Below are 52,551 nucleotides of genomic sequence, written 5' to 3' on the forward strand. Positions count from 1 at the left end.
GCAAAAATCTTAGTTTTTAGGATTCTCCCGGCACCAGCCATCCGCCTGCGCTTCGCTCCGGCGGAGCAAAGGTGGCTTCGCCCCTTTTTGCTCGTTCTCTGATCTATCGGGGAATAAAGACTTTTTTAGATGCGTCTGCCCTGGGAGGAGGGGCAGGATGGGCAAAATCTGCCGCCAGGAGGTGCGGCCGTGTTTCTTCCGTCTTCGGCGGGTTCGTCCCGCAGCCGCTCCCGTAATAAGCGCGGACACAGGACGCGGCGTGTTACGAGCGCTTCAGTTCCATGGCCTTCTGAAGCATCTGGTCCGCCGTGGTCACCACCTTGCTGTTGGACTGGAAGCCACGCTGGGTGATGATCATGTTGACCATTTCCGTAGCCATGTCCACATTGGAATTTTCGACGTTATAGGCGTTCACGGTGCCGTAGTTTTCCGTCCCGGCCACGCCCATTTCCATCTGCCCGGCTTCCTCCGTGGCCGAGAAAAGATTGCTGCCTTCGCGGCGCAGGCCGTCCTCGCTGGTGAAGCGGCAGACCGGGATCTGCCAGAGGTTCTGGCCCTGGCCGTTGGAATAGCGGCCCACCACAGTGCCGTCGGGATTGACGCCGATGGTGCTCAGCGTGCCCTCGGCATAACCGTCCTGCTTGTAGCCGCCCGTGGGCGAGGAGCTGTTGTAGGCAGTGGTGGCGCCTTCGGCGCGCACGGCGTCCGCGCCCATGGAGGGCAACTTGCTCTGGTCCGTGCCGACCTCCGCCGCCGAGGCCGGAGCGTTCTGCCAGCCCCCGGCGGCGCTGATGCCGAAATTCACGGTCATGGCCGCGCCGTCCAGATTGAGCTGGGGCAGGCCGCCTTCCAACTGGGCGGGCTGCCAGTCCGCAAGATTCTTGCTGCCCGCCGCCGAGGGCGTGAAGGCGGACATGCCGGTCAGGCGCCCCGAGGCGTCGAACTGCAGAACGCCGCTCATCAGCAGGCCGTCGCCCTCCGAAGGCTGAATGGGGTTGCCGTCCGCATCGGTCTTGCCCGCGGCCGCTCCGGCGGCAATGACGAATTCAATCATGGAGCCCGCCGTGCTGTCGGGCGTGCCGTCGAAATAGGCCGTGACCGTGCGCGCGTTGCCGTCGGCGTCGTAGAGCGTCATGGCCTGGGAATAGGCGTACGAGTCGGAGGAAAGGGGGGGCTTGGCCGTGGCATTGTAGAGCCCCAGCAGTCCGAAATAGGGATTGCCGGCATCCTCGGTCTTATTCTGGTTCGAATTCAGATTAAGGGTCAGATCTACCCGGGCCGTGCTCTTGGCGGGCATGGTGCCGAACCTGTCGACCTTGACTTCCTGCAGGCCGCCCAGGCTGCCGTCCGGGTTATATTTGTAGCCGTTGAGGGCCAGGCCCGTAGGGGTGCGCCACACGCCCTCGTTGTCCGGGCGGAAGTCGCCCGCGCGGGTGTAGTAGAGATTCGCGCCGTCGCTGACCTGGAAGAAGCCCTTGCCGTTGATGGCCATGTCCGTGACTGTATTGGTGGCCTCCAGAGCGCCCTGCTGAAAAATGGTGCGCACCGCGTCCACCTGCACGCCCTTGCCGGTCTGCCCCAGGGCCACGCGCGAATTCTCCTGGGCGTTCCACCATTCGCCCGTACCGCCCTGGCTCGTGGAGAGCATGTCGGAAAAGAGGGTATTCTGCTGCTTGTAGCCGATGGTGCTGACATTGGCCAGATTGTTGGTGGTCACCTGCATGCCCTGGCTCAAGCCCTTCATGCCGGTGGCCCCGATGTACAGTGCCGAGTTCACGTGCTGCCTCCTGGAGCAGATGACCTTTAGAAAGTTATCTTGCTCTAAAAAAAGCGGGCGAAGAGGAAAAATCTTCCTCTCCGCCCCCAAGAGAAGCAGTATTCATGCCAACGGCAAATCAGGCTCAGCCCTCATTAAAACGCCGTCCGCGAAAAGCTGCTGCTTATTTTTCCAGGGGCAGCCCGGCCTTCTCCCAGGCCTCAATGCCCTGGTTCATATGCAGGATGTTCTTGACTCCCGCCTGTTCCAGCGCCTCCAGGGCTCCGGCGGAACGCTGGCCCGTGCGGCAGTAAAGCAGCACGGGCCTGTCCTTGGGCAGGGCCGTCACGTCCAGATCGAAGCGGCCGCCGAAGAAGTCCAGGTTGCGCGCGCCGGGCAGATGGCCCTGCCGGAATTCGCCGGGCGTGCGCACGTCAAGAATCAGCAGGCCGTCGGGCGGGGACTTGAGCAGAGCCGCCGCTTCCTGCGCGCTGACGTCCTTGGCTTGGGCGGCGACGGGCGCGGCCCAGAGCAGAGCGCAGAACAGGATGCAGGCCAGCGCGCCAAGAGCCGCCGGAATGCGGTTCCCGGTAAGATCGGCGACGGCGGGGAATGAAGACGGATGCCGGGTCATACTGCCGAATCTCCTTTACTGAATGGCCGCGCGGGCTTTGGCAAAACCGTCGGCGGCCTTGCGGATCACGCCTTCGTCCACGCAGAACGCCAGGCGGAAGTGGCCGGGGCAGCCGAAGCCCGAGCCGGGCACGGCCAGCACGCGCTCTTCCAGCAGCCTGTTCACAAAGGCCACGTCGTCGCCGCCCGGCGCTTTGGGGAAGAAATAGAACGCGCCGGCGGGCATCTGGAATTCATAGCCCGCGTCGCGCAGTACTTCGGCCATGGCTTTGCGCCGGGCCGCGTAGACGGAAAGATCCACCTGGCTGCCCAAGGCCTTGGCCATGATGTGCTGGCCGATGACCGGCGGATTGACAAAGCCCAGAATGCGGTTGGTCAGGGTCAGACCGGCCATGAGCTCGGCCTTTTCCCGCAGCCGGGGCGAAAGGGCCACATAGCCCACGCGTTCGCCGGGCAGGGAGAGGTTTTTGGAAAAAGAGCTGATGCACACGGCATAGGGATAAAGGGGCAGCACCGAAGGCACTTCCGCGCCGTCGTAGGCCAGGAAGCGGTAGGGCTCGTCAGCCACCAGCCAGATGGGCCGTCCGTATTCCTGGCTTTTGTTTTCCAGCAGGCTTGCCAGGGCGGTGAGATCCTTGCGGCTGTAGATCACGCCCGTGGGATTGTGCGGGGAATTGATCAGCACCACCCGCGTCTTTTCGCTGATGGCCGCTTCCAGGGCCTTGAGGTCCGGGGCGAAGGTGTCCTTCCGGCTCATGACGGCCTTGAACGTGCCGCCGTGGTTGGCGACGTAGAAGCCGTATTCCACAAAGTAGGGGGCGAAGCTGATCATTTCCTCGCCGGGATTGATCACGGCGCGCAAAAAGGCGTTCAGCCCGCCCGCCGCGCCGCAGCTCAGCAACACGTCGTCGGCTGTGAGCTTGACGCCCTGCTCGGCGCTGAGGTGAGCGGCCAGCTTTTCGCGCAGCCAGGGAAAGCCGCCGTTGGGCATATAGCCGAAAGCAAAGGGCTCGCCCGCGTGCTCGGCGAAGTCGCGCAACCCTTCAGCCACGGCGGAAGGAGCGGGCAGGTCGGGATTGCCCAGGCTGAAATCATAGACGTTTTCCGCGCCGAAGCGCGCCTTGAGCTGGCCGCCGGCTTCGAACATGCGGCGGATCCATGAAGCGTTGCCCAGGTATCCGGTCACGCTGTCGGCAAGAACTGACATAAACGACTCCTGATGGTTGTTGTCTTCGCCATGACTATTGGTTATAGCTTTGCTGAGCTAGAGAAAGCAATCTCCATTGGAGGCTCTGAATGCGTCTGACTGTGTTTGCCAAAACGGCGCGGCTCATTGTGCCCGCGCTTTTCGCCGCCCTGTTTCTGCCCGCCTGCGCCGCCAAGGATGCGGAGGACGAACAGGCCGGCATGACCATTACCGTCACTCTGCGCGACCTGCACCGCTGCTCGCGCATCTCCCCGGAAATTCTCGTCGCCAACGCGCCGGACGGCACGCGGACTTTTGACGTGCGTCTGGTGGAGTATGGCGATGAAGAACGTTTCTTCGGCGGCGGCTCCTGGGATAACGACGGCTCGGGCGTCATCCCCGAGGGCGGCCTGACCCGCCATTATCGCGGCCCCTGCCCTCCGGCGGGCCAGAGCAGGGACTACGCCTTTGTGGTCTCGGCCATGGGCAAGGACAACCTTCAGCCCCTGGCCGTGCGGCTTTACCGTTTTACTCAGGAATAAACGCCGCGTCCATGCCTTTATGCACAGAGCCCCGCCTGCACAAGCAGGCGGGGCTCTGTGTTTGGAGCAATTCACTCAGTGGAGCCCACGTGCATGGAAGCGACCGGAGGCGGCGCGGCCGCCGGAACAAAGCGACGTCGTCCTATTCTTCGGGCAGCTCCGGCGGCACGGCCACGGCTGAAGTGATGATCCGCCGCCGTGCGGGAGCCGTCGGCGCTTCACCGCTGACAGGCCGTTTGGCCGCCGGTTCGGGCAGGGCGTTGTACAGAGCCCAGAAGGCCGGATACAGGCCGGTCATGACGCCGGGATTGCCCAGGCGGAAGCCCTGGCCGCGCGCATCGCGCGCGCAGGCGGTCAGGGCCAGGGCCAGGGCCCAGACCGGCGAGGGGGCGTTCCAGGCTGAGGCGGCGTTCAGTTGGGAGGTTGTTTGTTCTGTTTTGCACAAGCGGCCTTCGGCATTCCGCTCCAGGCCCACCGCATGAAGGAAACTGGTTACTTCGCTCATGTCCGCGCCGGGCAGTTCGGGCAGGTTCGCCTCGCCGCCGCGCAGGGCCGCGCAGGCGGCCAGGGCCACGGGCAGGGGCGCCCAGTCCGGCGGCAGCTCGGCCAGAAGTTCGGCGGGCAGGTCCGCGAGACAGGCGCGTTTCAGCGTTGCGTCGGCTTTGGCGCGCACCACGCCGCCCGGCCTGTCCCCGCCGGGCTGAGCGGGGTGCGGATCAGGGCGTGAATCAAGGCGCAGATCCAGGCCCAGCGCCCGGAGGAGCTCCCAGGCCGCCCGCGCGCCCGGCCATTGCGGCCAGTCGCCGTCCAGGCGGGTTTCGCCGGAAAGCACCAGGGGCAGGGCCAGCAGAAATACGGCCAGTTCCGGCTCCAGGGGCAATTGGGGCCGCGCGGGCAGGCGCAGCGGGCCGGGCGCCACGCGCACGCGGCTTTCCGTCAGGCTGAAATCCGCTCCGGAGGCGCGCATAATGGGCAGCACGCGGGCCAGAATCAGCTTTTGCTGGGGATGGGCGGCCAGGTCCAGGGTCAGGGCGCGTTCATAAAAGGGCGCGGCCAGCAGGATGCCCTCGGCCAGCTCCGCCGGAACGTCGGCGGGCAGGGTCACGGCATCCGGCAGAATGCCCGAGCACTCCAGACGCGCGGGCAGACCGTCGCTCTTGGGCACCACATGCACGAGACGCGCGCCCATCTGCGGCAGAAAATGCCGCACGGCGGAAAAGTCCGCCAGTTTGAGGCTCGTTTCGCCGGTGAACTTGGCCCGCGAGGGGCGGCCCAGATAATGGCCCAGCAGCAGGAAAAAATTCCAGGCGCTGTCGCCCACGTGCAGCACCTTGTCCGGCGCGCCCAGGGGCGCGGCCTCGCGGGCGGTCACGCCGTCCTCCTCGCGGGTCAGGGCGGCGCCGAGCTGATTGAGCGCCTTCACGCAGTCCACGATGGGGTCGTTCATCAGGCCGGGCTCAATGCGCAGGGGGCGGCCCGAAGCCGCGGCCAGCATGAGCCAGGCGCGCGTGGCCCGGCAGGCCAGGGGCGCGGGCATGCTCAGGCGCACGGGCCTGAGGGGCGGGGCCAGATTGAAGGCCGGGCGGCGTTCCGCCCCGGCGTCCTGGCCGGCTTCGCCCGCCTCACGGTCCTGGCTGATGTTGGGCCGGGGCAGAAATTCCACTTCCTGCATCAATGAAAAGAAACGGCCGGAAAGGCGGGCGTCGCGGCTCACTCGGGAGACGGCGGCCTCCCAGGATTCGCGCAGGGCTTTTTCCTCGGCTGGGTCCAGAAAACCCTTGCTGTTGTGCATGCGCGCCAGCAGGTTGTGGCGGCGCAGCAGCAGGCGCAGGATGTCGCGGTCAATGTCGCCGACCACCTCGCGCAACGGGCGGCGGGGGCGGGTGTCGTGGGCTTGCTCGGTCATGCTCGGTCCTCTGCGGGAAATGCGTGCGGCGGGGATTGATTTTTGTCTGCGCAAGCCTGTTAGCCCGAAACGCGTCCGCTGGCAAGGGCGCACAGCGGCCGCCGGGGGCGTTTTCGGGCCCGCCTTCGACGCCTGGCCGGGAAAAAACGGCAAGGGGGCTTTACGCGGCCTCTTTTTCCGAATATGCTCCAGGCATTGGCTTTCCTGGCTTTACGGGAGAAGGCAGTGTGAAGAACCCGCGAAATTTTGCAAAAGGGGCTTGACGCGAACAGCACTCGCTTGTTACTAAATGCGCAAGCCATGCGCCCCCATAATTTTCGAGGCGCGCGACTGACCTGGCGTGCCGGCAAGGGATCGCGCACGCCTCGCCGAGGGCTTGGCGGGATGTTTTGTAACACTTTTAAGAGTTGGAGGATACGTATGCCGACGTTTGTCGATCCGTCCAAATGCGACGGCTGCAAGGGTGGCGAAAAGACGGCCTGCATGTACATTTGCCCCAACGACCTGATGATCCTCGATCCCGAGGAAATGAAGGCCTACAACCAGGAACCCGACGCTTGCTGGGAATGCTATTCCTGCGTGAAAATCTGCCCCCAGGGCGCCATCACGGCCCGTCCTTACGCGGACTTCGCGCCCATGGGCGGCACCTGTATCCCCATGCGTTCGGCCGACTCCATCATGTGGACGGTCAAGTTCCGCAACGGCAGCGTGAAACGCTTCAAGTTCCCCATTCGCACCACGCCTGAAGGCTCCATCAAGCCCTTTGAAGGCCGTCCCGAAGGCGCCAGCCTGGAAGATGAACTGCTGTTCACCGAACAGACTCTGGCCGCTCCGAAGGAAGCCCTGGGCAAGAAGTTCGACGTGTCCGACGCCGACAAGGTCTTCACCTGCATGGAACACGGTCGTTAAGCCGTTTCAACCGCTAGTGCGATAAGGAGAAACAATTATGCCGATGATTCCCGTTAAGGAAGCGACCAAGGGCGTAGCCATCAGCGAACCCGAAGTGAAAGAACATGCGGTTGACCTGCTCATCGTGGGCGGCGGCATGGGCGCTTGCGGCGTCGCCTACGAAGCTGTGCGCTGGGGTGACAAACACGGCCTGAAAATCATGCTCTGCGACAAAGCCGCGCTGGAACGCTCCGGCGCCGTGGCGCAGGGTCTTTCCGCCATCAACACCTACCTGGGCGAAAACAGCGCCGACGACTACGTGCGCATGGTCCGCACCGACCTTATGGGCCTGGTCCGCGAAGACCTGATCTTCGACGTGGGCCGGCATGTGGACGACTCCGTGCATCTGTTCGAAGACTGGGGTCTTCCCTGCTGGATCAAAGGCGACGACGGCCACAACCTGAACGGCGCCGCCGCCAAGGCCGCCGGCAAGTCCCTGCGCAAGGGCGACAAGCCCGTGCGTTCCGGCCGCTGGCAGATCATGATCAACGGTGAGTCCTACAAGTGCATCGTGGCCGAAGCGGCCAAGAACGCCCTGGGCGAAGACCGGATCATGGAACGCATCTTCATCGTGAAGCTGCTGCTCGACAAAAACACCCCCAACCGCATCGCGGGTGCCGTGGGCTTCAACCTGCGCGCCAACGAGGTGCACATCTTCAAAGCCAACACCATCATGGTGGCCGCCGGCGGCGCGGTGAACGTGTACCGCCCCCGCTCCACCGGTGAAGGCATGGGCCGCGCCTGGTATCCCGTGTGGAACGCCGGTTCCACCTACACCATGTGCGCTCAGGTCGGCGCTGAGATGACCATGATGGAAAACCGCTTCGTGCCCGCCCGTTTCAAGGACGGTTACGGCCCGGTGGGCGCATGGTTCCTGCTGTTCAAGGCCAAGGCCACCAACTCCAAGGGCGAAGACTACTGCGCGACCAACAAGGCCATGCTGAAGCCCTACGAGGACCGCGGCTACGCCAAGGGCAACGTCATCCCCACCTGCCTGCGCAACCATATGATGCTGCGTGAAATGCGCGAAGGCCGCGGTCCCATCTACATGGACACCAAGACCGCCCTGCTGAACACCTTCGCCAGCCTGAACGAAGAAGAGCAGAAGGACCTTGAGTCCGAAGCTTGGGAAGACTTCCTCGACATGTGCGTGGGCCAGGCCAACCTGTGGGCCTGCACCAACACCGCCCCTGAGGAACGCGGCTCCGAAATCATGCCCACCGAGCCCTATCTGCTCGGTTCGCACTCCGGCTGCTGCGGTATCTGGGTGTCCGGTCCGGACGAAGCCTGGGTGCCCGACGATTACAAGGTCAAAGCCTCCAACGGCAAGGTCTACAACCGCATGACCACCGTGGAAGGCCTGTTCACCTGCGCCGACGGCGTGGGCGCTTCCGGCCACAAGTTCTCCTCCGGCTCGCACGCCGAAGGCCGTATCGCCGGCAAGCAGATGGTCCGCTGGTGCCTGGACCACAAGGACTTCAATCCTGAAATCAAGGAATCGGCCGACGAACTGCGCAAGCTGATCTATCGTCCGTACTACAACTACGTGGAAGGCAAGGCCATTTCCACGGATCCCGTGGTGAACCCGAACTACATCACGCCCAAGAACTTCATGATGCGCCTCATCAAGTGCACCGATGAATACGGCGGCGGCGTGGCCACCTACTACACCACCTCCCAGGCGCTGCTCGACACGGGCTTCAACCTGCTGGCCATGATGGAAGAAGACTCCCAGAAGCTGGCCGCCCGCGACCTGCACGAACTGCTGCGCTGCTGGGAAAACTACCATCGCCTCTGGACCGTGCGCCTGCACATGCAGCACATCGCCTTCCGTGAGGAATCCCGTTATCCCGGCTTCTACTATCGTGCCGACTTCATGGGTCTGGACGACAGCAAGTGGAAGTGCTTCGTGAACTCCAAGTACGATCCCGCCACCGGCGAGACCAAGATCTTCAAGAAGCCCTACTACCAGATCATCCCCGACTAGTCGGCGGCATTGACCATCAGGGGGCGGCCCTCGGGCCGCCCCCGTTGCCGGCGGCGCCGGCGATCCGGCGCGTGGGGCCGTCAAGAAACGGTACGCCGTTTCCGGCGGTCGCGCGGGCTCCTGAGAACGGTACAGGCTTGAGATGTCTGCCGGGCGGAGGGCAACCTTCGGCAACCATCTCGCGGCAAGAATGCGCGAGCAGTTCTTGCGGGCCGCTCCGTTCAGGCGGAGCCGGCCATCTGTCAGGGTTGGCCCTTTGTGGTCCGCCCTCTTTTTTCCCGCGGCGGGAGGCCGGTCTTCCTTCTTCAGCCGCTATGCAACAACGCAGGAGGATATCCAGGATGTCCAATGCCATTCTCGTCGTGGGCGGCGGCTTTTCAGGCCTCACAGCCGCCATTGAAGCGGCGGAACTGGGCCACGACGTCTATATCGTCGAAAAGTCGCCCTGGCTCGGCGGCCGCGTGGCTCAGCTCAACAAATATTTCCCCAAACTCTGTCCCCCCTCCTGCGGCTTGGAAATCCAGTTCCAGCGCATCAGGAAAAACCCGCGCATCAAATGCCTGACCATGGCCGAAGTCACGGGGCTCACGGGACGCAAGGGCGACTACAGCGTGCGGGTCCGCCTGAGCCCGCGCCGCACCGCGCCCCACAACGTGGACTTCAGCCTGCTGGCCTCCAGCCTGGAAGGCGAAACCCCCAGCGAGTTCGACCTGGGCCTTTCCAGGCGCAAGGGCTTGTATAAAGCCATGCCCTTCGCCTTCCCCGGCCGCTATGTGCTGGACCCGTCCACCCTGTCCAAGTCCGACGCGGCGCGGGTGGCGGGCAATAAATTTCTTAATCTTACGGAAAAAGAGCACGAGATCGAGCTGAACGTGGGCGCCATCGTGGTGGCCACGGGCTGGAAGCCCTATGACGTGACCCGCCTGACCAATCTGGGCGCGGGTTCGGTGAAGAACTGCATTTCCAACATGCAGATGGAGCGTCTGGCTTCGGCTTTCGGCCCCACGGGCGGCCGCATCGTCCGTCCTTCGGACGGACGGGCCCCCCACACCGTGGCCTTTGTGCAGTGCGCGGGCTCGCGTGATCAGAACCATCTGAATTACTGTTCCTATATCTGCTGTATGGCTTCGCTCAAGCAATGCCTGTACATCGCCGAACAGAATCCGGATACCCTGATCACCGTCTATTACATTGATTTGCGCGCGCCCGGCCGCTACGTCAACGTTCTGGAAAAGGTCAAGGCCCTGCCCAACGTGCGTTTCGTCAAGGGCAAGGTGGCCGACGCGGTCCAGGCTGACGGCGACAAGGTGCGCGTCACGGTGGAAGACGCCGTGCGCGGCGAAAAACTCACCCTGGACTATGACCTCGTGGTGCTGGCCACAGGCATGCAGCCCTCGCTGGCCGGCGAAAATCCGCCGCTGCCGCTGCCCCTGGATGAAGACGGCTTCATCGCGGGCGGCGAGGAGGCCGGTATTTTCGCGGCCGGTTGCGCGCGCATGCCCCTGGATGTGACGCGCTCGGCGCAGTCCGGCACAGCCGCCGCCCTGAAGGCGGTGCAAACGGTGAAAGGGAGGTAGGCGGCATGGCCGGTAAAATTGGCGTCTATTTTGACCTGCAGAACATCGGCGGAGGCCTTGACGTGGAGGCCCTGGCCGCCCAAACGCGCGACAAGTGGGGCGACCTGACCCCCGTGGTCAAGGTCGTTCCCCTGCTGGCCGAGGCGGTGGACGAAGTCAAGGCCGATATCGAGGCCCAGGGCCTGGACGGCGTGCTGCTCTGCGGCGCTTCGCCGCGCGTGGACGGAGACCTTTACCGTTTCCCCGTGCAGGTGGAACATGTGAACCTGCGCGAGCAGTGCGTGCTGGCTTATAAGAATCCGGACAACAGCCCGGTGGACAGCGCCGAAGGCGCGCCGGAACTGCTGACCCTCATGGCCCGCGACTATGTGAACATGGGCGTGGTCAAACTGCAGAAGAGCGAAGTGCCGGACTCCGCGGCCATTCCGGGCGTGGCCCGCATCCTGGTCATCGGCGGCGGCTGGACCGGCCTCACGGCGGCGGCCGAGGCGGCGGCCACCGGCTATGAAGTGGTGCTGGTGGAAAAGGCCGAAAAGCTGGGCGGCGCGGTCAACAACATTCCCACCGCCTCGCCCCTGGGACCGCTGTGGACCGACAAGCAGCCCACCAATCTGGCGGCCAAGATCGAAAAGGTCACGGCTGACGACAAGATCACGGTGCATCTCAATGCCCGTATGGAAAAGCTGGAAGGTCAGCCCGGCGAATTCACGGCCGTCATCGCCACGGCCGGGGGCCCGGTGAGCGTGGAAGTGGGCGCTGTGGTCCTGGCCAGCGGCTGGGTGCCCCTGGATGAAAAATACCTGGCCCCCATGGGCCTGGGCGTGAGCCCCAAGGTGGTGCACGCGGCCCAGTTCGGCAAAATGCTGGTGGCCGGCGAAGTGACGGCCCGGCGCATCGCCTTTGTGCTGGACACCACCCTGGCCGAAGAGGCCGTGCGCAAGGCCGCCGGGGAAGCCCCCGAGGCTCCGGCCGAAGCGGAAGCCGCCAAGCCCGCTCCCGCAGGGGAAGAGGGCGAGGAAAAACCCTTTGTCAAGGAAGATCTGGAGAGCGTCAAACACCTGCAGTACTCCAACGCGGTGAACAGCGTGGGCATGCTGCGGCTGGCCAACACCATCTGCGAAAAGACCGACGACGCCACTCAGGCCTTTATTCTCTATAAAGACATGACCGTGCCCGGCATTCTGGAGCGCTTCTACAAGAAGATGCAGGACCGCTTGGGCGTGATGATGACCAAGGCCGACGTGACCGAAATCCGTGATCACGGCGACCGCATGGTGGTGGCCTGCAAAAATACCCTGCTGGGCATGGATTTCGACCTGGACGTGGATCTGGTGGTCCTGCCCACGGGCCTGGTGCCCACCACGGCCAAGGACGTGACCGTGCAGTTCGCCTACCGCCAGGGCCCGGATTTCCCGGACCTGGAGCTCTTTGACGGTTTCGCGGACTCCAACTACATCTGCTTCCCCTACGAGACCCGGCGTACCGGCGTCTACGCGGCGGGCTGCGTGCGTCAGCCCCTGACCATGGACGCCTGCGAGGAAGACGCCAGGGGCGCCGTGCTCAAGGCCATACAGTGCATTGAAGCGGCAGAGCACGGCGTGTCCGTGCATCCGCGTTCCGGCGACCGCTCCTACCCGGTGTTCAACTTCGTGCGCTGCACCCAGTGCAAGCGCTGCACAGAGGAATGCCCCTTCGGCGCCCTGGACGACGACGAAAAAGGCACGCCCAAGCCCAATCCGGCCCGTTGCCGCCGCTGCGGCACCTGCTTCGGCGCCTGCCCCGAGCGCGTGATCTCCTTTGCCAACTACAATATCGACCAGATCGGCTCCATGATCCGCGAGGTTCAGGTGCCCAAGGACTTCAAGAAAGAAGGTCCCCGCATCCTGATCCTGGCCTGTGAGAACGACGCCTATCCGGCCCTGGACATGGCCGGCATGCGCCGCAAGAGCTGGAGCCCCTACTGCCGCATCATTCCGGTGCGCTGTCTGGGTTCGGTCAACGCCATCTGGGTGTCCGACGCCATGAGCAAGGGCTTTGACGGCGTGATGCTGCTGGGCTGCAAATACGGCGACGATTACCAGTGCCACTTTGTGAAAGGCTCCGAAATCTGCAACCGCCGCAAGGAAAACATCGCCGAGACGCTCAACCGTCTGGGCGTGCAGCCCGAGCGCGTGGATCAGCTGGAAGTGGCCATTGACGAATATGACAAGGTGCCCGATCTGATCGACGGCTTCGTGGCCCGCATTTCGGCTATGGGCCCCAACCCGTTCAAGGGCATGTAGGAGGATGGCAGCAATGGCACAATGTACGCTTAAACCGGATCTTGAGTTTACCCGGGAGCTCACGGAAGCGGGGGGCGAATCCCTCAAAAAATGCTTCCAGTGCGCCACCTGTTCCGTGGCCTGCCCGCTCGCTCCGGCCAATGCGCCCTATCCGCGCAAGGAAATGGTCTGGGCTTCCTGGGGCCTCAAGGACAAGCTGCGCGCCGACGTGGACCTCTGGCTCTGCCACAACTGCGGCAATTGCTCGGATCTCTGCCCGCGCGGGGCCAAGCCCGCGGACATGATGGCCGCGGCCCGCAACGTGATCTATAAGGATCTTACCGCGCCCTCCATCGTGGGCAAGTGGATGAGCAAGGCCTCGGGCCTGCCCATTCTCTTCGCCATTCCGGCGGCGCTCTGGCTCATCGTCTGGTGGATTCGCGCCGGGTACAACAACGGCGAGTGGTTTCCGCGCGCCGCTGACGGCCGCATCGTCTTCGGCCAGATCTTCTACGGCGACTATACCATCGACCCCATCTTCATGATCACCTTCTTCGGGGCCTGCTTCATCCTGCTGCGCGGGGTGATGAAACTCTGGGCCATGTTCAAGCCCGAGGGCCGCATGACGGTCATCGGCAAAACCAAGTGCTGGGTCTGGCACCTCTGGGACGTGCTCTGGGATGAGGTCATTACCCACCGCAAGTTCAACGACTGCGAGGACGGCCCGGCCACCGGCGTGGACACGCCCAACCGCAAGTACGGCCACGCCGTCCTGGTCTGGAGCTTTGTCATCCTGGCTTGCGTCACCGCCATCGTGGCCGTGGGCCACTGGGGCGGCAAGATCATTCCCATGATCAAGATCGAGACGCCCATGCCCCTGACCTTCCCGGTCAAGATTCTGGCCAACATCGGCGCGCTCATGCTGCTCGCGGGCCTGGCCATCCTCACGGTGCGCCGTCTGCGCCTGAACCCCGAATACCAGGGTTCCAGCTTCTATGACTGGTACCTGCTGGGGATCATCTGGCTGGTGGCCGTGACCGGCGTGCTTTCCCAGTGCTTCCGCCTGGCGGACGCCATCAGGCCGGCCTTTGTGGTCTATTATCTGCATCTGGTCTTTGTCTGGATGCTCTTCGCCTATCTGCCCTGGTCCAAGCTGGGGCATTTCGTGTACCGCACGGCGGCCCTTGTCTATGTTCGCATGTACGGGCGAAGCAACTAGCGGCTGAGCCTTTTTGCCGCTGGCGGCGTTACACGGCGTTTTTTGCTCCGGTTACGGGCCGAAGAGCCCGCGCCCTCCGCAAAAAATTTGTGTGCCTTGCCAGCGAACAAAAAATCTCACCCGCCGGTGAGAGTGGGTAAGGCGGAAGGAAAGAGCAACGCATCAAAGTAAAAAATAACGATCTCCGAGGAGGAGGCCGCCATGTCTGATAGTGATCGCAAAGTATTTCCCGTGGAATCCGTGCTGGCCCTGGTGGTGGGCAAAGAGGGCGTGGACATCAAGGATATCGCCGGTTATGTGGTGGGGCGCTCCATCGCCTGCGACTGCTGCGCCAAGGCCGTGGGGCCGTTCGCGGCGGCCTGGCTGGCCCGCTGGTACCCCAAATTCATGGACCTGACCTGGAGCGAGGACCAGTCCTGGGAAGGCTTCGTCACCCGTGGGCGCGGCATGCTGGGCGACAATGTCTCCCTGACCCCCATGGACGGCCGTACCAAGGCCCTGGCCGGCCAGACCCTGGATTATCTGGCGGATACTTTCGCCAGTCTGTCCGCGCAGACCGCCGCCGTGGTCAAGCTGGAAGAGCGCGTGCGTGAACTGGAACCCGCCGAGGCCCGCGCCGAGGCGCTCCAGAAAAAATGCGACGAGCTGGAAGCCAAGATCAAGACCATGAATTCCGACATGGGCGGCCTGCGCAAGCAGGTGGCCGAATTCCAGGGCAAGGTGGCCGTGAGCCATGACGACCTGATGCAGACCATCAAGGACGCCATCAAGGACGGCCTCAAGGGCATGGTGGTGGGCGGTGTGGCCGCCGGTGCCGCCGTAGCCGGGGCTGACGCCGCAGAGGCCGCGCCCGCTGAGGAAAATGCGGTGCCGGATGATTTCGGTTTCGGTTCCTCCGGTTCCAATTCGGACGGTTTCGGTTTCTAGCCGCCGGTTCGGATCAGTGAATGCACGACGACCCTTCCGCCTTGGCGGAAGGGTCGTTTTTTGCGGAAAGGAAACGCGGACGCGTTGCGGCCGGTTCAGAGCGCGGCGGCGTAAATGCGCGAGCTTTCTCCCCAAGGGTGCCAGCCTTGCCCCAGATAGGCAAAGCCGTAGCGTTCGTAATAGCCGACGTGTTTCGTGCTGAGATAGATTTTGCGGAAACCGAGCCGTCGGGCGTCAGCCTTGGCGTAATCCAGCAGTCGGCGGCCGTATTCATGGCCCCGGTGTTCCCGCGCCACATACAGCGCGCAGATCCAGGGCCAGAGGTCCATACGGCTGATGAAGTCATTGGGGATCAATCCGGCGCAGCCCGTAAGCGCCTCCCCGTCCCGCAGCAGATACCACTGGGGCAGGGGGCTGGGGCTGTCCAGGCAGTGCCGGACGCAGTCCTCATACATGATCTCGTTGCTGCCGCCGCCCCAGGCCTGTTGCAGAAAGGCGATGGCCGCATCCGCACAGCCCGGCTGCGCGCGGACGGAAATGATTTCCATCCCACCTCCAAAGAATCTTTAACCCTTGAAGTGCGTCAGTAGCGTTCCGGCATGAAATGCGGCGGCAGCGTGTTTTCCGGCTGCTCGGCCAGCTTTTCGCGCAAAAGGCGGATCACGGCCAGCGCGTCGGCCAGATCCCGCTCCACCTTGTCCAGCTGGGTCTGCTGGGCCGTGAGCGCGGCGTTAAGTTGCCTGAGCTGTTCTTCCTGAAAGAAGCTCAGCTCCTCCAGGCGGGTCAGACGTTGTTCCAGATCGGGCATGGTTTTCTCCCTGGTTCCCTGTTTACGCCGCACTGGCGCGTCCGGGCTTTTTCAGGCACACTGGCCCGGACGCTCCCGGCGTTTTGTCCGGGGCGGACGATAGTTGTAAGGGGGCGACATGGCTGCGCATGGTCCACAGGCGCCGGACAATCTCCGCAACAAGCTCAAAGGGCGTTCCGGTCTGCGGCGACTCTGGAATGCCTGCCGCTATTCCCGCGACGGCTTTACGGCGGCCTGGCGGGACGAGCAGGCTTTCCGCCAGATAGTCTGGGGCTGCCTCGCGGGCCTGCCGCTGGCCTGCTGGCTGGGCCAGACCTGGGGCGACCGCGTACTGCTGGCCCTGGTGCTGGTAGTGGCACTGCTGGTGGAGTTGCTGAACAGCGCCATTGAAAACGTGGTGGACCGCATTTCGCCCGAGCTGCATCCCCTGTCCAAAAAAGCCAAGGACATGGGCAGCGCCGCGCAATTCACCGCCCAGATCTGTATCCTCGTGGTCTGGGGCACGTATCTGATCGGTCGCTTTTTTTAAGGAAGCGCTGATTCATACTCTTTTTGCCCTCTGCCTGCGCCAAGCCCACTCCCTCCGCCCGGTGTTCGCCTTGCTTTAGCCGTAGGCTCAAGCAAGCCGCCGACGCGGCAACGGCTTGCGTCCTTGGCAGAAAACAAAAATCCTCATTAATCTAGCGCTTCCCGCGTCCTTCCCGGTTTTCAGGCCCGCGCGCGCCCTGCGGCTTGCGACGTCCCTCCGCCGTTTCCGCCACCGGCATGAGAATGCGATGCTGACGCAGCCGGGCGGCGTCGCTGCGGGCCACTTCAATGTCTTCACCGGCTTCGTTTTTGCCGCAATAATACATGGCCGTGGCAATGGTGCCCGGCGTGGGGATGAAGCACTGGGTCTGGCGCGGATTCCAGTGGCGTCGGCGCAGCCAGTGGGCCAGGGTTGTACCACATACTGCTCGCGCCCGGCGGCCCGGCTCTAGCAGACGAAACTCTTCAGAAAGGCCTCGAAAACCGTCAGCGGCGGCTTGCGCATCAGGGCCAGCACCGAGGGCGCGCAGTGTTCCGGGGCCACTTTGAGCTGCCCGCCCGTGAACTCGCCGGTATAGGCGGCCAGCGCCTCGGCATCGCGCAGGGCCAGATCCGCGCGTACGCCGCTGGCCACACGCACCTGTTTGACTTCGGGCAGAGCCGCCACCGCGCGCAGCAGTTCCACATGTTTGCGCTGCGGGGCCACAAAGGCCTTGCAGACCGTGGGAAAACAACAACTGGAACGGCGGCAGCGGCTTTTGCGCATGCCGGTCGGGCTGTCGCCCTCTTCTTTGGTCCCCGCGTCTTCCAGAGCGCAGTGGGCCTGCCACATATTGGCAGTGGGGCCGCCCACGTCGGAAATGGCCACGCCAGCCTTGCTCCGTCTGCCGGAGGCCGCGTCACGGCCCAGAGCGCGCGCCTCGGCCAGAATGGAGTCCGCCGAGCGCGAGCTGATGTGCCGCCCCTGATGCAGGGCCAGGGAACAGAACGAACAGCCTCCGCCGCAGCCACGGTGGCTGGTGATGCTGGTGCGCAGCATTTCCGCCGCCGGAATAGGCTGCGTATAAATGGGATGGGCCTCCCGGCAAAAGGGCAGGCTGTAGAGTTCGTCCATTTCCGCCGTAGTCAGGGGCGCGGGAGGCGGGGCCAGAACCAGGGCGCGGCCGTCCACGGGCTCAAAGGCCCAGGCGTCGCCCCGGTGCACCTGCTGTTCCAGCATCTGAGTCAGTCTGAGCAATTGTTCCGGTTCGTCCAGCAGCTGCTGATGGCTTGGCAGGGTCATCAGCGGCGCGTCCGCCAGCGTGGCGGGCGGCTTGGCGGGTCGGCCCTCGGCGTTCAGTTTGTCAAGCCAGGCCGTGCCGGGAATTCCGGCCAGCACGTTCGCGCCCGGGCTCTGGTCCCGGCTCTGATTCCGGTCTTGATCCAGGCGGCGGGCACATTCCAGAATAGCGCGCTCGCCCATGCCCCAGACCAGCAAGTCAGCCTTGGCGTCCATAAGAATGGGGCGGCGCAGGGCGTCGGTCCAGAAATCGTAATGACTGACCCGCCGCAGGGAGGCTTCAATGCCGCCCAGCACCAGGGGCAGGCCGGGAAAGGCCCGGCGCGCCAGGTTGGCGTATACCAGGCAGGCCCGGTTGGGCCGCGCGCCCGCCTTGCCGCCGGGGGTGTAGGCATCGTCATGGCGTTTTTTGCGAAAGGCCGTGTAATGGGCCAGCAGGGAGTCCAGGGCTCCGGCGCTGACGCCCGCGAACAGGCGGGGCCGCCCCATGGCCAGCAGGTCGTCGGGGCTGTCCCAGCGGGGCTGGGCCACCAGGCCGGTGCGGAAGCCGTGATGGATCAGCCAGCGCGCCAGCAGCACGCAGCCGAAGGAAGGATGGTCCACATAGGCGTCGCCGTTGATCAGCAGCACGTCCAGTTCGTCCCAGCCCAGGGCGAGCATTTCTTCGCGGGACATGGGCAGAAAGCGGGGCTGGGCCAGGGCTGCCGGAGCTCCCGAACCTCTTGGATGGCGCAATCGTGTCGAATGGTCGGGCCGGGCCGGGGCATCTGCCGTATCCGCCATTTCCGCGAGAGCGCCGGGCCGCCACTTTTCATCCGGGCCGCACGGCACGGTCCGGGAACGCGGGCCGGGGGCGGCTTGTCCGTGTGCGTCTGCATCCGGCGGCGCTGAAAAGTCGGGGAATTGGGGGCAATGCGGCCGCCTTTGGGCATCCGTATTCCGGGGGACGCTCTGCCGATGCGGACGTGGCCGCATGCCGCGCGCGGGGCGTTCCCGGCGGGCCGGAGAAAGAGGCGCGCCGGACGTTTCCGCCCGGCGCGGGGAAGCTGCGCCCGCCTCTTCCGCGTCAGGAGCCGTTGCCGGACGCCAGGGCACGGGAAAAGGCGGGGCCTTGTGTTTATCAGAGGCCATTGGGCGGCGTAACCAGGGGCATGTCCGCGCTGTCCGGCGACGGAATCATGGGATCGCCGGGCATATTGTTCATGGGTGCGCCCATCCGGGGCGGCATGCCGCCCATGCCGGGCTTCATGCCCGCCGCGTGGCCCTTGAGAAATTCATCCCACTCCACGCGGTCAATGGCGCCGTCGCCGTTTTTGTCAATGACGACAAAGGCGCTTTCCTTCATATTGGGGAAAGCGGCCTGGAATTCTTCCAGAATCACTTTGCCGTCCTTGTTTTTATCCATTTCCTCGAATTTGTCCTTTGAGGCCGCCTTGGCCGGATCGTCCGCCGCCCGAGCCTGAAGGGCGGGCAGAGCCAGCAGGCCCGCCAGGGCCAGCAGGGCGAACATCCGCAACAAAACCGGCAGGGCCGGAAAACGCAGTACACGCGTCATAACTTGCTCCTTATGCGTGGATTTTGTCTTGCCCGCGCGTGCGGCGCAAAACAATTCTTTCGGAGGCCGGAGGGCCGCCGATTTTTTAAGTATCGGCCAATCCGTCGTCCCTGTCCAGTCTCTTCGGCGGACAGGGCAGGGCAGACGCACGTAGCATCTAACTATTTGAAATTATTTGCTACGAACAACAAATATAGTTTATTATATATTAATAATTTCAAATAGTTACCGAATTAGATGCGTCTGCCCTGGCGGACAGGGCCACGGCGGGCTATGAAAAGTTTTCGCCTTCGCGCTCCATGCGGTCGATGCAGACCGTCAGATCGTCGGGCTCGCCCTGCTTGTGATCTTCGGGATAGAGCAGGGCGGACATGTAAAAGACCGAATTGAGGCCCAGCGCATTGCGGGCGCTGCCCGAAAAACGTTCCAGCGCCAGAGCCAGGTTGAAGCGCAGTTCGCCGGGCAGCCCGGCCAGCAGGGGTTTGGCGTCCTCGCCCAGGGCGGCGAGCAATTCGGCTTTTTCGCGCATTTTGGCGTTGTGGCCGGGGGTGTCCCCGGCTTCCAGCAGGCGCAGGGCTTCGGCCTCCACGGCCATGATCCGGTCATGGCGCTCTCTGAGCCATTGGATGAGCCCGGCCAGGGCTTCAGCGGCATTCTGATCGGACATGGGTCCTCCTTTTGAAGAATAGACAAAAGCCCGGCCAAGAGGCCGGGCTTTTACACTATCGGTTAATCCCAGTGGCGCTTGTCCTCGATGGGCCGGATCTGCGGCGGCAGACTGCCCGGAGCCAGAACGCGCAGTTCGGGACGCAGTTTGATCTTTTCGCGGAACTGGTGCAGCAGCTCCTCTTCGCGCTTGAAGCCGCTGGTTTCGATGAAGAGCGTCATTTCGTCGATGCCGCCGGGGTTGGTGACCTCGATCTGCCAACGCTTGATCTCCTCGAAACGGCTCATGACCTGCTCCACCTGATGGGGGTAGACGAACATGCCCATGATGCGGGCGGTGGTGTCCACGCGGCCCACAATGCTGCCCAGGCGCGGGCTGGTGCGGCCGCAGGCGCAGGGGCTGCGGTCGATGTAGGAAAGGTCGCCCGTGGCCAGGCGGATCAGCGGATACGTCTTGTTGAAGGCCGTGACCACGATTTCGCCCACTTCGCCGTCCTTGAGCGGAATGCCGGTGTCCGGATGGCAGATTTCCACATAGCAGCGGTTGGCGATGTGCAGGCCCGTCTTGTGAAAGCATTCATAGCCGATGCAGCCCACGTCCGCCGTGCCATAACCCTGGCGCATGATCAGGTCGTATTTCTTTTCCATCTGGGAGCGCATTTTTTCCGAGAGGCGCTCGCCGGTGACGAAAGCCACTTCCAGAAAGAGATCCTTGCGCAGATTCAGGCCCTTTTCCTCGGCCTTCTGGGCCAAGTGCATGAGGAAACTGGGCGTGCCCACATAGCCGGAGACGCGCAGCTTCTGCATGATGTCCAACTGGGTGGCCGCATCGGACGGCCCGGCGGGGATCACAGCGCAGCCCAGGTTGCGCAGGGGCTCTTCAAACATCAGGCCCGCGGGCGTGAGCTGGTAGTTGAAGGTGTTCTGCACCGCGTCGCCGGGACGGAAGCCCACCGAATAGAAGGCTTCGGTATAGCCCCAGTAGTCCTCTCCCCGGTCTTCGGGGTCAAAGATGGGGCCGGGCGAAAGAAAGATGCGCTTGAGCTCGCCGATGTCCTTGGTCAGCAGCCCGCCCAGGCGCGGTCCCATGGACTGCAGAAAGATCAGCTCTTTCTTTTTCAGAATGGGGATGTGCTTGATGTCCGAGAGAGTCTTGAACTTCTCCACATTGAACTGCGCGCGGTCAAAACGCTTTTTGACGTCTTCCGAATAGCGGTAGGCGTAAGAAAGCAGGTCCTTGAGCTGGATCAGGCAGTATTGGCGGCGCTCGCTCTCGTCAAGCACTTCACGGCGGCTGTAAATGCCTTCAGTACGGTCTTTGCGGGTCATGACGTTTGCCTTGTAATATTGATGGGAGGCACCATATGTAAGCAATGATCTGTACTATTGCAAGTATTTTTTTATTTATATTTATATTTCAATATGTTACATGCAAATAAAAATGATTCTTGATCGTGCGCACGGCGACAAACCATTCAACGGGCCAGCTCCCGCATGACATCCAGCACCATATCCTGTGGGCGCCTCTTGCAGGCCTCAAACAACGGCCCGTTTCGGTCGATGACGGCCTCCATATCTTCGACAAACCAAGGCGCCGCGCCGCGTCCGGCATGCAGATAACCCACCAGCCAGAGCGCTATGCCCTTCTCCGACGCCCAAGGGCGTCCGGCGCTTCCGTGCACAAGATCGTGGCAGGCAAGGGTAGTCATAGCGTAGCTTTGGCCTGGTACAATAAGGGTTTTTTTGAGTTCAATCCAAATGTCCATGACCTTGGCCTGGGGGCGCGTCTCGCACTGCCTGTACAGTTGGCCCAATGCCTCGTCAGCCCATTCCGGATTCAGACTTTCCTGGCCGGTTTTGCGGGCGGCGTAGCCGTCGAAGCAAAGGAACACGGGGGAGAGTTCCCGAATATGAGCAGTCGGGCGTGTAAAATCGGCGCACGTGCTCTCCGGATAGGTGTTCGATTCGCAGGCCGTGAGCGTCGATAAAAGCAAAAGCGGCAGGAAAAAGCGGCGCACGTATCCTCCCTAAGCGGTTGCGCCCGGAACGCCGGCGGCCTGATCGATTTTGGCCTGCCGGGCTTTTTCCTGGTCCACGGCACGCTGCTTCAGGCTGTCGTAGACCGGCGGCGAATTCAGGCAGTTGGCGGTCAGGGCGGCCAGATAGGCCGTGACCACAATGGCCGGGGCGTTGTGCAGCGAGCCGGTCATTTCGACCAGCAGGGCCGCGCCGGTGAGCGGCGCGCGTACCGTGGAGGCAAACAGCCCGGCCATGCACAGAATGAGCAGGGTGGCGCCCTGTTCCGGGCCGATGCACTCCAGGGAGAGCAGGGCCGAGGCCGCGCAGCCGCCGGCCAGAGCGCCGCCGAGCAGTATGGGCATGAGCAGGCCGCCGGCCACGCCTGAAGCGAAGCTCACGCAGGAAAACAGTATCTTGGCGGCCAGCAGCAGCAAGAGCGCGCCCAGCGGCAGGGCCAGGCCTTCCAGCTCCACCGCGCCCGGACCGAAGCCCACCAGCACCTGGGGGTAGAAGTAGAGCAGCAGGCCGCTGATCAGAAAGGGGGTCAGCACGCGCACGGGCTGGGGCATCAGCGGGCTGCGGTCGGCCCAGTGGGTCAGGCGGACCAGGATGGCGTTGTAGGCGGCGCCCAGCATGCCCATCATGCCGCCCAGCAGAGGCACGATCCACCATTGCAGCAGGGAGAGCGTGCCCGTATTGTGGAAGGGAAAGACCCGTCCGAAGCCGAAGAGCACCTCGATCACAAACCAGGCCGAGGCGGCGGCCAACGCGGTAAACAGCAGCATGGGCGCGCTGATCACGGTTTTCATTTCTTCAAAGGCGAAGCAGAGTCCGGCGGCCGGAGCGCCGAAGGCCGCCGTGAGCCCGGCCACGCTGCCGCCGATGAGATAGCGCGGCATGGTCTGGGCTTTGTCGTCATGCCAGATGCGGCCCACGCCGCAGCCTACGGCCGCGCCCATCTGGATGCAGGGGCCCTCGCGGCCCACGGAAAGTCCGCCGGTCAGGGAGACCAGGGTGCCCACGAATTTGGCCCAGATCACCGTGACCCAGCGCATGGGCAGATGCCCGGCCACGGTCAGCTCCACCTGGGGGATGCCGCTGCCGCTGATCAGCGGTTCATGCCGCAGCAGTTGCCAGGCCAGAAGGCCGAGCAGGACCAGCGCCACGAAGATGCTCAGACCCACCAGGGGGTCGGACAGGCTGTGGCCGTGCACATAGTCCACAACCGCTGTGTTGATCAGAGTGTAGGTCTGGCGGAACAGGCCGATCACCGCGCCGGTGATGCCGCCCGTGACCAGGGCCTGCAACATGAGCCGCCACACGCCAAGGGTGCGCAGGGCCTGCACTTCACGTAAAATCGGGGGAACTGAGGCACGAAATTGCACGGGAACTCCTCGGCTGGACTGTAAACAACGGGAGTATGGCCGGAAGATGCGCAAGATTCAAGTTTTCGCGGGAAATTTCCCCAAAAAAGGCTTGCCAAAGCCTCGCCAAGCGGGTACAAGACTTTCCCACATGGGCCGAGGTAGCTCAGTTGGTAGAGCAGGGGACTGAAAATCCCCGTGTCGGCAGTTCAATTCTGTCCCTCGGCACCATATATTTCAAGGGGTTAGGCATAAGCCGAACCCCTTTTTCTGCACCAAATTGCACCAAACCCGGCATGAGAGCTGCAGCCCGTTATAGGTGCAAGGGCGCGTCGCATGAGTCACACACCCCGGTGCGCGCCACCATGATCGACCTGTCCAGCTCCCGGATCCGCATTCCCGGGGGCCTCTGGCTCTATCTGCTGGATACCTACTATTTCAAGAGTCTTATTTTTGCCCGCCTGGAGCCTGATGCGCGTCAGTCCATGACCTTGCACAGGGAGACGGACCAATCTTTTGCCGCGCAGATCTGCGCCGAGGCCCTGGTGCGCGGCCGTAAAGGCAAGCTGGCCTGGGTACGGAAAAAATCGGAACAACCACTATCTGGACTGTACCGTCATGGCCAGCGCCTGCGTGGACGGGGCCTGGTTGCCCAGTTTTCAGATGATCGTGGAACGCGAGCTTTTGGCCGCAGCCCAGGCCTGTCTGGTTCGGCCCGTCGTGGCGGAAGCCCGGGGCGTAGACCCGCGGACCTGCATGACCGCCCGGCCGCCTTTGCCCGCTCGTGTGCTGCCCGGCAGGGAAGCGCCCCAACGCAACCGTCCCGGCTTCCTGCGTGGCCGGGGCGAGTATTAGGAGATCGCCATGGGCCGGAACGCCAATCTTCCCCATGACCGGGCCAAAGGATCGGAGTCAATGTGCAGACAGCGGCTGCCCGCCTTGGCTGCACCGATTCCTGGGTGTACAAGCTGGTGGCCTTCCGCATCGGCAACCGCAAGGGCCTGCAGGTGACGGTGAGCCGTATCGAGGCCTACTTGGCCAGCCGTAAGGTCGAGCCTGAATAGAAGACTTGTCAAAATTAACCAAAATGGTTATTCTGTCTTCATGGAAAAGAGCAAACCTTCCTGCCCCCTCTCGCAAGTCAAGGCTCTCGTGGAAGCCGGGAAGCTCAGGTACACCAGGTCCGCGTTGCTGGCGGCTGATGCCCTTGGTTTTGACCGCCATGGCATCAAACTGGAAATCCTGCGGCTGGAAACGGCGGAATTTTACAAGAGCATGACCACTTATCGGGATTCCACAATCTGGCAGGACGTGTATCGCCATCACTCCACAGTGGGCATGCTGTATATCAAGCTGACCGTGCTGGATGACGTGCTGGTTGTCTCTTTCAAGGAGCTGTGAAGATGAAATGCCCCGTTTGCGGCGGTTCCAGTCTGCGCCGGGACTGCGACAGAAAGATTCCCTATACCTATAAAGGCCAGGAGACCGTGCTGGACGTGCATGGCGACTGGTGCCCTGATTGCGACGAAATGATTTTTTCCGACGAAGAGGCTGCGGCCATGGAAAAGCAGATGGCCGATTTCAAGCGCCTAGTCAACAGCCAGTCCGTGGACCCCGAGTTCATCCAGTCCGTCCGTAAAAAGCTCGGCCTGAATCAGAAGCAGGCCGGGGAGCTGTTCGGTGGCGGGGTGAACGCCTTCAGCCGCTATGAGCGGGGCAAGATAAACCCGCCACAGTCGCTGGTGGTGTTGCTGCAGCTGCTGGACCACAAGCCGGAGCTGCTGGACGATGTCGTCCAGTGCACCAAAAGCAGACCGGCAGTCAATGGGACGGTCGGGATGTGAATGCCGGATAAAGAAAAAAACACATTTTCTGGTCGCCAGAGGGGGTGAAACGGACTCACCCCCCCATCCTCGTTGTACCCATGTGGTCCAGCACCAAATAATCCAGCGAAGTGGTGATGGTAGTGAAAGAAGAGATGTGTTCGGCCACGGGCTTTTCACCCACCAGGCTCTGGAGAATGGAGAGCAGTTCCGCGCGTTCTTCCGCGTCAATCACGCCGTCTTCCAGCATCTGGGCCACGCGGGTATTGAGCACGTCGAAGGGCCAACAGGTCAGATGCTGGTTTTCCTGCAGCCAGGTGATCAGGAAGTCCGCTTCCCTTTCGTTGACGATCCCGTCAGCCACCAAACCCTGGCAATGCCCACCAGTTCCGAAATGCTGCGGTCCTCAATGCGGTGCTTGTTCTGTGTGAAATGTTCTCCCGGCATAGCTTCCTCCCGATGTTAGACGGTACTTTCCGGGCTTGGCACGCTCCGTGCATTTTGGCAAGCAATTTGACGGGTGCCTAAGAACACCTTCAACGACGGCTGCCAATCCGTGAGCGTGGCGTTTTTTGTGCCCTCCGTACAGGAAAAGCGGTGGTGCATCCTTCGGCTGCATGGGCGGGAGTGGGCTAATACAACACCCTTCGGGGAAATATGCCCGCCGTTCGTTGACGGTTCTTAGCTCCCGGCCTTTTTTGCGTCCGCAGAAAGGCAATAAGAAACTCAACGAGGTGTCTTATGTCTCAGCCCCTTCCCCGTCCCGTTTTCCTTTCCGTGGCGCGGCCCTGAGGCAATGCTGCTGCTCCATTGCCGTCATCGACGACGTCATGGGCAGGCTTGCCCTGCTGCAAGGCTATTTTTCTCTCCTGAATTCCTCTCCCGTAAGTCCGGCCGGCGGCATGACGAGTGTCCTTGCCGGGGCCTGGTCCGAACTGCGCGACGTCCGCAACCGTCTTTCCGGCCTGGCCGGGCAGAAGGAGGCGGATCATGTCTAAGCTCATCCCGCTCTGTTTTCCTGTCTGGCGGTTCGTCCATCACGCCGGCCCCTACATGGCGGCCATCCTCTATATCCGGAAGAGATACGCTCATGATCCGGAGTATGAGGCGGCCCTTATCCAGTCCGTTTTCGACATCGCCCAGGCCAATGCCCTGGCGCGCGACGCCGGACGGGCGGCGGCCTTTCCGGAAGCCGAGGTGGTCAATGCGTAACGCCGTCTCTCTGGGCAGTACCCTGACCACGGACCTGCTGACGCCGCTTATGGCCTATGCCGAAATGCTCAAGCAGGGCGGCGTATATGCCCAGAGCCGTCTGCTCTGGACCCTTGTCGAGGACGTGGACCGTAAGCTGATGCAGATGTTCGACCCATTTATGGGCCGCTAGGAATAGCGGCGGAAGTCAGGTCTGGCCTCCTTCAGGGGGCGGACGAGTAATAGGCCCTTATAGGGCCAAATCAGCACCACCCCTTGAAGGAGCGGTGCTGATTTTATCCGGCTTGGAACCTCGCTGCGAGGTCGGCCCGCGCGTTTATCCCTCTTCGGGCTGGAGGCGAAAATCCGCCACCAGCGAGCACAGGCTGTTCAGCGTGTCCAGAGGAGCCATCAGGGTGTCGCCCAGCAGCGTCACGGCGTAGCCGTCCATGCTCGCGCCCGTTTCAAAGTGCTGCAGGAGAAAGATCAGGGTGTGGAGACGGTTGCACGCCTTGTCAAACATCTCCTGCCAGCTTTGGGCCTGGTGTTGCGCGAGCAGCCTCCGCTCTTCCTCCACAATATAGTCGGGGACGCGGTAGGTGCGGATTTCCGAAGGCCTTTCGGCATCAACGGCGGGGGCGTCGCCGGATTCGGCTACGGGCGGGGGCGGGCCTGCCGCCAGCAGGACCTGGGCAATTTGTTGCAGTTTTTCGGCCAGGGCAACGAAATCGGGGAGGGGCCGCGCCGAAGGCGACGGCGCGTCCGCGAGAGGATGGGACATACGGCGCTCCATTGGTTTAGTATCGGCACTTGGCTATGAGAAATGCCGGGACTCAACTACGCCCAATGGAGCGCTGCTCGTATTCCCCCGAAGGGTCTTGTATTCGGAGCTATCGACCCGGCAATGCATGCTGTGGGCGTGGATGCCCAAAAAGAAACCCAGCGGTATGCCGGGCAGATTGCGCGCCTTGTTTATCCAGCCGCGCCCGCTGCCATTGGAAGTAGTGGAAAAAAGATAAACCGCCCCCCGGCGGGCGTCAAGCCGTCGGAGAGGGATGCCCTTGCCGGGCATCCCTCTCCGGTGGGGAAAGTGTTCCATGTCCTCAGCGCAATTTTCTAAAAAGCCGTATTTCCGCCGATGACGCCCGCGTAGCTGGAGCGGAACTGCGTGCCCCAATGCCCGTTCATCCTGGTGAGGATGTAGAAGGATTCAAAGGCGACGATTTTTTCATGCGCGGGCGTGTAGCGCGAGAACTGCACGGCCATGTGGATTTTATCCTCATCGGCCTGGATCATCTTGCGCCGGTCCCATTTTGTGTAGCCCCAGCCGGAGGCCTCGCGCAGGCGGCTGACGTCATTGTCCCGGGCGTAGTCTTCGGGCGAGTTCCAGATCTGGACCGCGAGGCCGCCCAGGCGCACGTGCGGATAGTGCAGGCTTTGCGCCCAGAGCAGGGGCGAGCCGCTGTTGAAGGTTTCCATGAATTCGTCCAGCGCTGCCATGCCTGCGCGTTCCAGTTCGATCCATTGCGCGGAGCCGGGGTTGGCTGCCATATGATCCTCCTTGTGTCCGGGGTTGCGGGTATGGGTATTGCCGTGCGGCGGGCTCAGGCCGCGCCGGTGAGCTTCCAGAAGGGATAGAAGACGAGGATGAGCGCGATCAGCGCCATGAGCGCCCGCCAGGCGAAGACCAGGACCATGTCCTTGAAATTGATGTAGCCCGTGGAGAACATGTACAGAAAAGCCGCGTATTCGTAGGGCAGCACGTACTGGTCCAGACCGAGCATGAAGGCGTAGGCCGGGGCCAGAGGATTGATGCCCAGGGCCTTGGCGATTTCCGCCAGCGGCACGGTGAAGGTGCTTACGGCGGCCACCGGCGTGAGCAGGAAGTTGAGCCCCGCCCCGGAGAAGAAGGAGGCGATGACCGTGCCCAGCTCTCCCTTGCCCTGCAGCAGGGGCAGCACTGCCCGGGCGATGCTCTTGTCCATGCCCGTGGCCTGGGCCGCCGCGCCGATGGACATGCAGCCCACGATGAACAGCACGGAGGTCAGGTTCAGCGTGGCGAACTTTTTGCCGTCCACCAGGTCAAAGCCCGGCAGAAAACCGACAAAGCCCACCACCATCATGATCCAGCCGATGTTGATGCCGTGCCACTTGTCCGTCATCATCAGGACGGCCAGCACCGCGAAGAGCGCCAGGGCCTTCTTTTCGCGCAGGCTCATGGGGCCCAGCCCGGCGTACTGCTCTTCCACCCAGACGCGGGCGTCAACAGTGCTCCTGGGCCGCATGACCAGCCGCAGCACCACAATGGACAACACGCTGTAGACCACGCTGGGCGCGAAATTCTGCAGAAAATACTCCAGCCATGACACGTGCACCCCGGCCGTGGCGAGCATTTGCAGATTCAGGGTCACTTCGCCCGCGCCCGTGTACAGGCCCATGCGGGGCCCGGCCACGGCCAGGTAACCGGCCATCAGCAGGGTGGATGCCTCGCGCGAGCGGGCCTTGAAGCCCATGGCGTCGCAGATGCCGATGCAGATGATGCCCAGCAGGATGCACTTCCCTGTGGATGTGGGCATGAGCGGCGCAATGATGAAGCCCGCCAGCAGAATGCCCCAGAGCAGGCGGCGGAAGGAGCTGCCCGTGACGTGCAGGGCCCAGAGGGCGATGCGCCGGGCAAGCCCCGTATGTTGAAGCACCAGGCCGGTCATCAGCCCGCCGAGGATCATCCAGCCCATGGGCTTGGTCCACGGTGAAAGCACCTGCGCGGGCGTGCCCACGCCCGACAGGATATAGCCCATGGGCAGCATGACGGCCACGAGTCCGTCGGGCAGCAGGGAAAAACCCCAGAGACAGATGGCCAGCACCGTGAGGCTGAAAAACCAGCAGGCGGGCCGGGGCAGACCGGCGACGACACAGACGGCCAGAATGACCGCCGCGCACAGCAGGGAAAAAATCCATTTCAGATGTTCGTTGCGGGTGGGAGGGATCGCGGCCGCGCCGCCTGTGCCGGTGGCTGCGGTTTCCGTGGCGTGTGTGATATTCATGCCCGACCTCCATCATGGTTTCCGGTGCGGTGGCGCTTCCCGGCCTTCCGAAAGCGGCGTGGGAAGCTGAAACGGAGAGAGCAAGAGCGGTGCCAATATGGATTTTATTTTTTATTGTTTAAAATCAATATGTTATTGCTATTAATTCCAAATACGCTCTTTTTGGGGCTTGTTTATTAAATAGATTTTGTCCAATATCTGGATTAAATCTGAAAACAGGGCCGACAGATGACCCATGATCCGCAGGAATCCCTGCCACAGGCTCTGGCCGCGCTGCTGGCCGTGGATAAAATCCGCTACACGCGGCAGGCGCTGATTCAATTGGGGCCCTGGCCGCCCGCGGCCGTGGATGAAGTTTTGCGTCTTTTCGCCGCGCGTGGGCTGGCGCGGCCGTCGCGCTCGGGGCTCTGGCGGGGACGGGCCGAGGCGCTACGCGCTTTTTCGCGTGAGCGCGCGCCGGAAGTCACGGCGCGTCCATTGTTGCGGGCCGTGGCTTCGTTGGAGAGCGGAGCCGTTCTCGACGGTTGTGAAATATTGCTGGAAGAAGTGCGGCAGACCCTGGACGACGGGCGATGCGCGGCGGTGCTGGCGCTGCTGGATCTGCTGCTGTCCGGCCTGCGCCGATGGAGCGGGGACACGGAGGAGGCGGAGGCGTTGCGGCGCTATCTGAGCGTGTTTCGCAGCGTTCAGGGCATTTCCATCTATATGGGCAAGAGCGGCCAGGAAGTTCTGGATTTGCTGCCTCGGGCCCGCGCCGCCGCCGAGGCGCTGGGGGACAGGCGCGTCACCCTTATGCTGGACCTCACGGAGGCCAGCCAGCGTCACCTGACCCGGATGCACAATACGGAGCGGCCATATGCCCTGCTGGCCCGCACCCTGGCCTCCATCAGGGAACTGGGCGACCCGGACATTCTGGAGGAGGCCTCGCACAGCATCGGCATCCTGCATTTTATGCAGGGCGCGTACAGCGAGGCCCTGCCCTGTCTTGAAACCGGCGCTGTGAGCCGGTTCACCGCGCATTTCAACTACTTTGAGGAAGCGCGGCTGCGCTATATCGGCAGCGCCGCCTGCAGTCTGGGCCTTCCGGCCAAGGCCGCGGGCATTCTGCTGGCCGGGCTGCGCGAAGCGCGGCTGCGCCGCAACCGGCAGACGCGGAAATGGATTCAGACCCATCTGGCCGACGATCTCATGCGCATGGGGCGGCCCGACGAGGGCCTTGCCCTGCTGGATGAACTTCTGCTCTGCTGCGACCCGGCCACGGAAACCACCCTGTGGATCTGGAACATGCGTTCGCTGGCGCATTATCATTTTCTGAAGGGGCGCGTCGCAACCTCGCACAGGATTTTTTACGCCAGCATGCGCTATTGCGTGCGCATGGGGCTCCAGCGTCCCTATTACGGCTTCACCTGGCTGTTTGACATGCTCTGGGCCTATGAATGGCAGGGCTTGCCCCGGATTCCGGGCTATGATCTTGAAGACGAGCTGGCGGCCGCGCAGCAGAGCCCCAACCGGCATCTCAAGGGCGCGGCCCTGCGCATCCGGGCTTTGCAGGCCCGCGCCAGAGGGGTGGACCCGGCACAGGTGCGCGGCCTCCTGGTGCGCGGCCTGACGTATGCCAAGCGGGTAGGCAGTCCGCTGGAGATCGCCCGCTGCCGCCTTGCCCTGGCGTATTGCCTTTCGCGGCGGCGCGCCCGCCAGGCCGAGCTTTTATTTTCGGCGGCCAGAGCCGTGTTGCGGCGCTATACCCAGTACGACTGTCCTGACGGCCCCGGAGGCGAGCCGGACGCGCCTTATTGCCCCGACGGCCGGAGCTGTCTGCGCCGCTGCCGGGAAGGACTGGAGGCCCTGCCCGCCTGGTCGGATCTGGACGCCCACCTGGCCGATATGCTGCGCATTGTCAGCGAGACCTTTGAAGTGGAGCGGGCGGCTCTGTTCAGCCCGGACGCCGAGGGGCCGGTCATGGTGTGCAACATTTCGCGCCTGGAGCTGGAAAGCCCGGGCTTCCGCCCCGTGCTGAAAAAGGCCGCCGCCGTCATGGAGGCGGCTTCAGGCGAACCCGCGCGCGCCGCGCGGGGCGCCGGAATATATCTGCCCCTGACGGTTCCCAATGCCCGCCCGTGGCTTCTTTTTCTGCAATGCGAGTTTTTCACCAGCCACATCAGCGCCCAGGGCACGGAAATATTCCGCGAGCTGGGCGGCTTGCTGGCGCGGGAGCTGCAAACCGCCCGGCGTTTGCAGGAAGGCATGCGCAAGGCCCTGCATGCCGTGGAAGAACGGGGCCGCGTGGCCGCCGAGCGCATGGCCGCCCTGGATGAACCTTACTACGGAGCCGGGCTCGACGACGTGCTGCGCCAGGCGGACAGCACGGCCGTCACCGACGCGCCGGTGCTTATCCTGGGTGAAACCGGAGTGGGCAAGGATCTGCTGGCCCGGCGCGTCCATGCGCGCAGCGGCCGGGCCGGAGCTTTTGTGCCCATTCATCCGGCCAGCATTCCGGAACAGCTTTTTGAAAGCGAACTCTTCGGACATGAAAAAGGTGCGTTTACCGGAGCCTGGCGGCAGAAGCTGGGCCATCTGGAAGTGGCGGACGGCGGCACGCTGTTTATCGACGAAGTGGGTGATGTGCCTTTGCCCATGCAGACCAAGTTGCTCAGGGTTTTGCAGGAGAAATGCTTTATGCGGGTGGGCGGCATCCGCGAGATCCGTTCTGATTTCCGTCTGGTGGCGGCCACCAACCGGGATCTCAAAAGCATGGTGGCCCAGGGGCGCTTCAGGGAAGATCTTTACTACCGTATTTCCGTGGTGCCTCTCACCCTGCCGCCCCTGCGCGAACGCCCCGCCGACATTCCCCTGCTGGCGCGGCGCTTCGTGGAGATGTTCAGCCGCCGTTACCAGCGCCGTGTGCCGCCTCTGGAAAGGGAAGAGCTGGAACGCCTGCGCGCCTATGCCTGGCCCGGCAATGTGCGGGAACTGAAGAACGTGGTGGAGCGGGCGGTCATTCTCCACTCCGGCGGTCCGCTGCACCTGCTGCGTCCCGTTGAAGCGCCGCCGCTTCCGGCGGAAAAGACAACCCCGTCCGGGCCGCTTTCCGGCCTGGAATGGGAAGATTTGCCGAACCTGGAAGAATTGCAGCGCCGTTACATCCGCCATGTGCTGCGTCTCGCCCGAGGCCGCGTGGACGGCGAGAACGGGGCCCTGCGCATCCTCGGCATGAAGCGTTCGACCCTGTATGCGCGCATCCGGGCCTGGGGCCTGGACGCGGTCTCGCAGCTTTACGGCAGGGAGAAATAGGGCCGCCGGCGGCCGAAGCCGCCGGGACCGCAAAAGAATGTCGCGGGATGCGCGCCTTTACCGCATGAGCAGCGGCACCACCAGGCCCACCAGCACCAGGATGATCGCGCCGCCCAGGCGGGAGGAAATCTGGGCAAAGGGCATCAGCACCATGCGCCGTGACGCCGAAAGCACGGCCACGTCGCCGGTGCCGCCCATATTGGCCATGCACAGACCGGCGGAAATGGCGGATTCGATGAAATGGAAGCCCACCAGCACGCCGCCCAGGCCCGCGCCGAGCACCGCGCCCAGCACCACCGCGATGACCTGGAGGGTGTTGACGATGGAAAAGGTGTCGATGACCAGGGAGAGGTCCGTGTAGGTCACGCCGATGCCTACCAGCAGCGGGGCGGTCATGTACTTGGCCACGAACCTGAACCAGACCGTGCAGGACTGCTCCACGGATCTGGGCAGCACGTGGAAGATCTTGAACACGGCCACGCTGAGGATCATCAGGGCGTAGTAGTGGATGCCGGGAATGACCATGGCGGCCAGGCGTCCGAAAAGCATGAAGGTGCAGGAAACCAGCAGGCCGATGCCCAGGGCCGTGTAGGTGACCGGCAGGCTTGCCTCGTCTTCCGCCGCCGGGGCCTCGCCCTTGAGCAGTTGGCCTTCGCCGGACAGGCGCGGGAATGCCTTGCCCAGCTTGTCGAGCAGGCCGCCGGAAATGATGGCGACCACATTGCCCAGGGCCACCGGCGGAATCAGCATGGAGAGGATGTCCTTGAGCGCCGTGTCCGGGTTGCTCTGGTGCAGGATTTCGGCCATGGGAATGGCCCCGGCCCCCATGCCGCCGCCCATGATCGGGAAGGAGACGTAACTGATGCCTTCGCGCCAGCCCGTACCGGCCAGCAGACCCACCAGGGCGGCCAGGAGGGCCGCGCAGACCACGGCGGCCGTCAGGGGGACCACGTAGCGCGCCCCGGCCTTGACCAGCAGGCGGGCCTCGATGCCCAGAATGCTGCCGCAGATCAGGGCGCAGATGTAAAAGGTCAGAAAGTCGTCGGCCTGCATGAAGGTGTCGATGACGGCCTTGGTCGAGGCCGGCATGACGCCGCTGTATACCAGCAGGGCGCTGCCGAAAATGACAATAAGGGGCCCGCCGCCCAGATAATCCTTGATCAGCGGCAGGCGGTCGCCGATGTATTCCAGCAGAAAACCCAGCACCATGACCACGGCGAAGCCGCCCACCATGCCTTTGGGCAGGGCGTCCAGGTACATGGCCGCCACGACCACCACGCTGATTCCCAGAAAAACAGGCCAGCTTATGCCTTTGATTTCTATGTCCGCTATCCGCATTGTATATATACCCCTGAAAGAAATTTATTCTGTTATAGATAATCATCTTTCAGGGTTGTCGCCAGAGGTATGAAATTTAAAAAAGCGCGGCGGAAGTTATGCAAGGTGGCGGATTCGCCGTCGGCGCGGCCTGGAACTCACGGCTCCCAGCGGGCAAGGAATAAAATGAAGCCGCCGAAGGCGGGCAGAGCCACCATGGCGATCTTGAGCAGTATCTGCGGGGCCAGGCGGGTGAGCTTGGCCCCGAAAAACGCGCCGATCGTCTGGCCCAGCAGCACCTGGACGAAAAGCAGCGGTTCCAGATGCCCGGCACTGAGAAAACCCGCCCCGCCCAGCACCGCGATGGGCAGGATGATCAGCATGGTGGTGCCCACGGTCTGATAGAGAGGCGCGTTGAAGACCAGCAGCAGGCTGAGCTGGATGAAAGAGGCCGCGCCCACGCCGCAGGCTCCGGAGATGAGCCCGTTGATCAGGCCGGTCAGACCCGCCAGCAGCCAGAATCTGCCGCCCCTGGGCGTCAGGAAGCGCTGGCGGAAGAGCGGGCTGTGGGGGTGGAAAATGCGCAGATAGATCAGCAGGGCCGACAGCAGCAGGGCCGCGGCGGTGAGCGGGGTGAGGACGGCCGTGTCGAGGGAGGAGGAAATCAGTGCGCCGCAGAACGCGCCCACGGCCCCGAACAGGCCCATGGCCAGACCCAGGCGGCGCAGCACGTTGCCTTCGCGGAAATGGCTGTACGAGCCGGAAAGCGTGGTAAAGGCCATGGCCGCCAGGGACGTGCCCAGGGCCGTATGGATGGGCACGTCAAAACCCACGGTGAGCAGGGTGATCATGACCCCCGCGCCGCCCGCGCCCACAAAGCCGATCACCGCTCCCAGCAGAAGCATGGCCGCGAAAACAAACATGGCATTCTCCGTGCAGAAAAAACGCCGCCCGGCGGCGTTGGGATGCAATAGCGCCAAGCGGAGCCGGAGGCAAGAGCCGGGGCGGTCCGTCTGCGGCGGAGGCGGTTTTGTGCACGAGGGAAAGGCTGAGCCTAGGGGCTGTTTCTGATTGCAAAAATTTTAAGCACAGTTTTGCTCTCAATGTTCGCGGGAGCGTCAGCGAAAAAGGCGGTTTTTCGTTGTCTCACGGCGGCTATCCCCCGCCCACGGCCGGGAAAAGGCCCACGCGGTCGCCGTCGTGCAGCACGGCGTCAGGCTCCACGGCCACGCCGTTGATGAAGATGATTTTTACTTCAACGGCGGGGAGTTGCAGGCTGTCCATGAGCCGGGACACGTCCGCGCCTTCGGGCAGTTCACAGACGCCGCCGGGCGGGCTTTTCCCGGCCAGCGTGGCGAAACATTTGACGTTCAGTTGCATGGTTTTTCCTCCAGAGGCGGCCGGGGTTGCGGGCGGATTGGAAAGGATTTCCCCGATTGGAACGGTAGGGTGCGCAATGCGCACGGCGGCGGTTATAAGCGGACGCGCTGAAACGTGCCGTCCGCCAGGTCAAAGACGCACATGCCGGAGGCGGCCGCGCGGCCGGTGAGCAGTTTCAGGGCTTCGGCCGCCTGAAGGGAGGCGGCTGTCGCCGCCGTGGGCGCGAGATTGCCCAATTCTTCCTCGGGCGAGGCTTCTGTTTCATCTGTCTCGCCCGCGCCCAGCCATTGGACCGGCCCAGCCTGTCCGGGCGGCACCACGGCCACCCAGCCGGTCAGGCCCGCAATGCCCGCGCTGACAAGCGGCACGCCGATTGCCGCTGCGGCTTCCTGCAAGGGCAGGCGGCAGGCCAGCCCACCCAGGGCGTCCAGAGCCAGATCCATACCGCGCAGCAGCCGGATCAGCAGAACCTTGTCCGCAAAGCGGGGCACGGGCGTGAAATGCACGGCGGGATTGATCTCGGTCACGCGCGCGGCGGCGGCTTCGGCCTTGCTTTGGCCCAGTTGGGCCGCTTTGCCCAGCGACTGGCGATTCAGATTGGATTCTTCAAAACAGTCGCCGTCCACGCCGGTGATCGCTCCCACGCCCAGGCGGACCAGCTGTTCCAGCAGCCAGCCGCCCAAACCGCCCAGCCCCACCAGCAGCACGCGGCTTTGCAGCAGGGCCAGCTGGTCCCGCGTGGAAAGCTGCCGGGCGTTGCGGGCATAGCGCGCGGGCCAGATTCCGGCGCGGCAGGCCGCCTGCTGGGCCGTGAGCAGGTCCAGGCCCGCGTCGGCGGCCAGCCCGCACAGCGCGCTTTCCGCAATGCGGCCCGCCCGGGCGGCGTGGCGGATGGCGATTTCAAGTTGAGGCAGTGTGTCCGGCATGGGATGATGCTATCCAAAAAACGGGGGCCGGGCAAAACCCGGCCCCCGTGTCATTCAGGCTCAGAAGTTGAATACGCTGTCCAGCTCCTCGTCGCTCACGTCAAAGGTCGTGTTGTGCGGCGGCAGCTGTTCGCGACGCATGTACATGGGCAGGCGGTCGTGGGCGCGGGTGAAACCGGCGGCGGCGTTGAATTCCCGCTCCTGCTTCAGGACGCTCTTGCCCAGGGCCACCACGTCGTCGCCGGTCATTTTACGACCGGTGAAGGCGCTGAGGGTGTCGATGAGAGCCTGGAAGGTCTCGGGCTGGTCCAGGATGCAGAAGGCCACGAAGATGCAGTAGCCCGTGGAGTCCAGGGCGGCGGTGGCGATCTGGAGGTTGCGGGAGAGTTCCACCTGGCCCTCCGGCTTGAGCGGGTCCACCTTGCCGCCGAGGCCCAGAATATTGGTGGCCACGGCGTAACCGGCGGTGTGGTCCGCGCCCATGGGCGTGGTGGCGTAGGTCACGCCCACGCCCTTGACCGCGCGCGGGTCATAGGCGGGCATGGCCTGGCCTTTGACCACGGGCGCGCGTTCCAGGCCGTAGCAGCGGGCCACGGTGGCCGTGCCCGCGCCCAGGATGCGCCCCAGCGGCGTGCCCTTGCCCATCTCGTGGATCATCTCGATGCAGGCCTTGGAATCGCCCCAGGGAATGACCCCGGCTTCCATCAGCACGCCGAGGCTGGCCCCGGTTTCAATGGTGTCCAGGCCGTAGTCGTCCTCCAGATAGTCCATGCGGATGATGTCGTCCAGATTGTCCACGCCGCAGTTGGCGCCGTGGCCCCAGACGGTTTCATATTCCGGCTGCTTGGAAAGATATTCGCCGTTTTCGTCCACGCAGATGCCGGAGCACTTCATGATGCAGCCCCGGTGGCAGCCGTGGGTGGGGTTGCCGCCGCGCTTCTTCTGGATTTCCACCATGGTTTCGGCGCAGATTTTTTCCGCGCCCGCGAAGCGGCCTTCCTTGAAGTTGTAGGTGGGCAACCCACCGGCTTCGTTGAGGATGTTGACCAGCACGTTGGTGCCGTAGGTGGGCAGGCCCTGGCCGGTGACCGGGTGGGAGGTGATGCCCTTGGCGAAGCGCTTGCAGGCGTCCTTGAAGGCTTCGGGATCTTGGGCCTTGCGCATGGTCGGCGTGTCCGCCGGGTCGAGCACGATGGCCTTGATGCCCTTGGAGCCCATGACCGCGCCCACGCCGCCGCGCCCGGCGTGCCGGGTGGCCCGGCCTTCGGGATCGGTGAAACAGATGGTGGAATTGCACATGCGCATTTCACCGGCCGTGCCGATGGTCACGAAACCGGGGCCTTCGCCGTATTCCTCGCGCAGCCGGGCCACACAAGGATAGTTTGAAAGCATGGCAAGTTCGTCGCATTGCTCGACGGTCACGCCGCTGGCCTTGATGACGATCTTGTACAGATGGTCGTCGCGGCGCTGGCCTTCAATGATGACGGCGGCGTAGTTCAGACGGGCCATGTACTGGCCGCCGGTGCCTCCGGCGTTGGACTCCTTGATGCCGCCGGTGAGCGGGCTCTTGCAGCCCACGGAAATGCGGCCCGAGGAACCGGCCGTGGTGGCGCAGAGCATGCCCGGCGCGAAGACCAGCTTGTTTTCGGGGCCCAGGGCATGACAGGTGGGGGGCACTTCCCTGCAGACGACCGCGGTGGTCAGGGCGCGGCCCGCGAGCCCCGCGTATTCGCCCAGACGTTCTTCTCTGATCCTGGGGCCGCCCTCGGCGCCCACATCAATGCGTAAAATCTTGTCCATAATGACCTCGTCTGTATAAAAAATGTGTGAAGGAAAAATACACTGCGATTATGTATAAGTATAACCAATGAAAAAAGGGCCGCAATATGTTTATTGCGGCATAACTGAAGAGATATATATTGTGGCGGCTGCAATATGCTTTTTGTTGCATATAATATATATTTTGCGTGCCGTTTGAGTCACTGACCCGCACCGGTCCATGGGCGCAAAAAAGCCGGTGTTCGCAAACACCGGCTACGGGCGGCGCCAAGGCTGAGAATGCCGATTTTCAACGTTACTCTGATCCGGGCCGGGAAAGCCGGAGCACGTTTTCCGCGCTCCGGCATGGGGTCAATTTTCTTCCCGGCTCGTCTGATTCACCTGGGTCAGCAGGTCCTTGGCCTGATCGTTGGCCGGGTCCTGTTCCAGAGCCAGACGCAGCAGGGGCAGGGCGTGCATATTGTCGCCGGTCCGCACGAAGACCGTAGCCAGGTTGCTGGCGATGAGCGAGGATTTGCGCGGCAGATCAGGATTGAGGGCCAGGGCCTTGAGCGTGGAGGCCCGGGCGGATTCGAAATCCTTGCCCTCCAGATAGGCCATGCCCAGGTTGTAGTGCAGATTTTCGTCGTTGGGGGCCACCTTCAGGGCCTTGAGGTATTCCTCGGCGGCTTCGCGCCATTTGCCCGCGCGGCGCAGCAGAATGCCCACGCGGTTGAAGGTGAGCAGATCCTCGGTGCCCCAGAAGCCCCTTTTGGCCTCCAGGCCGCGCTGCAGAAAGGCGACGGCGGTCTGCGGGTCTTTGTCCATATAGACGTCGGCCACCCGGAAGGCCACGCCCGAGACGTATTCCGTGGCTTCACGATCCGAGAGGGTCATGGCCTGATCGAAAATTTTCCTGGCGTTTTCCGGGCGGTTCATCTGGAGGTATATCTCGCCCAGGGTCAGTTTGCGCTCCACGTTCAGGGGCGAAAGCCCGTCCAGGCGCTCCAGGCATTCCAGCCGCTTGGCCGTATTGCCGGTATCCGCGTAGACTTCCGCCATCTTGCGCAGGGGTTCAAGATACATGGCCGAGGTGCGGCTGGCGTTTTCATACGCCTCGCAGGCCTTGTCGTACTGCTTCATGGCCCGGAAGATGTCGCCGATGAGCAGCAGGGCCGCTGCGGAATTGGCCTTGAGGTCAAGGGCCTGCTTGCAGACCTGCAGGGCGCGCAGATGCTCGCCCTGGGCCATGAGGGCACGCGCCCATTCCAGAACCCGGCCCAGCTTGCCGTGGGGCTTGATGGTCAGGGCGATCTTTTCAAGCAGGGCCTGCACGCCGATGGGTTTGACGATGCAGTTGTCCACGCCGCTTTCGTGCAGAAGGACAAAACGTTGTTTGTTGGTCTCGCGGGTGACGATGATGATCCACAGCTCCGGATAGCCGTTTTTGAGCTGCCGGAGCAGATAGGTCATGTCCCGGCTTCCGAGGTTCTGTTCAATGAGCAGCAGGGGCGCGTTTCTGGCGGAGATCATATGGCGCAGGGTATGCAGCAGCATATCGGCGTTGCCGCTGATGGACAGGCAGCCCGCGGGCATCTTCAACCGCGTGCATACGGCCTCGCGCAACAGATCGGTAAAGGCTTTGTCGTCGGAAATACAGATGATCTGGCCGTTGTCGCGTAGATATTCGATAACGGCTTCCCCATAGAACCTGTCCTGGATTTTGCTTTCGGCCATGGTTTTCGCCATGGTCTGTTCGATCTGCCTGAGCTGTATGCGCTTTGCAAGGCCGCTTTTCGCGGTATCGTCCTCCATAAGGCCTCCATCCCGCTGAAATGCAAAAGATCTGCGTCGTTGCAGCATAGACAAAAGAATCGTTCCCGTCCAGCGGAGGAGAGGGCCGCGCCAAGGTCATTCCGTTCTCCGCTCGTAGGCAGAATTATTCCGCATTTATGGCAGATTACCTTTCACAATCGTTCTATGGGCTTGTCATACGGATGAGGAATTTCGAACCCTGCGGGCACAGAGGCTTTACGCCTCCCCGCGTTTGGGCCGCCTCCGGCGCGGGCAGGGCAGAATAAAACGAGGAGAGGAGAACGGAATGACCCTGAAGGGCTTATTCCGCTATGGCCGCCGGGTCAGATGGTAGACGCGCGGCACCATATACATCAGGCTCATCTGGCGATGGGTGGGCGCGTACCGGGTCGCCACCACCACGGAGCCCAGGTTCCAGAGCCGGGCGTCGTCCCCTTCACCGGCCGAAGGCGGCCCGAAACGTTCTTCCACCATGTGCAGGATCTGCGCGGCCGTGGCCTTGTCCGGCGCGGCATAGTCGATTTTCAGAAAGCCCAGGGGCGCGGGCGAGCCCGGTCCGTAACAGGCGGCCATCTGCTCCGCGCCGGGCACCACCCGGCGCACGTCATACAGATCACAGATAAAGTCGTCGCTCTCGCGGCTGGCGGGCGTGCCGGATTTTTTCAGAGCCGCGCGCATGGCGGCGCGGTCCGCGGCGTCCAGCTTCTGGCCGAAGAGCACGGCGGCCGGGCGTGCCGGGCCCTCTTTCGCCATTTCTTCCAGTTCGCGGATGGCTCCGGCTTCGCCGTTCATGGCCGCCGCGTAGAGCAGGAGCACGGCCCGGCCGGGATTTTTTGCCACGCCCCGGCCCGCGCGGTAGAAATGCCCCAGGCGTGCCAGGGATTCGCTTTGCTGCTGGGCCGCGGCCCGGCTGTACCAGGCGGCCGCCGCCTTGTCGTCCTGGGGCACGCCCCGGCCCCGTTCGTACAGCAGCCCCAGATTGTACTGGGCTTCGGGCTGGCCCTGGCGGGCGGCCAGATCAAACCAGCGGGCGGCTTCCCGCGGGTTGGCGGCAATGCCGCGCCCCTGCTCCAGCATGCGGCCGTAATTGCTCATGCCCGAGGGATGCCCGGCCTTGGCCGACTGGGCGAACCAGTGCAAAGCCCGGCCCGCGTCGGGTTCCACGCCCTGACCCCGGTCATAGAGCACGCCCAGATTGTTCATGGCCTGGGCGTCGCCCTCTTCGGCCAGCTTTTGCCAGATATCCCTGGCCCTGAGGAAATCCCCTTGGGCATAAGCGCGGGCGGCGTCCCCGGCCGGACCTTCGGGCAGTTCCGGGGCCCTGGTCCGGGCTGGAGATTCCTCCTCCGGTTCGGCAGCGGCCGTAGCGGCCGCGGCTGGTTGCTGCGGCGCTGCCGCCGGAACGGCTTGGGACGGCGGATTCTTTTTGCGCGCGGGGCGCGCGTTTTTGCGGGACGGCTGAGCCTTCTTCGCGGCGGGTGCGACCGGAGTGGGGGGCGGCGGCGCGGCCTGCGCTGCGCCCGCCGCCGGAGGCGTGCCCGGCGCCTGGGCCTGATCCGCCGAAGCGTTGCCGGGCACGGCCCAGATCAGGGATGCGGCCAGAAAGACAGCCGGAACCGGACTGCGCCGAAAGCGTCCTGAGGAAAACATGAAGCTCATGCGTTCTTATTCCTTTCCGGGCAGCACCAGGGGAAAGCCGGGCGTGAAGCGGTCCAGCAGACCCAGCAGTTCCGCCACGGTCTGACTGTCGCCCTCGATCAGCCCCTGTTTTGCGGCCTCGGCCACGCTCAGGCGTCCCTCGAACAGGGCCATGACCGTGGGCATGGCGGCGGTCAGGGTCGCTTCCGGCGCGGAGGCCGCATCGGGATCGTCCGCGCTCAGGCGGGCGTGCAGCACGCTGTTGCCCAGGCGCAGATCCCAGACCTGTCCCACATCGCCGAGCTTCACGCGCAGCGCGAGACTGCGGCCTTGAGCTCGCTGGGCATTGAGGCGCACGCCCAGATAGTCGAAGTAAAGATCCGGGGTCATGGCCCGCGACTGGCTGTTGCTTTTTTGCGCGGCATTTCTATCCCCGGCCGGGGGCAGACCGCGCAGGTCCCGTGCCCCGCTGAGGTAAAAATTGCGCCAGGGGCCGCTTTCCGCCTGATAGCCCAGCTGCTCCAGGGCGTCCGCCGCCAGCTCCCGCGCCGTGGTATTGCCGGGATCGGCAAAGATCACGTGGTCCAGCACCTGGGCCACCCAGCGGTATTCGCCCTGGGCGAAATCCTTGCGGGCGCGCTGAAGTACGGCTTCGGCCCCGCCCATGTATTCCACGTACTTACGGGCCGCCGCGCGCGGCGGCAGGGCGTGCAGATGCGCGGGATTGCCGTCGAACCAGCCCAGATAAAAATTGTACACGGCTTTGACGTTGTGGTTCAGACTGCCGTAATAGCCGCGCAGGCCGAAGATTCGCGCCAGTTCCGGAGGCAGGCGCAGATTTTCGGCGATTTCCAGCATGGTTTGGCCCTGGTTGGCTGCATGCAGGGTCTGATCATTGATGTAGCGGTAGAGATCGCTGGTCAGGGCCAGGGTCCGGCGTACCCGCTCATTGCCCCAGACCGGCCAGTGGTGCATGCCGTACAGCACTTCGGCCTCGTTGCCCCAGAGAGCCAGGGTTTCGTCCAGGGCGCGGCACCAGCTCAGGGGATCGCGCGTCTTGGCCCCCCGCAGGGTATAGAGATTGTGCATGGTGTGGGTGCAGTTTTCAGCGGCGGTCAGGGCCTTCAGTTCGGGAATGTACCAGTGCATTTCCGCCGGGGCCTCGGTATTGGGGGCCAGCAGAAAAACAAAGGTCAGGCCGTCCAGTTCAAGGCGCTCGCCGCTTCGGGCAATGGTAAGCGTGGGCGGAATGAGGCCGGTGGACCCGCCGGAATTTTTCAGGCCCAGGCCCGCGCCCACATGCCCGGTGGGCGACGGCGGCAGCAATTCGCCGTACATGTACTGGGCCCGGCGGCCCATGGCCGTTCCGGCCAGCACGTTTTCCGACATGGCGGCGCGCAGAAAGCCTTCGGGCGCGATGATCCGCACTGTGCCGTTTTTGACGTCCTCTTCCGTGGTCACGCCCGGCACGCCGCCGTAATGATCCACATGGCTGTGGGAATAGATGACCGTCTTCACGGGCTTGCGCGGGCGGTGCGCGTAGTAGAGATCCAGGGCGGCGGCCGCGTTTTCGGCGGAAATCAGCGGATCCACCACGATCAGGCCTGTATCGCCTTCAATGACGGTCATGTTGGAAAGATCGGCATTGCGCACCTGGTAAATGCGTTCCGTGACTTTGTACAGGCCGTCGCGCAACACCAGCTGCGACTGCCGCCACAGGCTGGGATGCACCGTATCCGGCGCGGGTGTGGGCATGATCCGGGAGGGCGGCATGTCCCGGCTCATGGCCGGGGCCAGGAATGCGTATTTCCGGAGATTCCAGGTTTCACGGCCGCTTTTGTCCAGAATGCGGCCGTTGTCCGGCAGGGGGGCCATAAAGCCGCGCTGGGCGTCGTCGTAGTCCTGCCGGTCGTCGAAATTCAGATCCCGGACAGCGGCTTTGTTGGCCGCGCGGGTGGCGGCCGTGGCCGCTTTGCCGGTCGCTTCCGAGGAGGCGTCCATCACGGGAGCCGCATATGCCGGATGCACTCCCAAACCGCAGACAATGCCGCAGGCCAGGCCCGCCGCGCTGAGAAAGAAGTGACGGAACATCCGCATGATTCCTCCTAACGTATTTGCTACTGGAAATGTTTGTTTCAGGGTTGACGTTTGGAACAGCCGAAGCGCATGAAATCTGTTTCCGGCAGACTCGTGAGGCGTTCGTCAGGCACCAGCGCGTGCCCCTGCCAGTCCCGGATGGCGGCACTGAGCCGCTCCATGTTCACATAGGAGAGCAGGGCTGGCCAGCGGTCCGCCATGGCCCGTAAAATCCGGGCGTAGGTGACTTCCCCGCCGTGAAAGCCGTCGATGAATTCGCAGTCGCCGGAAGCGAAGGCGCGCGGGTCCGTGCAGTCCAGCACGTCGATGCCCCGCGCCAGCAGGGCGTCGCGCAGGGCGAAGAGGTGGGGATAGTCCTGTTCATGCTCGCGCAGGGCCGTCAGTACGCGTTCGGAAAGGGGCGCGATGAACACGAAGGTCTGAATGCCGCGTGCCTTGAGGCGGCAGTAGATTTCGGCAAAGGCGTCCAGATGCTCTTCGGCGGGACCGGTTTGCCCCGCTTTGGCCCTGTAAAATGCCTTGATGCCGTGGCGGACCTGGCTGAGCGTGTCGTTGAACTGATAGTCAAAGGGGCGCTTCCGGCCGGTGATGTCCGCCGTATAGTACCAGGAGCCGTCCGGGCCGAAACCGTCGTCGGTCTGCTGGGCCATGATGCCGTAGCGCCCGGCCCGGAAGCCGTGCCCGAAGGGGCCCAGCAGGGGCGCGGCCAGCTCCGCCGGGGAGAGCTTGCCGTCCAGCAGCCAGCTCCAGGGTTTTTTGAGGCTTTCAAAACCGTAATTATAGGAGCCGCTGGTGGGCGGGACTTCCTCAAAGGGCCGGGCCTCCCACTGGGGCATGAACCACCAGAAATCCAGGCCCAGGATCACGGCCTGGGGCTTGTGGATGCGCAGCATGGCGTCCAAAGTGGAGCGCAGCACCGCCAGATTGCCCGCCACGCCGCCCATGTTCAGAAAGGGCTTGCGGAAATAGGCCGCGCGGAACTGCATGACCCGCGAGGAGCCCACGGCTGTGATATCCGGCCTGACCGCCGCGTAGAGCCGCAGCTTGTAGTCCACGAAATCCTGGGAAACTCCGGAGCCGAACAGGGCGAATTCGCCTTCGGCCTGGGCTTCCACGGCGCGCTCCACGGCCACGTCGCCGCTTTCATACAGCCACCACCACGTATAGGGCAGCACCAGGACAAGACCCAGCAGGGCCAGGGCCAGCAGGGTTTTGAAATAGCGCCGGAGATAGGCCGCGTCGCTCAGATTGCGGGCAGGCAAAGCCATCGGGGGCCTGGGTTCGGGCCGCTCTTCCGGGCCGGCAGGGGATGTTCGGAAAAGTCGCATGCTGGGCTCCCGGCGCTAAAACTGAAAATATAAAAAAGTGGACTGGCGCGAGACCAGAATCAGCGCTGCAAAAGCTAGCAGGGCAAGACCCGAGGCCCAGAGCCGGGAGGGCCGCCAGAACAGCCAGGGCCGGGAGCCGTCGCGGCGGCCCTGGAGAATTTCCCGGCTGTTGGGAAAGGCCCAGACCAGCACGGCGCAGAGGACGAGCAGGGCGAAAGGCTGCCAGCCCTGAAAGTAGTGGTTGGGCAGCAGGCCGTCCGTCGATCCGGTTTGGAGGCTGAACGGGCCGGTGAACATGGCGGTGTAGACGCGCAATGCGCCGTCCAGGCTCAGAGCCCGGAAGACCACCCAACAGAAATTAATGCACAGAAAGGTAAAGGCAATGGACAGCAGGCGTAACGGCGCGGAGGCCAGCACGGCTTCCAGGCGCGAACCCTTGATTTGTGCGCGGAAAAAATGATTCACGCTGAGCATCAGGCCGTGCAGGGCCCCCCAGACCATGAAGGTCCAGCCCGCGCCGTGCCAGGCCCCGCCGATGAGCATGGTCAGGAAGAGATTCCGGTACTGCTTGAGCCGTCCGGCCCGGTTGCCGCCCAGGGGAATGTACAGAAAGTCGCGCAGCCAGGCGCTGAGCGTGATGTGCCAGCGCCGCCAGAAATCCACGATGCCCGTGGATTTATAGGGTGAATTAAAGTTCTCGGGCAGGCGCAGGCCCAGCATCAGGCCCAGGCCCAGGGCCATGTCCGTATAGCCGGAAAAGTCGAAATAGAGCTGGAAGGTATAGCAGAACGAGCCCAGCCAGGCTTCGGTCCCGCTGAGGGGAAAGGCCTTTTCCGCCGCGTTGAACACCGCGTCGGCGTACAGGGCGATACTGTCGGCCAGGAGGATTTTTTTGGCCAGTCCGATGCTGAACAGGCTGAAGCCGCGCGCCAGGCCCTCGGCGCCGGGATCGGCCAGGGCGTCGAACTGCGGGCCTACTTGCTCGTAGCGCACAATGGGGCCGGAAATCACATAGGGAAAGCAGGAGGAGAACAGCGCGTGCCGCGCCAGGCCCCGCGGCGCGATCTGACGGCGGTAGACGCTGACCAGCCAGGCAATCTGAATGAAGGTATAGAAAGAAATGCCCAAAGGCAGGCCGGGCGGCTGGAAATTCCATTCCGTATGGAAGAGCAGGGCCAGATTCTGGGCCAGGAACCAAGAGTATTTGAACCAGAGCAGGGGCAGCAGGTTGAGCGTCAGGGCCAGGACCAGCAGGCCTTTGCGGGACAGGTTCAGAGGGCTTTTTTTCAGGTTTTCCGGCGCGGCCAGGGCCAGGCCGAAGGCGTAGTTCATGCCCGCCATGACGGCCAGCAGCAGAAGAAAACCCGTGCCCCAGAGGCCGTAGAAGACCGCCGAAAAGAACAGCAGCACCAAGGCCAGCCGCGCGGAGCCGAAACCCCCGGCCAGACGCCAGGCCAGCAGCAGAAGAGGCAGAAAGCAGAACAGAAAAGGATAGGAATTGAACAGCATGCGCGACTCCCGGCACAATGCCCGATTCCGCCACTCCCGCGGTCACAGCGGACGGTCAGCTTCCCTGTGACTACGGCGCGGTAACACCCGCTGGCCGCCCCGACCGGCGTCACGGGCAGCGGAGCGGAAAACGGGCGGCATGACCGTGCGACGTGCCGTGAACGCCGGCAAGGGCCCGCGTTCACGTGCAAAACGGATGACGCCCTGCGGCCCTGGAACGGCGTTGCCGCTGAGATGGGTCAGGGCTCACGGTGGTCCGCTCTTACGGATTAAGTTCCGAGCGGAATTTGCGCGACAAGCGGAAGACCATAACTTTGCGCGGCGGCAGGGTGATGGTTTCATCCGTCTGCGGGTTGCGGCCTTTGCGGGAGGCCTTGTCGTAACACTCGAATTTGCCGAAGCCGCTGATCAGCAGGGCCCGGTCCTTCTTGATGGCGGTCTTCATGATCTCCAGGAGCTGCTCCACCACGTTTTTCACATCCACGCGGTTTTTGTCGGTCTCTTCATAGATGGCCTCCACAATATCCGCTTTGGTCAGTGTTTTTTTCATCGTGAATTTCTCCGGCGCGTTCATGCCACGTCCTGCGGCTGACGGCCCCAAGCCGTCGCGCAGGCGACCCCCGCGTCCATGTTGAATGGCGCGCATTCGCTTCACACAAGTGACACTTTCTTTTATAAGTACACGCAAGCCCTGGTCTGAGCAAGATTTTTCTTTTTTGCCCGGCTGTATTCACGGTCCCGGCAAAGGTCCATCCCTGTTGCTGCCCTGTTCCGCACCATGTCCCGCGAGGCCCCATGCCGTCCGATTGTCTTTCCCCAGCCCCGTTTCCGCTGAGCGCGTCCTGGCCGCCGTTCCGGCGCGCCCGGCCCATTGTGCCGGTATTTCTGCCTTTCCGGGGCTGCCCCACGCGCTGCGTCTTCTGCGCGCAGGACGTCCAGACCGGCCAGATCGGGGCCAGGCCGGACCGCATTCTGGACAAGGCCCGCGCGCTCCTGGACCTGCGCGCCGCGCGCGGTCTGCCCCCGGCGGAACTGGCTTTTTACGGGGGCACTTTCACGGCCCTGCCTGAAACGGAACGGGACGCCTGCCTGGAATTTGCCGCCGCCGCGCTGGCGCGAGGGCGGATAACCGCCTTCCGCTGCTCCACCCGGCCTGATTGTCTGGATGCGGCCCTGCTGGCCCGTTTGCGCCAAGCCGGTTGCACGGCTGTGGAATTGGGCGTGCAGAGTTTCGCGGACGCGGCCCTGAGCGCCGCCCGGCGCGGTTATGACGGCGCGGCGGCCCTGCGGGCCTGCGCCCGGGTCAAGGCGGCGGGCCTGGCGCTGGGCGTGCAGCTGCTGCCGGGCATGCCGGGGACGAGTCCGGAGATTTTTCTGGCGGATGTGCCTCTGGCTCTGGACGCGGGCGCGGACATGCTGCGTTTTTATCCCTGCCTGGTGCTGGCGGGCACGGGGCTGGCCGGGCTCTGGCGCGCCGGAGCCTATGAACCCTGGGATATGGAGGCCACCCTGGACGCTCTGGCCCGCGGCTGGCTGCTGGCGCGGGCCGCCGGGACGCCGGTGATCCGCATGGGCCTCGCTCCGGAAGCCTCCCTGGCCGGGGCGGTGCTGGCCGGGCCCTGCCATCCGGCATTGGGCGCGCGGGTCATGGGCCGGGCCCTGCTCATGACCGTGCGGGACCTGGCCGCCCGTGAGCTGGGGGGGCGGCCCCTGGAGCGCCTGGAGGCGCCGCGCGCCTGCCAGGGGTATTTCTGGGGGCACAGCAACGAACTGCGCCCGGCCTGGGCCGCTCTGGGCCTTGGGCAGGACAGCGTCCGCTACGGCGCGGACCCTGTCCTGCGGCTCTGGCCCCGGTCGTAGTTGCGGGCCTGCCGTACTTTTTCTCCCTCTGGTTTTCCTCTCTGAACGGCGCTGGCATAAAGTTTTTTGGCATGCGGCGACGGCAATATCGTCGCGGCTATAATCTTTTTCCGGAATATGACGAAAAGGCAGAGAGGAAAATGGTTCGCCATGTTCCCCGGCACAGGCCTTATGTCCGTGCGGATGCCGTATTCCGGCATGTCAGGCCGCTTTTCACTGACGGGCGCGCCCGCCGGATTTTGCGCGTAGCGCAAATCCGGCATAGGCTTTGTTTCGCCCGTATCGGCATAGAACCCCGTTGTGTCTGGAGGCCAGGCTGAGCGCTTTTTGTCAGGGTGGCGTCATGCGCTGCGACGCCTTTTTCACGCCGCTGTCCGCGTCGTTGAATTGAAAAAGGGGGAAGGATGGCATGAAGCTGCGATTGTTGCCCAAAATGTTGCTGTTTATTTTGCTGCCCGCGCTGTTGGGGTTGTGCGCGGTGAGCTGGTTCAGCTACAACCGTGCGGAAAGCTCCTTGGACGCTCAGATCTCCGAGGACCTCAGCTTGTTGTCTGGCAGTGAAACCAGCCAGTTGGAAAGCGTGACCGAGCTGTTGCGGAATGTACTGCAAAATACCGCGAGCATCGCCCGCATCCGCAATTTTCTCAAAGCCGGATCCGAAGAAGAAAAGGACGCATTGCGTCCCGCCATGCAGCAGGCGTTGAAAAGCGCTTCCACTAATTTTCCCCTGCTCACGGACGTGGGGCTGATCGGTACGGACGGCATGGTCGTGGGACATACCAACATCCAAAAAGGGAAGGGCATGGACCTCAGGGAGCGCCCGTATTTTACGGCGTCCATGCAGGGCAAGAGCAGCGTGCAGAACACGCGCAGCAAGACCTCCGGCGAGGTCACCACCATCCTTTCCGCGCCGGTCATGGACGGAAGTTCGGTGCTGGGCGTGATCTACGCCACGCTGGATCTCAAGAATCTCAGCGCGGAAACCACGGACAGCATCAAAATCGGCAAAACCGGGGCCTGCTTCGTCTATGACGGCAGCGGCCTGCTGCTGATGCATCCCAACAAGAAATATATCGGTGACGAAGACGGAAAACTGGACTGGGTCAGGCAGATTCTTGAACAGCGCAACGGCCGTTTGAATTATGTCTGGGACGGCAAGGAAAAGGTGGCCTATTTCCGCAATATCCCCGAGATGGACTGGTTCGTGCTGGTGGGCGTTGAACGGGCCGAAATGCTCGCGCCCGCAGCGGCGTTGCTGCGCGGCAATCTGCTGTTGACGCTGGGCATCGCCCTGCTGGTGGGCCTGGTTATTTTCCTGGTGGCCCGGAACATCGCCGGGGCCTTGCGGGAAGGCGCGCACTTTGTGGGCCGGGTGGCCGAGGGACATTTTGAGATTGACGACGCGCAACGCCGCAGCCTGGAAAAGAGCGCGGCCCGGACGGACGAAATCGGCAGCCTGGCCAGGGGCGTGGGGGCCATGGTGGAAAACCTCAAGCAACTCTTCGCGGACAGCGAGCAAAAGACGCGGGAGGCCCATGCGGCTACTGAAGAGGCCCGCCAGGCCATGCGTGAGGCCGAGGAGGCCCGCAAAGCCGCCGAAGGCGCGCGCCGCGAAGGCATGCTCAGCGCCGCAGGCCAGTTGGAGGAAGTGGCGGCCGTGCTTTCTTCCGCCTCCACCCAGTTGTCGGCCCAGATTGAGCAGTCCGACAGGGGCGCGGCCGAGTCCGCCACTCGACTTTCCGAAGCGGCCACGGCCATGAACGAGATGAACGCCACGGTGCAGGAAGTCGCCAAGAATGCCGGTTCCGCATCCACCGCCTCCGCCGAGACCAAGGAAAAGGCCGAGGCCGGCGCGCAGGTGGTGGAAAAGGCCGTGCGCAGCATTGAGGATGTGCATCGGATGTCCCTGGCCCTCAAGGGCGATATGGCCCAGCTCAATGAACACGCCCGGGACATCAGCCGGATTATGGCCGTGATCTCGGACATCGCGGACCAGACCAACCTGCTGGCGCTCAACGCCGCCATTGAGGCGGCCCGCGCGGGCGAGGCCGGGCGCGGCTTTGCCGTGGTGGCCGACGAGGTGCGCAAACTGGCTGAAAAGACCATGGCCTCCACCCAGGATGTGGGCAACGCCATCAAGGCCATTCAGGAAAGCACGTCAAAGAGCATGACCGGCGTGGACAACGCCGTGGAGCGCATCGGCGAGGCCAACGAACTGGCCAGCCGGTCCGGCGCGGCCCTGGAAGAAATCATGGCCACCGTGGAGGCCACGGGGGACCAGGTTAACGCCATTGCCACGGCCAGCGAGGAGCAGTCCGCCGCCAGCGAGGAGATCAACCAGTCCATCGTCCAGGTCAACGACATGTCCCGACAGACCGCCGGGGCCATGGCCGAGGCCTCCAGGGCCGTGTCCGATCTTGCCGCTCAAGCCCAGCGGCTCAATGAACTCATCACCCGGATGAAAGAAGCCTGATTTCCGTCGCACGGCGGCGCGCTTTTCTCCCTTTGCGACAGCCGGCGGCAACGCCGGCTGTCGTCGTTGGCGGGGCGGTTTCGCTTCCGCGGCTCCAAGGCCCTGTCGGGGCGGAAGGTTCGATGGGTGGGGCGCGGCCGCCGCAAAACCCTACGGGTTTTATGGGGCTGATCTTTCAAATGCCGGGCCGCGTTTTCCGGTTTACAGCACGACAAATTGTCCCATCCCGCCCTCCGGATGCTGAGCGCCTCCCACCTTGACGGCTCACGGGCGGCGGTCATGCTTCAGGGCGGTTTTTTGCAGCTTCGGGCATTCCACGAGCGGGGGACGGATTCTACCCGCGGCAACCGATCTTTCGGGCGTGTGCCGCCGCATGCCGCGTAAGGGCCGCATTGCGGGCGCGGCAGCCCGCCCGGGAGGCCGCAATGAACAGGGCTTGTTGCAAGGTACCGGCTGCGGGTCTGTAACGGGCGACGCCGCTTGCGGGCTGAGCCTGAAAAGGAGGGGCGGCCGCCGGGGGCAACCGGCGGCCGCTGAGAGGGAGGATGTTCCGATGGTTAGAGGGTTCTGTTCAAAGGAGGAGGTTTTTCGGGGGGTTCTCCGTGCCGGTCCTGATGGGGGCTGGGAGCGGCACGGAAATTTGTTTTATTTTTTTCGTATATATCGACCGCCCGTCGGCGGATAAGCAAGTTGGTGATTCAGCAGGTTAAAGGTTGCGTTGCCGATCAGTATTGGTCCATACCGTGGCCATAACCCATACCGTGACCCATACCGTGGCCCCTCATGTGGTAACCGGGACCGTATCCATTGGGGCGGGTGTCTGCGCCTGCGGGTTCACCCACTTCCTTTTCAAGACGCTGGGCCATTTCATCGTGCAGGGCGCCCAGCTGATTGTTTAATTTTGTCAATTCCGTGGCTGTTTCCCGCACAGCTTTAACATCAGGGTTGGTAGCGTTCCTCAGGGCGCGCAGTTCCTGCCGTTTTACGAAAATCTGGTCCTGGAGGGGATCCATGCGCTTGGCGTACTCATCCACGATCTTTGTATATTTTTCCTGCTGCTCGGGGCTCAGAGCCGCGCCTCTGTTCCATCCGTAGCCGTATCCACCGGGGCAGCCTTCACAGCCGTAGCCGGAATCAGGGCTGTAGTGGGAACGGGCCATGCTGTCCGTGACCAGTGCTCCACCAGTCAGAGCGGCGGCCAGCAGCGCGGGCAGAATGAAACGGGAACTTCTCATTATAATCTCCTTACCTTTCAAGCAGTCAGGTTATTTTTTTCTGGGCGCCCGGTGTTCCGTGCGTCATGCCTTTTTTATAGCAATGCACGTGCCAAAGTTTGATAAAACGGCTAACCTATTATAATTTAATAGAGTTTTTTCTCTATTGACGGAAAAGAATGAAAAATGGGCGTATGTTTTTTATACAGGGTGCGTACGGGCATGTATAAAATTTACACAGATGGCTATATTTCACACAGGCCGAAGTGGGCGGAGAGATAGGTTGCGGGCGGACGCGCGACATGCGCGGGAAGTGAAAAACATCGGCCCCGTGCCGACAGGATACCAGGGCGGGGCTGGTCGGCCGCGCCGGAGCGCGGAGTTCCACACTGAATGGGCCGGGCCTGGTGAGATGTCACGCCGCCGCCTGCGGCGGCGCGCAATCTCCCACAGGGTCGCGGCATGTGTCGCTTGAGCCTAGTGCCATGTCACACATAAAACTTCGTTTTCTGTGTGCAGATCGCTGCGCCGAAAAACGCGGTTTTCGGCTCGCTCACGCCGCCTGCGGCGGCGCGCCGGACTTTCGTCCGGCGGCCAGTACCCCGTAACTTTATGAGTTACGGGGTACTAGGTTCAGGACTCGTTAATTGCCAACCATTTTATATCAGTGTATTTATAACGCCCGAGGTAAGTCATGAGCACACTGTTTTATCTTTCCACCGGGCA

The 52,551-nt window shown here is 63.3% G+C and carries 45 protein-coding genes, 1 tRNA gene and 2 pseudogenes; 20 read left to right on the top strand and 28 right to left on the bottom strand.

Annotation, left to right across the window (positions count from 1 at the left end):
* Positions 1-262 precede the first annotated feature (262 nt).
* The 3 genes from KH208_RS07485 to KH208_RS07495 form a co-directional block, all read right to left on the bottom strand.
* Positions 263-1,777: a flagellar hook protein FlgE gene (locus KH208_RS07485; protein ID WP_291435174.1), complete on the bottom strand. Its 1,515-nt coding sequence runs from the start codon at positions 1,775-1,777 to the stop codon at positions 263-265.
* Between the two features lie 163 nt (positions 1,778-1,940).
* Positions 1,941-2,390: a rhodanese-like domain-containing protein gene (locus tag KH208_RS07490; protein WP_291435175.1), complete on the bottom strand. Its 450-nt coding sequence runs from the start codon at positions 2,388-2,390 to the stop codon at positions 1,941-1,943.
* Between the two features lie 15 nt (positions 2,391-2,405).
* Positions 2,406-3,596 (bottom strand): pyridoxal phosphate-dependent aminotransferase, encoded by a 1,191-nt coding sequence (locus KH208_RS07495; RefSeq protein ID WP_291435177.1) that lies wholly within the window; start codon positions 3,594-3,596, stop codon positions 2,406-2,408.
* 89 nt (positions 3,597-3,685) lie between these two features.
* On the opposite strand from KH208_RS07495, the gene KH208_RS07500 reads away from it, so the two are divergent.
* A complete protein-coding gene (locus KH208_RS07500; protein ID WP_291435178.1) occupies positions 3,686-4,117 on the top strand; it encodes an MbtF in 432 nt (143 codons plus the stop codon).
* A gap of 142 nt (positions 4,118-4,259) precedes the next feature.
* Here KH208_RS07500 and KH208_RS07505 read toward each other — a convergent pair whose 3' ends face one another.
* Positions 4,260-6,023 (bottom strand): 3-phosphoshikimate 1-carboxyvinyltransferase, encoded by a 1,764-nt coding sequence (locus KH208_RS07505; protein ID WP_291435180.1) that lies wholly within the window; start codon positions 6,021-6,023, stop codon positions 4,260-4,262.
* Between the two features lie 420 nt (positions 6,024-6,443).
* Between KH208_RS07505 and aprB the strand changes: the two genes are divergently transcribed.
* The 6 genes from aprB to KH208_RS07535 all read left to right on the top strand — a co-directional run bounded on the left by aprB (position 6,444) and on the right by KH208_RS07535 (position 14,942).
* A complete protein-coding gene (gene aprB, locus KH208_RS07510; RefSeq protein ID WP_291435182.1) occupies positions 6,444-6,932 on the top strand; it encodes an adenylyl-sulfate reductase subunit beta in 489 nt (162 codons plus the stop codon).
* A gap of 37 nt (positions 6,933-6,969) precedes the next feature.
* The gene (aprA, locus tag KH208_RS07515) at positions 6,970-8,958 is read left to right on the top strand and encodes an adenylyl-sulfate reductase subunit alpha (protein ID WP_291435184.1); all 1,989 of its coding nucleotides are present in this window, start codon (positions 6,970-6,972) and stop codon (positions 8,956-8,958) included.
* A 341-nt stretch (positions 8,959-9,299) separates the two neighbouring features.
* Complete coding sequence (locus KH208_RS07520; protein ID WP_291435186.1) at positions 9,300-10,535, top strand: CoB--CoM heterodisulfide reductase iron-sulfur subunit A family protein; 1,236 nt, start codon at positions 9,300-9,302, stop codon at positions 10,533-10,535.
* Between the two features lie 5 nt (positions 10,536-10,540).
* Complete coding sequence (locus KH208_RS07525) at positions 10,541-12,817, top strand: hydrogenase iron-sulfur subunit (RefSeq protein ID WP_291435188.1); 2,277 nt, start codon at positions 10,541-10,543, stop codon at positions 12,815-12,817.
* Positions 12,818-12,830: 13 nt separating this feature from the next.
* Positions 12,831-14,015 carry a quinone-interacting membrane-bound oxidoreductase complex subunit QmoC gene (gene qmoC, locus KH208_RS07530; RefSeq protein ID WP_291435190.1) on the top strand — a complete coding sequence of 395 codons (1,185 nt, stop codon included), beginning with the start codon at positions 12,831-12,833 and terminating at the stop codon, positions 14,013-14,015.
* 201 nt (positions 14,016-14,216) lie between these two features.
* A complete protein-coding gene (locus KH208_RS07535) occupies positions 14,217-14,942 on the top strand; it encodes a hypothetical protein (protein ID WP_291435192.1) in 726 nt (241 codons plus the stop codon).
* Between the two features lie 95 nt (positions 14,943-15,037).
* On the opposite strand, the gene KH208_RS07540 is transcribed toward KH208_RS07535, so the two are convergent.
* Complete coding sequence (locus KH208_RS07540; protein WP_291435193.1) at positions 15,038-15,490, bottom strand: GNAT family N-acetyltransferase; 453 nt, start codon at positions 15,488-15,490, stop codon at positions 15,038-15,040.
* A gap of 35 nt (positions 15,491-15,525) precedes the next feature.
* Positions 15,526-15,750: a SlyX family protein gene (locus KH208_RS07545; RefSeq protein ID WP_291435194.1), complete on the bottom strand. Its 225-nt coding sequence runs from the start codon at positions 15,748-15,750 to the stop codon at positions 15,526-15,528.
* 118 nt (positions 15,751-15,868) lie between these two features.
* On the opposite strand from KH208_RS07545, the gene KH208_RS07550 reads away from it, so the two are divergent.
* Positions 15,869-16,279 (top strand): diacylglycerol kinase, encoded by a 411-nt coding sequence (locus KH208_RS07550; protein ID WP_062253732.1) that lies wholly within the window; start codon positions 15,869-15,871, stop codon positions 16,277-16,279.
* Positions 16,280-16,430: 151 nt separating this feature from the next.
* On the opposite strand, the pseudogene KH208_RS07555 reads toward KH208_RS07550, so the two are convergent.
* The 6 genes and pseudogenes from KH208_RS07555 to KH208_RS07580 all read right to left on the bottom strand — a co-directional run bounded on the left by KH208_RS07555 (position 16,431) and on the right by KH208_RS07580 (position 23,182).
* Positions 16,431-18,232, bottom strand: a pseudogene (locus KH208_RS07555) (YgiQ family radical SAM protein).
* A gap of 445 nt (positions 18,233-18,677) precedes the next feature.
* Positions 18,678-19,112, bottom strand: coding sequence for an EF-hand domain-containing protein (locus tag KH208_RS07560; RefSeq protein ID WP_291435195.1), 435 nt, complete (start codon positions 19,110-19,112; stop codon positions 18,678-18,680).
* Positions 19,113-19,383: 271 nt separating this feature from the next.
* Positions 19,384-19,779 (bottom strand): hypothetical protein, encoded by a 396-nt coding sequence (locus tag KH208_RS07565; protein ID WP_062253728.1) that lies wholly within the window; start codon positions 19,777-19,779, stop codon positions 19,384-19,386.
* Between the two features lie 62 nt (positions 19,780-19,841).
* Complete coding sequence (locus KH208_RS07570) at positions 19,842-21,107, bottom strand: phenylacetate--CoA ligase family protein (protein WP_008683254.1); 1,266 nt, start codon at positions 21,105-21,107, stop codon at positions 19,842-19,844.
* 146 nt (positions 21,108-21,253) lie between these two features.
* Positions 21,254-21,670 carry a hypothetical protein gene (locus KH208_RS07575; protein ID WP_291435198.1) on the bottom strand — a complete coding sequence of 139 codons (417 nt, stop codon included), beginning with the start codon at positions 21,668-21,670 and terminating at the stop codon, positions 21,254-21,256.
* Positions 21,671-21,805: 135 nt separating this feature from the next.
* Complete coding sequence (locus tag KH208_RS07580) at positions 21,806-23,182, bottom strand: chloride channel protein (RefSeq protein ID WP_291435199.1); 1,377 nt, start codon at positions 23,180-23,182, stop codon at positions 21,806-21,808.
* A 134-nt stretch (positions 23,183-23,316) separates the two neighbouring features.
* Here KH208_RS07580 and KH208_RS07585 point away from each other — a divergent pair.
* From KH208_RS07585 to KH208_RS07605, 6 genes and pseudogenes are all read left to right on the top strand, one after another.
* Positions 23,317-23,392: transfer RNA gene (locus tag KH208_RS07585), tRNA-Phe, on the top strand.
* Positions 23,353-23,691, top strand: a pseudogene (locus KH208_RS15520) (hypothetical protein); the annotation flags it as partial. The gene KH208_RS07585 and the pseudogene KH208_RS15520, both read left to right, overlap by 40 nt.
* An 88-nt stretch (positions 23,692-23,779) precedes the next feature.
* On the top strand, positions 23,780-24,016 hold the full coding sequence (locus KH208_RS07590) for a hypothetical protein (protein WP_291435200.1): 237 nt from the start codon (positions 23,780-23,782) through the stop codon (positions 24,014-24,016).
* Positions 24,017-24,078: 62 nt separating this feature from the next.
* Positions 24,079-24,225, top strand: a complete 147-nt coding sequence (locus KH208_RS07595) for a hypothetical protein (protein WP_291435202.1) — start codon at positions 24,079-24,081, stop codon at positions 24,223-24,225.
* 40 nt (positions 24,226-24,265) lie between these two features.
* Positions 24,266-24,562: a type II toxin-antitoxin system MqsR family toxin gene (locus KH208_RS07600; protein WP_291435204.1), complete on the top strand. Its 297-nt coding sequence runs from the start codon at positions 24,266-24,268 to the stop codon at positions 24,560-24,562.
* Positions 24,563-24,564: 2 nt separating this feature from the next.
* Entirely contained in the window at positions 24,565-25,005 is a 441-nt protein-coding gene (locus tag KH208_RS07605; protein ID WP_291435206.1) for a type II TA system antitoxin MqsA family protein, read from the top strand.
* A 55-nt stretch (positions 25,006-25,060) separates the two neighbouring features.
* On the opposite strand, the gene KH208_RS07610 is transcribed toward KH208_RS07605, so the two are convergent.
* Positions 25,061-25,348, bottom strand: a complete 288-nt coding sequence (locus tag KH208_RS07610) for a hypothetical protein (protein ID WP_291435208.1) — start codon at positions 25,346-25,348, stop codon at positions 25,061-25,063.
* A 370-nt stretch (positions 25,349-25,718) separates the two neighbouring features.
* Between KH208_RS07610 and KH208_RS07615 the strand changes: the two genes are divergently transcribed.
* The 3 genes from KH208_RS07615 to KH208_RS07625 are packed head-to-tail and all read left to right on the top strand — an operon-like array spanning position 25,719 to position 26,368.
* Positions 25,719-25,982, top strand: a complete 264-nt coding sequence (locus KH208_RS07615; protein WP_291435210.1) for a hypothetical protein — start codon at positions 25,719-25,721, stop codon at positions 25,980-25,982.
* On the top strand, positions 25,975-26,196 hold the full coding sequence (locus KH208_RS07620; protein WP_291435211.1) for a hypothetical protein: 222 nt from the start codon (positions 25,975-25,977) through the stop codon (positions 26,194-26,196). Before KH208_RS07615 ends, KH208_RS07620 begins: the two co-directional genes overlap by 8 nt.
* Complete coding sequence (locus KH208_RS07625; RefSeq protein ID WP_291435213.1) at positions 26,189-26,368, top strand: hypothetical protein; 180 nt, start codon at positions 26,189-26,191, stop codon at positions 26,366-26,368. The genes KH208_RS07620 and KH208_RS07625 overlap by 8 nt, the downstream gene beginning before the upstream one ends.
* 144 nt (positions 26,369-26,512) lie before the next feature.
* Here KH208_RS07625 and KH208_RS07630 read toward each other — a convergent pair whose 3' ends face one another.
* The 3 genes from KH208_RS07630 to KH208_RS07640 all read right to left on the bottom strand — a co-directional run bounded on the left by KH208_RS07630 (position 26,513) and on the right by KH208_RS07640 (position 29,219).
* Positions 26,513-26,956: a hypothetical protein gene (locus KH208_RS07630; RefSeq protein ID WP_291435215.1), complete on the bottom strand. Its 444-nt coding sequence runs from the start codon at positions 26,954-26,956 to the stop codon at positions 26,513-26,515.
* 335 nt (positions 26,957-27,291) lie between these two features.
* The gene (locus tag KH208_RS07635; protein ID WP_291435217.1) at positions 27,292-27,726 is read right to left on the bottom strand and encodes a hypothetical protein; all 435 of its coding nucleotides are present in this window, start codon (positions 27,724-27,726) and stop codon (positions 27,292-27,294) included.
* Between the two features lie 53 nt (positions 27,727-27,779).
* Complete coding sequence (locus tag KH208_RS07640) at positions 27,780-29,219, bottom strand: SLC13 family permease (RefSeq protein WP_291435219.1); 1,440 nt, start codon at positions 29,217-29,219, stop codon at positions 27,780-27,782.
* Positions 29,220-29,447: 228 nt separating this feature from the next.
* On the opposite strand from KH208_RS07640, the gene KH208_RS07645 reads away from it, so the two are divergent.
* Positions 29,448-32,510, top strand: a complete 3,063-nt coding sequence (locus tag KH208_RS07645) for a sigma 54-interacting transcriptional regulator (RefSeq protein ID WP_291435221.1) — start codon at positions 29,448-29,450, stop codon at positions 32,508-32,510.
* A 57-nt stretch (positions 32,511-32,567) separates the two neighbouring features.
* Here KH208_RS07645 and KH208_RS07650 read toward each other — a convergent pair whose 3' ends face one another.
* From KH208_RS07650 to KH208_RS07700, 11 genes are all read right to left on the bottom strand, one after another.
* Positions 32,568-33,848, bottom strand: a complete 1,281-nt coding sequence (locus tag KH208_RS07650) for a 2-hydroxycarboxylate transporter family protein (RefSeq protein WP_291435222.1) — start codon at positions 33,846-33,848, stop codon at positions 32,568-32,570.
* A 137-nt stretch (positions 33,849-33,985) separates the two neighbouring features.
* On the bottom strand, positions 33,986-34,750 hold the full coding sequence (locus KH208_RS07655; RefSeq protein WP_291435224.1) for a sulfite exporter TauE/SafE family protein: 765 nt from the start codon (positions 34,748-34,750) through the stop codon (positions 33,986-33,988).
* A 232-nt stretch (positions 34,751-34,982) separates the two neighbouring features.
* Positions 34,983-35,207, bottom strand: a complete 225-nt coding sequence (locus KH208_RS07660) for a MoaD/ThiS family protein (RefSeq protein ID WP_291435226.1) — start codon at positions 35,205-35,207, stop codon at positions 34,983-34,985.
* Between the two features lie 92 nt (positions 35,208-35,299).
* Positions 35,300-36,133, bottom strand: a complete 834-nt coding sequence (locus KH208_RS07665; RefSeq protein WP_291435229.1) for a ThiF family adenylyltransferase — start codon at positions 36,131-36,133, stop codon at positions 35,300-35,302.
* A 60-nt stretch (positions 36,134-36,193) separates the two neighbouring features.
* The gene (locus KH208_RS07670; protein WP_291435231.1) at positions 36,194-37,933 is read right to left on the bottom strand and encodes an aldehyde ferredoxin oxidoreductase family protein; all 1,740 of its coding nucleotides are present in this window, start codon (positions 37,931-37,933) and stop codon (positions 36,194-36,196) included.
* A gap of 330 nt (positions 37,934-38,263) precedes the next feature.
* Entirely contained in the window at positions 38,264-39,706 is a 1,443-nt protein-coding gene (locus tag KH208_RS07675; RefSeq protein WP_291435233.1) for a tetratricopeptide repeat protein, read from the bottom strand.
* Positions 39,707-40,015: 309 nt separating this feature from the next.
* Positions 40,016-41,365, bottom strand: coding sequence for a tetratricopeptide repeat protein (locus KH208_RS07680; protein WP_291435234.1), 1,350 nt, complete (start codon positions 41,363-41,365; stop codon positions 40,016-40,018).
* A 6-nt stretch (positions 41,366-41,371) separates the two neighbouring features.
* Complete coding sequence (locus KH208_RS07685; RefSeq protein WP_291435235.1) at positions 41,372-43,441, bottom strand: alkyl sulfatase dimerization domain-containing protein; 2,070 nt, start codon at positions 43,439-43,441, stop codon at positions 41,372-41,374.
* A gap of 38 nt (positions 43,442-43,479) precedes the next feature.
* Positions 43,480-44,769: a hypothetical protein gene (locus KH208_RS07690; RefSeq protein WP_291435236.1), complete on the bottom strand. Its 1,290-nt coding sequence runs from the start codon at positions 44,767-44,769 to the stop codon at positions 43,480-43,482.
* A 15-nt stretch (positions 44,770-44,784) separates the two neighbouring features.
* Positions 44,785-46,278, bottom strand: a complete 1,494-nt coding sequence (locus KH208_RS07695) for an MBOAT family O-acyltransferase (RefSeq protein ID WP_291435237.1) — start codon at positions 46,276-46,278, stop codon at positions 44,785-44,787.
* 262 nt (positions 46,279-46,540) lie between these two features.
* Positions 46,541-46,828 carry an integration host factor subunit alpha gene (locus KH208_RS07700; RefSeq protein ID WP_009302678.1) on the bottom strand — a complete coding sequence of 96 codons (288 nt, stop codon included), beginning with the start codon at positions 46,826-46,828 and terminating at the stop codon, positions 46,541-46,543.
* A gap of 245 nt (positions 46,829-47,073) precedes the next feature.
* Here KH208_RS07700 and KH208_RS07705 point away from each other — a divergent pair, with 245 nt between their 5' ends.
* Entirely contained in the window at positions 47,074-48,138 is a 1,065-nt protein-coding gene (locus tag KH208_RS07705; RefSeq protein ID WP_291435238.1) for an elongator complex protein 3, read from the top strand.
* Between the two features lie 409 nt (positions 48,139-48,547).
* On the top strand, positions 48,548-50,611 hold the full coding sequence (locus KH208_RS07710) for a methyl-accepting chemotaxis protein (protein WP_291435239.1): 2,064 nt from the start codon (positions 48,548-48,550) through the stop codon (positions 50,609-50,611).
* A gap of 725 nt (positions 50,612-51,336) precedes the next feature.
* Here KH208_RS07710 and KH208_RS07715 read toward each other — a convergent pair.
* Positions 51,337-51,846 carry a Spy/CpxP family protein refolding chaperone gene (locus KH208_RS07715; RefSeq protein ID WP_291435241.1) on the bottom strand — a complete coding sequence of 170 codons (510 nt, stop codon included), beginning with the start codon at positions 51,844-51,846 and terminating at the stop codon, positions 51,337-51,339.
* Positions 51,847-52,551: the final 705 nt, after the last annotated feature.

Source organism: Desulfovibrio sp., assembly GCF_018379785.1.
In the GTDB taxonomy this organism is placed as follows: Bacteria; Desulfobacterota; Desulfovibrionia; order Desulfovibrionales; family Desulfovibrionaceae; genus Desulfovibrio.

Coding starts and splice junctions, on each gene's coding strand:
- KH208_RS07490 (WP_291435175.1), bottom strand. CDS start 2,390: ATGACCCGGCATCCGTCTTCATTCCCCGCCGTCGCCGATCTTACCGGG.
- KH208_RS07495 (WP_291435177.1), bottom strand. CDS start 3,596: ATGTCAGTTCTTGCCGACAGCGTGACCGGATACCTGGGCAACGCTTCA.
- KH208_RS07500 (WP_291435178.1), top strand. CDS start 3,686: ATGCGTCTGACTGTGTTTGCCAAAACGGCGCGGCTCATTGTGCCCGCG.
- KH208_RS07505 (WP_291435180.1), bottom strand. CDS start 6,023: ATGACCGAGCAAGCCCACGACACCCGCCCCCGCCGCCCGTTGCGCGAG.
- aprB (WP_291435182.1), top strand. CDS start 6,444: ATGCCGACGTTTGTCGATCCGTCCAAATGCGACGGCTGCAAGGGTGGC.
- aprA (WP_291435184.1), top strand. CDS start 6,970: ATGCCGATGATTCCCGTTAAGGAAGCGACCAAGGGCGTAGCCATCAGC.
- KH208_RS07520 (WP_291435186.1), top strand. CDS start 9,300: ATGTCCAATGCCATTCTCGTCGTGGGCGGCGGCTTTTCAGGCCTCACA.
- KH208_RS07525 (WP_291435188.1), top strand. CDS start 10,541: ATGGCCGGTAAAATTGGCGTCTATTTTGACCTGCAGAACATCGGCGGA.
- qmoC (WP_291435190.1), top strand. CDS start 12,831: ATGGCACAATGTACGCTTAAACCGGATCTTGAGTTTACCCGGGAGCTC.
- KH208_RS07535 (WP_291435192.1), top strand. CDS start 14,217: ATGTCTGATAGTGATCGCAAAGTATTTCCCGTGGAATCCGTGCTGGCC.
- KH208_RS07540 (WP_291435193.1), bottom strand. CDS start 15,490: ATGGAAATCATTTCCGTCCGCGCGCAGCCGGGCTGTGCGGATGCGGCC.
- KH208_RS07545 (WP_291435194.1), bottom strand. CDS start 15,750: ATGCCCGATCTGGAACAACGTCTGACCCGCCTGGAGGAGCTGAGCTTC.
- KH208_RS07550 (WP_062253732.1), top strand. CDS start 15,869: ATGGCTGCGCATGGTCCACAGGCGCCGGACAATCTCCGCAACAAGCTC.
- KH208_RS07560 (WP_291435195.1), bottom strand. CDS start 19,112: ATGACGCGTGTACTGCGTTTTCCGGCCCTGCCGGTTTTGTTGCGGATG.
- KH208_RS07565 (WP_062253728.1), bottom strand. CDS start 19,779: ATGTCCGATCAGAATGCCGCTGAAGCCCTGGCCGGGCTCATCCAATGG.
- KH208_RS07570 (WP_008683254.1), bottom strand. CDS start 21,107: ATGACCCGCAAAGACCGTACTGAAGGCATTTACAGCCGCCGTGAAGTG.
- KH208_RS07590 (WP_291435200.1), top strand. CDS start 23,780: ATGGCCAGCGCCTGCGTGGACGGGGCCTGGTTGCCCAGTTTTCAGATG.
- KH208_RS07600 (WP_291435204.1), top strand. CDS start 24,266: ATGGAAAAGAGCAAACCTTCCTGCCCCCTCTCGCAAGTCAAGGCTCTC.
- KH208_RS07605 (WP_291435206.1), top strand. CDS start 24,565: ATGAAATGCCCCGTTTGCGGCGGTTCCAGTCTGCGCCGGGACTGCGAC.
- KH208_RS07620 (WP_291435211.1), top strand. CDS start 25,975: ATGTCTAAGCTCATCCCGCTCTGTTTTCCTGTCTGGCGGTTCGTCCAT.
- KH208_RS07625 (WP_291435213.1), top strand. CDS start 26,189: ATGCGTAACGCCGTCTCTCTGGGCAGTACCCTGACCACGGACCTGCTG.
- KH208_RS07630 (WP_291435215.1), bottom strand. CDS start 26,956: ATGTCCCATCCTCTCGCGGACGCGCCGTCGCCTTCGGCGCGGCCCCTC.
- KH208_RS07635 (WP_291435217.1), bottom strand. CDS start 27,726: ATGGCAGCCAACCCCGGCTCCGCGCAATGGATCGAACTGGAACGCGCA.
- KH208_RS07640 (WP_291435219.1), bottom strand. CDS start 29,219: ATGAATATCACACACGCCACGGAAACCGCAGCCACCGGCACAGGCGGC.
- KH208_RS07645 (WP_291435221.1), top strand. CDS start 29,448: ATGACCCATGATCCGCAGGAATCCCTGCCACAGGCTCTGGCCGCGCTG.
- KH208_RS07650 (WP_291435222.1), bottom strand. CDS start 33,848: ATGCGGATAGCGGACATAGAAATCAAAGGCATAAGCTGGCCTGTTTTT.
- KH208_RS07655 (WP_291435224.1), bottom strand. CDS start 34,750: ATGTTTGTTTTCGCGGCCATGCTTCTGCTGGGAGCGGTGATCGGCTTT.
- KH208_RS07660 (WP_291435226.1), bottom strand. CDS start 35,207: ATGCAACTGAACGTCAAATGTTTCGCCACGCTGGCCGGGAAAAGCCCG.
- KH208_RS07665 (WP_291435229.1), bottom strand. CDS start 36,133: ATGCCGGACACACTGCCTCAACTTGAAATCGCCATCCGCCACGCCGCC.
- KH208_RS07670 (WP_291435231.1), bottom strand. CDS start 37,933: ATGGACAAGATTTTACGCATTGATGTGGGCGCCGAGGGCGGCCCCAGG.
- KH208_RS07675 (WP_291435233.1), bottom strand. CDS start 39,706: ATGGAGGACGATACCGCGAAAAGCGGCCTTGCAAAGCGCATACAGCTC.
- KH208_RS07680 (WP_291435234.1), bottom strand. CDS start 41,365: ATGAGCTTCATGTTTTCCTCAGGACGCTTTCGGCGCAGTCCGGTTCCG.
- KH208_RS07685 (WP_291435235.1), bottom strand. CDS start 43,441: ATGCGGATGTTCCGTCACTTCTTTCTCAGCGCGGCGGGCCTGGCCTGC.
- KH208_RS07690 (WP_291435236.1), bottom strand. CDS start 44,769: ATGCGACTTTTCCGAACATCCCCTGCCGGCCCGGAAGAGCGGCCCGAA.
- KH208_RS07695 (WP_291435237.1), bottom strand. CDS start 46,278: ATGCTGTTCAATTCCTATCCTTTTCTGTTCTGCTTTCTGCCTCTTCTG.
- KH208_RS07700 (WP_009302678.1), bottom strand. CDS start 46,828: ATGAAAAAAACACTGACCAAAGCGGATATTGTGGAGGCCATCTATGAA.
- KH208_RS07705 (WP_291435238.1), top strand. CDS start 47,074: ATGCCGTCCGATTGTCTTTCCCCAGCCCCGTTTCCGCTGAGCGCGTCC.
- KH208_RS07710 (WP_291435239.1), top strand. CDS start 48,548: ATGAAGCTGCGATTGTTGCCCAAAATGTTGCTGTTTATTTTGCTGCCC.
- KH208_RS07715 (WP_291435241.1), bottom strand. CDS start 51,846: ATGAGAAGTTCCCGTTTCATTCTGCCCGCGCTGCTGGCCGCCGCTCTG.